The organism is Limnospira sp., assembly GCF_051859755.1.
Lineage (GTDB): Bacteria > Cyanobacteriota > Cyanobacteriia > Cyanobacteriales > Microcoleaceae > Limnospira > Limnospira fusiformis.
The window spans coordinates 1-44,525 of sequence record NZ_JBIMLI010000012.1; the positions used below are offsets into that span (position 1 = coordinate 1).

The 44,525-nt window shown below is 43.5% G+C and carries 46 protein-coding genes; 16 read left to right on the top strand and 30 right to left on the bottom strand.

Annotation, left to right across the window (positions count from 1 at the left end):
• The coding region (locus tag ACTIE0_RS03690; RefSeq protein WP_439516837.1) for a hypothetical protein at positions 1 to 342 on the top strand (342 nt) is incomplete at its 5' end.
• Between the two features lie 3 nt (positions 343 to 345).
• The gene (locus tag ACTIE0_RS03695; protein WP_006668901.1) at positions 346 to 801 is read left to right on the top strand and encodes a type II toxin-antitoxin system VapC family toxin; all 456 of its coding nucleotides are present in this window, start codon (positions 346 to 348) and stop codon (positions 799 to 801) included.
• Between the two features lie 269 nt (positions 802 to 1,070).
• On the opposite strand, the gene ACTIE0_RS03700 is transcribed toward ACTIE0_RS03695, so the two are convergent.
• Both ACTIE0_RS03700 and ACTIE0_RS03705 read right to left on the bottom strand, forming a co-directional pair.
• Positions 1,071 to 1,814 (bottom strand): glycerophosphodiester phosphodiesterase, encoded by a 744-nt coding sequence (locus ACTIE0_RS03700; protein ID WP_006621950.1) that lies wholly within the window; start codon positions 1,812 to 1,814, stop codon positions 1,071 to 1,073.
• A gap of 17 nt (positions 1,815 to 1,831) precedes the next feature.
• Complete coding sequence (locus tag ACTIE0_RS03705) at positions 1,832 to 2,674, bottom strand: alpha/beta fold hydrolase (RefSeq protein ID WP_006621949.1); 843 nt, start codon at positions 2,672 to 2,674, stop codon at positions 1,832 to 1,834.
• 192 nt (positions 2,675 to 2,866) lie between these two features.
• Here ACTIE0_RS03705 and ACTIE0_RS03710 point away from each other — a divergent pair, with 192 nt between their 5' ends.
• From ACTIE0_RS03710 to ACTIE0_RS03720, 3 genes are all read left to right on the top strand, one after another.
• Positions 2,867 to 4,327: a RecQ family ATP-dependent DNA helicase gene (locus tag ACTIE0_RS03710; RefSeq protein ID WP_006621948.1), complete on the top strand. Its 1,461-nt coding sequence runs from the start codon at positions 2,867 to 2,869 to the stop codon at positions 4,325 to 4,327.
• Positions 4,328 to 4,394: 67 nt separating this feature from the next.
• The gene (locus ACTIE0_RS03715) at positions 4,395 to 5,090 is read left to right on the top strand and encodes a type IV pilin-like G/H family protein (protein WP_006668900.1); all 696 of its coding nucleotides are present in this window, start codon (positions 4,395 to 4,397) and stop codon (positions 5,088 to 5,090) included.
• Between the two features lie 131 nt (positions 5,091 to 5,221).
• A complete protein-coding gene (locus ACTIE0_RS03720; RefSeq protein WP_006668899.1) occupies positions 5,222 to 7,279 on the top strand; it encodes a prolyl oligopeptidase family serine peptidase in 2,058 nt (685 codons plus the stop codon).
• Between the two features lie 23 nt (positions 7,280 to 7,302).
• On the opposite strand, the gene ACTIE0_RS03725 is transcribed toward ACTIE0_RS03720, so the two are convergent.
• From ACTIE0_RS03725 to ACTIE0_RS03790, 14 genes are all read right to left on the bottom strand, one after another.
• Complete coding sequence (locus ACTIE0_RS03725; protein ID WP_006621944.1) at positions 7,303 to 7,779, bottom strand: nucleotide exchange factor GrpE; 477 nt, start codon at positions 7,777 to 7,779, stop codon at positions 7,303 to 7,305.
• Between the two features lie 4 nt (positions 7,780 to 7,783).
• Positions 7,784 to 8,155: a J domain-containing protein gene (locus ACTIE0_RS03730; protein ID WP_006621943.1), complete on the bottom strand. Its 372-nt coding sequence runs from the start codon at positions 8,153 to 8,155 to the stop codon at positions 7,784 to 7,786.
• 3 nt (positions 8,156 to 8,158) lie between these two features.
• Positions 8,159 to 10,672 (bottom strand): tetratricopeptide repeat protein, encoded by a 2,514-nt coding sequence (locus ACTIE0_RS03735; protein ID WP_006668898.1) that lies wholly within the window; start codon positions 10,670 to 10,672, stop codon positions 8,159 to 8,161.
• Entirely contained in the window at positions 10,669 to 11,199 is a 531-nt protein-coding gene (locus ACTIE0_RS03740) for a LysM peptidoglycan-binding domain-containing protein (RefSeq protein WP_006621941.1), read from the bottom strand. The genes ACTIE0_RS03735 and ACTIE0_RS03740 overlap by 4 nt, the downstream gene beginning before the upstream one ends.
• Positions 11,196 to 13,409, bottom strand: coding sequence for an Hsp70 family protein (locus tag ACTIE0_RS03745; protein ID WP_006668897.1), 2,214 nt, complete (start codon positions 13,407 to 13,409; stop codon positions 11,196 to 11,198). Before ACTIE0_RS03745 ends, ACTIE0_RS03740 begins: the two co-directional genes overlap by 4 nt.
• A gap of 94 nt (positions 13,410 to 13,503) precedes the next feature.
• Positions 13,504 to 15,072, bottom strand: coding sequence for a hypothetical protein (locus tag ACTIE0_RS03750; protein WP_006621937.1), 1,569 nt, complete (start codon positions 15,070 to 15,072; stop codon positions 13,504 to 13,506).
• A gap of 8 nt (positions 15,073 to 15,080) precedes the next feature.
• Complete coding sequence (locus ACTIE0_RS03755) at positions 15,081 to 15,335, bottom strand: hypothetical protein (RefSeq protein ID WP_006621936.1); 255 nt, start codon at positions 15,333 to 15,335, stop codon at positions 15,081 to 15,083.
• Positions 15,336 to 15,572: 237 nt separating this feature from the next.
• On the bottom strand, positions 15,573 to 16,307 hold the full coding sequence (locus ACTIE0_RS03760; RefSeq protein ID WP_006668896.1) for a class I SAM-dependent methyltransferase: 735 nt from the start codon (positions 16,305 to 16,307) through the stop codon (positions 15,573 to 15,575).
• 15 nt (positions 16,308 to 16,322) lie between these two features.
• Positions 16,323 to 16,523 carry a hypothetical protein gene (locus ACTIE0_RS03765; protein WP_006668895.1) on the bottom strand — a complete coding sequence of 67 codons (201 nt, stop codon included), beginning with the start codon at positions 16,521 to 16,523 and terminating at the stop codon, positions 16,323 to 16,325.
• Between the two features lie 64 nt (positions 16,524 to 16,587).
• A complete protein-coding gene (locus ACTIE0_RS03770; RefSeq protein WP_006668894.1) occupies positions 16,588 to 17,196 on the bottom strand; it encodes a molybdenum cofactor guanylyltransferase in 609 nt (202 codons plus the stop codon).
• A gap of 10 nt (positions 17,197 to 17,206) precedes the next feature.
• Positions 17,207 to 17,950 (bottom strand): HEAT repeat domain-containing protein, encoded by a 744-nt coding sequence (locus ACTIE0_RS03775; RefSeq protein ID WP_035759910.1) that lies wholly within the window; start codon positions 17,948 to 17,950, stop codon positions 17,207 to 17,209.
• A 203-nt stretch (positions 17,951 to 18,153) separates the two neighbouring features.
• Positions 18,154 to 19,062: a sulfotransferase family protein gene (locus tag ACTIE0_RS03780; RefSeq protein WP_006668892.1), complete on the bottom strand. Its 909-nt coding sequence runs from the start codon at positions 19,060 to 19,062 to the stop codon at positions 18,154 to 18,156.
• Positions 19,063 to 19,113: 51 nt separating this feature from the next.
• Positions 19,114 to 19,581 carry a GNAT family N-acetyltransferase gene (locus tag ACTIE0_RS03785; RefSeq protein WP_006668891.1) on the bottom strand — a complete coding sequence of 156 codons (468 nt, stop codon included), beginning with the start codon at positions 19,579 to 19,581 and terminating at the stop codon, positions 19,114 to 19,116.
• Complete coding sequence (locus tag ACTIE0_RS03790; RefSeq protein WP_006668890.1) at positions 19,574 to 19,756, bottom strand: hypothetical protein; 183 nt, start codon at positions 19,754 to 19,756, stop codon at positions 19,574 to 19,576. Before ACTIE0_RS03790 ends, ACTIE0_RS03785 begins: the two co-directional genes overlap by 8 nt.
• A gap of 198 nt (positions 19,757 to 19,954) precedes the next feature.
• Between ACTIE0_RS03790 and ACTIE0_RS03795 the strand changes: the two genes are divergently transcribed.
• From ACTIE0_RS03795 to ACTIE0_RS03820, 6 genes are all read left to right on the top strand, one after another.
• Positions 19,955 to 21,028: a J domain-containing protein gene (locus ACTIE0_RS03795; RefSeq protein ID WP_006621929.1), complete on the top strand. Its 1,074-nt coding sequence runs from the start codon at positions 19,955 to 19,957 to the stop codon at positions 21,026 to 21,028.
• 88 nt (positions 21,029 to 21,116) lie between these two features.
• Positions 21,117 to 22,463 carry an ATP-binding protein gene (locus ACTIE0_RS03800; protein WP_006621928.1) on the top strand — a complete coding sequence of 449 codons (1,347 nt, stop codon included), beginning with the start codon at positions 21,117 to 21,119 and terminating at the stop codon, positions 22,461 to 22,463.
• A gap of 174 nt (positions 22,464 to 22,637) precedes the next feature.
• Positions 22,638 to 23,495, top strand: a complete 858-nt coding sequence (locus ACTIE0_RS03805) for a shikimate dehydrogenase (protein ID WP_006668889.1) — start codon at positions 22,638 to 22,640, stop codon at positions 23,493 to 23,495.
• A gap of 120 nt (positions 23,496 to 23,615) precedes the next feature.
• Positions 23,616 to 24,224, top strand: coding sequence for a hypothetical protein (locus tag ACTIE0_RS03810; protein ID WP_006621926.1), 609 nt, complete (start codon positions 23,616 to 23,618; stop codon positions 24,222 to 24,224).
• Between the two features lie 89 nt (positions 24,225 to 24,313).
• The gene (locus tag ACTIE0_RS03815; protein ID WP_006621925.1) at positions 24,314 to 25,678 is read left to right on the top strand and encodes a flotillin family protein; all 1,365 of its coding nucleotides are present in this window, start codon (positions 24,314 to 24,316) and stop codon (positions 25,676 to 25,678) included.
• 47 nt (positions 25,679 to 25,725) lie between these two features.
• Positions 25,726 to 27,297: a flotillin family protein gene (locus ACTIE0_RS03820; protein ID WP_006621924.1), complete on the top strand. Its 1,572-nt coding sequence runs from the start codon at positions 25,726 to 25,728 to the stop codon at positions 27,295 to 27,297.
• A 143-nt stretch (positions 27,298 to 27,440) separates the two neighbouring features.
• Here ACTIE0_RS03820 and ACTIE0_RS03825 read toward each other — a convergent pair whose 3' ends face one another.
• Positions 27,441 to 27,605, bottom strand: a complete 165-nt coding sequence (locus ACTIE0_RS03825; RefSeq protein ID WP_228116453.1) for a ubiquitin conjugating protein — start codon at positions 27,603 to 27,605, stop codon at positions 27,441 to 27,443.
• A gap of 110 nt (positions 27,606 to 27,715) precedes the next feature.
• Entirely contained in the window at positions 27,716 to 28,420 is a 705-nt protein-coding gene (locus ACTIE0_RS03830; protein WP_006621922.1) for a uracil-DNA glycosylase, read from the bottom strand.
• Positions 28,421 to 28,477: 57 nt separating this feature from the next.
• Between ACTIE0_RS03830 and ACTIE0_RS03835 the strand changes: the two genes are divergently transcribed.
• The gene (locus ACTIE0_RS03835) at positions 28,478 to 29,194 is read left to right on the top strand and encodes a phosphoribosyltransferase (RefSeq protein WP_006621921.1); all 717 of its coding nucleotides are present in this window, start codon (positions 28,478 to 28,480) and stop codon (positions 29,192 to 29,194) included.
• 58 nt (positions 29,195 to 29,252) lie between these two features.
• On the opposite strand, the gene ACTIE0_RS03840 is transcribed toward ACTIE0_RS03835, so the two are convergent.
• From ACTIE0_RS03840 to ACTIE0_RS03855, 4 genes are read right to left on the bottom strand one after another with little or no spacing between them, the layout of a single operon-like run.
• Positions 29,253 to 29,681, bottom strand: coding sequence for a hypothetical protein (locus tag ACTIE0_RS03840; protein WP_006621920.1), 429 nt, complete (start codon positions 29,679 to 29,681; stop codon positions 29,253 to 29,255).
• A 25-nt stretch (positions 29,682 to 29,706) separates the two neighbouring features.
• Positions 29,707 to 30,405, bottom strand: coding sequence for a hypothetical protein (locus tag ACTIE0_RS03845; RefSeq protein ID WP_006668886.1), 699 nt, complete (start codon positions 30,403 to 30,405; stop codon positions 29,707 to 29,709).
• Positions 30,386 to 31,273, bottom strand: coding sequence for an adenine-specific DNA-methyltransferase (yhdJ, locus tag ACTIE0_RS03850; protein WP_006668885.1), 888 nt, complete (start codon positions 31,271 to 31,273; stop codon positions 30,386 to 30,388). Before yhdJ ends, ACTIE0_RS03845 begins: the two co-directional genes overlap by 20 nt.
• 21 nt (positions 31,274 to 31,294) lie before the next feature.
• Entirely contained in the window at positions 31,295 to 32,470 is a 1,176-nt protein-coding gene (locus ACTIE0_RS03855) for an aminotransferase class V-fold PLP-dependent enzyme (RefSeq protein ID WP_006621917.1), read from the bottom strand.
• A gap of 127 nt (positions 32,471 to 32,597) precedes the next feature.
• On the opposite strand from ACTIE0_RS03855, the gene ACTIE0_RS03860 reads away from it, so the two are divergent.
• A complete protein-coding gene (locus ACTIE0_RS03860) occupies positions 32,598 to 34,157 on the top strand; it encodes a TM0106 family RecB-like putative nuclease (protein ID WP_006668884.1) in 1,560 nt (519 codons plus the stop codon).
• A 22-nt stretch (positions 34,158 to 34,179) separates the two neighbouring features.
• On the top strand, positions 34,180 to 34,641 hold the full coding sequence (locus ACTIE0_RS03865) for a nitrate reductase associated protein (protein WP_006621915.1): 462 nt from the start codon (positions 34,180 to 34,182) through the stop codon (positions 34,639 to 34,641).
• Here ACTIE0_RS03865 and hypE read toward each other — a convergent pair.
• Entirely contained in the window at positions 34,624 to 35,670 is a 1,047-nt protein-coding gene (gene hypE / locus ACTIE0_RS03870; RefSeq protein ID WP_006621914.1) for a hydrogenase expression/formation protein HypE, read from the bottom strand. The genes ACTIE0_RS03865 and hypE overlap by 18 nt on opposite strands.
• A gap of 61 nt (positions 35,671 to 35,731) precedes the next feature.
• On the opposite strand from hypE, the gene ACTIE0_RS03875 reads away from it, so the two are divergent.
• Together ACTIE0_RS03875 and ACTIE0_RS03880 are read left to right on the top strand one after the other, a co-directional pair.
• Positions 35,732 to 36,214: a hypothetical protein gene (locus tag ACTIE0_RS03875; RefSeq protein WP_006668883.1), complete on the top strand. Its 483-nt coding sequence runs from the start codon at positions 35,732 to 35,734 to the stop codon at positions 36,212 to 36,214.
• Position 36,215: 1 nt separating this feature from the next.
• Positions 36,216 to 36,656: a hypothetical protein gene (locus tag ACTIE0_RS03880; protein ID WP_006621912.1), complete on the top strand. Its 441-nt coding sequence runs from the start codon at positions 36,216 to 36,218 to the stop codon at positions 36,654 to 36,656.
• Between the two features lie 354 nt (positions 36,657 to 37,010).
• Here the strand turns inward: ACTIE0_RS03880 and hypD are convergent, their stop codons facing one another.
• The 7 genes from hypD to ACTIE0_RS03915 all read right to left on the bottom strand — a co-directional run bounded on the left by hypD (position 37,011) and on the right by ACTIE0_RS03915 (position 44,138).
• Positions 37,011 to 38,117, bottom strand: a complete 1,107-nt coding sequence (gene hypD / locus ACTIE0_RS03885) for a hydrogenase formation protein HypD (RefSeq protein WP_006668882.1) — start codon at positions 38,115 to 38,117, stop codon at positions 37,011 to 37,013.
• A gap of 130 nt (positions 38,118 to 38,247) precedes the next feature.
• On the bottom strand, positions 38,248 to 39,315 hold the full coding sequence (locus ACTIE0_RS03890; RefSeq protein WP_006621910.1) for an amino acid ABC transporter substrate-binding protein: 1,068 nt from the start codon (positions 39,313 to 39,315) through the stop codon (positions 38,248 to 38,250).
• A 312-nt stretch (positions 39,316 to 39,627) separates the two neighbouring features.
• Entirely contained in the window at positions 39,628 to 39,858 is a 231-nt protein-coding gene (locus ACTIE0_RS03895) for a hypothetical protein (RefSeq protein ID WP_006668881.1), read from the bottom strand.
• A gap of 314 nt (positions 39,859 to 40,172) precedes the next feature.
• Positions 40,173 to 40,571 (bottom strand): hypothetical protein, encoded by a 399-nt coding sequence (locus tag ACTIE0_RS03900; RefSeq protein ID WP_006668879.1) that lies wholly within the window; start codon positions 40,569 to 40,571, stop codon positions 40,173 to 40,175.
• 14 nt (positions 40,572 to 40,585) lie between these two features.
• Complete coding sequence (gene secF / locus ACTIE0_RS03905) at positions 40,586 to 41,578, bottom strand: protein translocase subunit SecF (RefSeq protein WP_006621904.1); 993 nt, start codon at positions 41,576 to 41,578, stop codon at positions 40,586 to 40,588.
• A gap of 57 nt (positions 41,579 to 41,635) precedes the next feature.
• Positions 41,636 to 43,027, bottom strand: a complete 1,392-nt coding sequence (secD, locus tag ACTIE0_RS03910; protein WP_006668878.1) for a protein translocase subunit SecD — start codon at positions 43,025 to 43,027, stop codon at positions 41,636 to 41,638.
• 127 nt (positions 43,028 to 43,154) lie between these two features.
• Positions 43,155 to 44,138, bottom strand: coding sequence for an alpha-ketoacid dehydrogenase subunit beta (locus tag ACTIE0_RS03915; protein WP_006621902.1), 984 nt, complete (start codon positions 44,136 to 44,138; stop codon positions 43,155 to 43,157).
• Positions 44,139 to 44,525 lie beyond the last annotated feature (387 nt).

Here is a 44,525-nt window from a genome sequence, read left to right on the forward strand (position 1 = left end):
AAAATTCTCAACAATCCTGAATCGAATCGGGAAGCTAATCAGGTTTCGATTCAAGAACAATTCCATCAAGAAATTGAGCAAACCCCCGATGAAATTTTAGCGATCGCTTTAGAATTTCTACTATTTATGAGGTCTCGCGCCTCGGATTCATCAACGGCAAAAACGACAAAGGACGCATCAGAAACATCTAACAAACTGTCTCAATTACCTTATCGTCAAGCGTCCGGAAAATCTCTAGTAGATTACCAAGGAGAATGGGTAGGAGATGATTTTGAAGAATGTCTGCGACTGGTTTTAGATAGCCGTAGCCAGGTCAATTTATCCAACCATCAGCCATTTTAAAGTATGTATTTACTAGACACGAATCATTGTAGTTATCTAATCAAAAAAGAAGCGACCGTATGGGAAAAAGCGCTGGCGATCGGTACAGAAAACTTGGCTACTTGTGTGATAGTTCAGGGGGAACTTATTTTGATGGCTGAAAAGTCGGCACAAAAGACACAAAACTTAGCTAATGTCAATGATTTTCTACAATACTTGCGGATTGATCTGACTGATGAAACGACAGCGGTTATTTATGGGCAAATTAAAGCAGCGTTGTTCGATCAGTTTGCTCCGAAAGAAAAAAGCCAAAGACGAAAAACTAAAATTAGAGATATTGGTTTTGATGATAATGACCTATGGATTGCTTCAATTGCATGGCAACACAATCTGATTTTAGTTTCAGCAGATAGTGACTTTCAACGAATCCAAACGGTGCGGGATTTGACTGTGGAAAGTTGGTACAGACCAACTAACTAAACTTGAGGCGATCGCCTGCTCTATGTGGTCGGCTTAACCTAGTCAAATCGACCATTAGGTGGCTGAAATCAGACGCTGTAGGGGATTATGACCAGCATATTGACCTCAAAAACTGCCCCAATGATGATGAGGGAATGACTAAGTAAGAAGCTACCCGATGACCTAGTTTTGTTAGGTTACTTACTAAAAATAACCATCACCCAACTTGGCTTATATCTGCTGGAATAAGTAGGCGTAGCCAGGACAGATTATCGACATAGTAAACCTAACTAATAAGTGATATTTTTGATGACATTATCACCGATTAAACAGTTAGTTATAATCCGCTCAATTCCTAAATCTACTAATCTCTCAAAGTCTATAATCTTGTCTACAGTCCAGACTACTATATCAACTCCTTTATTCCGAGTTTCCTGAATTATACTAGGTTGGTCTAATATCACTTGATATTGACTACTTAAAATGGCATTACCGGCGGCTTCTGCTTTGCTAATTTGTTGGGGTAGTTGTGAAGCATTCACTACAAAATATCCCAGTTTTATTTGAGGATCTGACTGGCGACATTGCCATAGTAAATCTTCGTCAAAGGATGTTAAAATAGTGCGATCGCCCAAATTGGCTTCCTGAATCAGACCCAGGAGAGTTTTGATTTCTAAGTCCGACCATATAGCATGGGGTTTAATATCAAAATACAGCCATCCTTTAATCGATTTTAGGGCAGCTAATGCCTCCTCTAAGGTGGGGATACGTTCTCCCCTATAAGACTCCGCAAACCACGTCCCAGCGTCTAATTCTTTCAGTTCGGAAATGGTTTTTTCGCGGATAGTTCCGGGGGTTCCAGTAATTCGATTTAGGCTTTTGTCATGAAAAACCACAGGGACACTATCTGCGGTAATCTGTACATCAAATTCTATGGAATTTGCCTGATTATAAATGGCGGCGAGTAAAGCGGTTAAGGTATTTTCCGGGGCGATACTAGAAAATCCTCGATGGGCAATTATTTCTACGCTCAAGGTGACATCCTCACGGTCTAATTGTGCTGATTTAAAAATTCGGAAATGGTTTGATTGAAGGATTCTGATGCAACTAAAAACGGCCAGTGATTTCCCGGCACTTGTTTAATAGTTAGATTGGTGAGATACTTTTGATAGGGTTTTAATTGCCATTCCATACGATTAACTCCCCTTTCCGGTTTAACCAGCAGGGTCGGTAAGGCGATCGCTTCTGTTAATCCCGGAACTTTCATCACTTCTAAAAATATTTCATTGCGCGCGCTAATGCTAAACTTACTCCCCCATTTTCCATCGGGTTTGGCTTCCATGGCGGCGGCAAAAACTTGCTGTTGCTGAGGACTCCAACCGGAAAACTGACTCAATTCTTTAGCTAGGGTTTCGGCGGCGGTGAAACTCTCAAAAGGTCCCATACATTTTAATGAGTCTAATTTACGATACACTATGGGAAGGGTTAATTTTAGCAGCCCGGGCATTTTAGTGATGAAAATAGGATCGACTAAAATCATACAGCGGAAACGTTCGGGGTGTTTTTTTGCCCAAATAGGTAGTAATTTACCCGTCCAAGAATGACCTAAAATGTGGGCGTTTGACCAGTGATGGTGATCCATTAACTCTTCGAGATCGGCGATCGCGTCATCGAATGTATAACCGTGATCTGGTTTGTCGCTGTCTCCGTGACCTCTCATGTCAGGGGCGATGATATGATAGCGATCGCCCAGATCTTCTGCTAAACTTGTCCAAACTAGGGCATGATCGGCTAGTCCATGTAGAAGCAACAACGGCTGTTGACCGTTAGGGTTCCACTCTAAATAGGAAAGTTTCAGGGTTTTTAATTCTAGGGTTTGGCGAGTCGGTGACATAGCAGAAATCACAAATTTTGATTAAGGATTGGGAATTGCCCCTACTGGTGAACAAGATTAATGGTAATCTTAAATGAAATCATCAATTTTGGCAACTAGGCTGACTGCCTAATCTGGGACTGATAATTTTTCGATGAGCTAAAATTGACAACAGTTTGGTTATGTTTTCGCGCTTTACCCCTAATTTAACCCATGATTCCACCTTCTGATTCTAACACAACTGAACAAGTAAAAAACGCCCTAAAACGTTTTTGGGGTTATGATGATTTTCGCCCCCCTCAGCAGGAAATTGTTGAGGCTATTATCAGGGGTCAAGATGCGTTGATTGTTCTGCCCACTGGAGGCGGTAAATCTATCTGTTTTCAACTGCCAGCGTTATTAAAAAATGGCTTAACCATAATAGTTTCGCCGCTGGTAGCCTTGATGGAAAATCAGGTAAAAGAATTACACGATCGCCATTTAAGTGCGGGTATTATTCATAGTCAAATGTCCCCCATACAACGGCGGCAAACTTTACATCAATTGCAAAACAACAGCCTACGATTGCTATATTTATCCCCGGAAACTTTATTAAGTAAACCTGTGTGGAATTTAATCAATAAACCCCAGGTTTCTATTAATGGTTTGATTTTAGATGAATCTCACTGTTTAGTTCAATGGGGGGATACATTTAGACCTGATTATCGCCGTTTGGGGGCGGTGCGTCCCACTTTATTAAAACATAAACCACCAGGTAGCAAAATAGCGATCGCTGCCTTTACCGCTACCGCTGACCCCACTGCCCAAAACACTATTAAAACGGTGTTACAGTTACAAGATCCTCAAGAATTTATACTGAGTCCATATCGAGATAATTTACACCTTAAAATTCGCCGAGTTTTTACTCCCATGGGACGGCGAAAATGCTTGCTAAGTTTGATGAAACAACATCAAAAGCAAACCGGTTTAATTTATGTTCGCACCCGTCGAGATAGTCAAGAATTGACAGCCTGGCTGGAGACATTTGGCTATAAAACTGCCCCTTATCATGCTGGACTATCGGCGGAAAAAAGGCGAAAAATTGAATCTCAATGGTTAGAAGGCAAGCTGCAATTTGTGGTGTGTACTTCTGCTTTTGGGATGGGAATTAACAAGCCCAATGTCCGGTGGGTGGTTCAGTTTCAACCGCCCCTATTACTATCAGAATATATCCAAGAAGTAGGAAGGGCTGGACGAGACGGAAAACCAGCAGAAGCCTTGACTATTCTCTGTGAACCGACGGGCTTGCTGTACCCTGAAGATAGACAAAGGCTGTCGTTTTTACAAGATAATTTTCGCCAACAAATGATGACCGCTAAACCCTTGATTAAAAAACTTCCCCAAAAAGGCCATTTAGAAACAGTGATCAGTCGTTTTCCCGACAGTGCGATCGCCTTGTCTCTTTTGCATTCTCAGGGAAAATTAGAGTGGGTTGATTTGTTTAATTATCAAATTAAAGATACATCACTATCTTTAACTGAAAATTCTAACACAGTTGCGATTCGCCAAATGACTCGCTATTTTGCTACCCGTGACTGTCGCTGGAAATTTATACTAGAGGCGTTTGGCTTGGGGACAGAAGCACAATCATTTCGCTGTGGTCATTGTGACAACTGCGATCGCCATGGGTCTTAAATTAGTGGCGATCGTCAATCTATTAATGCTATAATTGAAGTTGACAGTGTTACCCCAATTTTATGCCATGATTAAAAGTTGGATTAAACGGCATCCTAAGCGCATCTATTTTTCATTTTTTGCCTTGGTCTTCCTAATTAGTTGTTTGGGAATAATAGCTGCGATATGGTCCTCATTGCTCGAGAGACGAGATAGAAAAAATGAAAAAGTCGCCAGAGAAGTCTTAACCGACTTACTGCAAAACCAAAGCCAACAGCTTTTTCATTACAATCGATTCACCGACAATTTAGATGCTTTATATCGCACAACATCTGAGGGTAGACCTGGGTATAACTTTGCGATGAATGTTAATGAAAACCTGGTTTTAATTGATGCTATACCTACCAATTCACGTCTGCCTAATTTTGCTGGTGCTGTATTTATTATTCCTGGAGATAACCTCATACAAACAGTGGCGGGAATGTGTAAAAGTCAGGATAAATTATCAGCGCCGATTCAATTATCACGGGGTAACTCTCCCGTGGTTGAATGTCCTGATGATTCCGAGTTAATCATTTCTTTGGCTAGTGCTTTATTGGCAGTTACTGATGAAAATGTTACTCAAAATTTCGGAGGAGTTTGTCTAGTAGATCATTCATCTAATCAGTTGCGTAAACCGCCCAGAGCAGATGCGATCGCCCCTCCCGAAACCGGCGAAAACAGAATTAAATGTCCGGCGGGTTCTTCTCTCAAAAAATCTTGGGTGATTCCCGTTAGTCAATAGCCCATCAACTCAGTATATTATACAGTAGATGATTACCCCAGCATCTCTCATATTGTTATGTCCAAAAGTTACCTATACCGAAAAGAGAAATCATAGGTTAAACTAGAATATTGTTGTAAAATTCATTAGTTATGTCTGATCTCAATCAACCCCTGATTTATCCTCATACCCGCCAAAGTGATCAAGTAGACGAATATCATGGCATCCAAGTAACTGACCCCTATCGGTGGTTAGAAGATCTGGACTCTGACGAAACCAAGGCTTGGGTAACAGCCCAAAATCAGGTAACATTTGATTACCTCTCCACCATTCCCAGCCGCCAAAAATTAAGCGATCGCTTGACCCAATTATGGAATTATGAAAGATATAGCATCCCTTTTCGAGAAGGTCAACGCTATTTTTACTTTAAAAATGATGGCTTACAAAACCAAAGTGTTCTCTATGTAATGGACTCATGGGAAGGCGAACCCAGAGTTTTATTAGACCCAAACCAACTGTCAGAAGATGGAACCGTTGCCTTATCAGGAATTGCCATTAGTGAAGATGGGAATTTAATCGCCTATGGTCTTTCCGCATCAGGTTCCGACTGGCAAGAATGGAAAGTTATGGATATTAACACCCTCAAACCACTCGAAGATCATCTCAAGTGGATTAAATTTTCCGGTGCATCTTGGACTCATGACAATCAAGGATTCTTTTATAGTCGCTATGATGAACCAAACGAAGAAACTCAATTTGAGGATATTAACTATTACCAAAAACTGTTTTACCATCGCCTAGGAACCTCTCAATCAGAAGATGTTTTAATCTACGAACGTCCTGATCAAAAAGAATGGGGTTTCAATGGATTTGTCACCGAAGATGGTCAATATCTGATTATTTCTGTATGGCGAGGAACCGACCCCAAAAACCTAGTCTTTTATCGCGATTTAACTAAACCTGATAGCCCCGTAGTCGAATTAATATCCGAATTTGAAGCAGAATATAGCTTCATTGATAACCAAGGAGAAACCTTTTGGTTTAAGACGGATTTAGATGCCCCAATGGGTCGAGTTATCGCCATTGATATTAACACCGGAAATCGCTATCAAATCATCCCAGAAGCCATAGAAACCCTGGAAGGAGTCAGCACCCTAAATAATCAGTTTGTTGCCCTGTACCTCAAAGATGCCCGTTCCCAGGTGAATATTTTTCACCTAGATGGAACCTTAGTCCGGGAAGTAGAGTTGCCGGGTATTGGTTCAGTGGGGGGATTTGATGGTAAACGAGAGGACACAGAAACCTTTTATTCTTTTACCAGTTTCACGACTCCTCCCACCATTTATAAGTATAATATAGTCACAGGAGAAAGTCAACTTTATCGACAGCCAACTGTCGATTTTAACCCGGAAGATTACCAGACCAATCAGGTTTTTTATAGCAGTCCTGATGGCGCAATGGTTCCCATGTTTATCACCCATAAAAAGGGCTTAAAATTGGACGGCAATAACCCGACAATTCTTTATGGATATGGTGGTTTTTCTATCTCCTTAACCCCCAATTTTTCGGTAAGTCGTTTAGTATGGATGGAAATGGGAGGCCTGTATGCTGTGGCTAACCTGCGGGGGGGTGGCGAGTATGGTCAACAATGGCATCAAGCCGGAATGAAACTGAAAAAACAAAATGTTTTTGATGACTTTATAGCAGCGGCTGAATGGTTAATTCACCACAATTATACCCAGGTAAATAAACTAGCTATATCTGGTGGTAGTAATGGCGGTTTATTAGTGGGTGCTTGTATGACCCAACGCCCAGAATTGTTTGGGGCGGCACTACCAGCAGTGGCGGTAATGGATATGTTACGCTTCCATAAGTTTACCATTGGCTGGGCTTGGACTTCTGAATATGGTTCCCCTGAAAATGAGGAAGAATTCCAAGTTCTTTATCGTTATTCTCCCCTGCATAATTTACAGCCAGGAACAGCCTATCCTGCTACTTTAATCACCACGGGAGACCATGACGATCGCGTAGTTCCCGCCCACAGTTTTAAGTTTATCTCAGCCTTACAAGCCGCCCACAGTGGCGACAACCCTGTGTTAATTCGGATTGAAACTAAAGCCGGACATGGGGCGGGAAAACCGATGGCTAAAATCATCGAAGAAATTGCTGATCAGTTTGCTTTTTTAGTGCGAGTTTTAGACATTAATTAAAATTCCCACTCAACCAGCCAGTATTATTCGGACTTGGAAACAATCACTTCCACCGGACGCAAAAGGCGATCGCCATATTGAAATCCTCGCCGGACAATTTTGGTGATCGTTTCATTTTCGAGGTCGGGATTAACTTCGCGATCGATAATTTTACACACATCAAAATCCGGTTTTTCGCCCTGAAAATCAATAGTGAGCACCTCTCGTTTTTCCAGGGTATTGAGTAATTTTTTATGAATGCTGCCGATTAATTGGGGAAAACGGGCGATCGCTTTGGGATCGGGTTGGGGGTTATTGTGCAAATATTCCATCAAAAAATCGAGAGAATCCACAACCTCTAGTAGTTCTAAAAAAAGCATTTCTAGCCGGGCAAATTCTTCCTGTTCTTTACCCATTAATGCTTGTTGCATTAAAGTTTTTTCTTGGAGAAGCTGCCCTATTTTTTGTTGAATCTCGTCACGAAGTTCGGCAGGAATTTCGAGTTTGCTTGCATGATTCATAATCTTAAATACTCAAAAATTGAATAAAGATTTTTTGTCCTAATTGTTGAGCCACCTCGCCGGATTTTTCCGCGCCAATGGCTGACGATAGATCATCAAATTCGGAAATCATCTCGAAAACTGGAATCGGTTTTTCAAGTTCCGAGAAATCCTGTCGCTTAAACCGCTGAATGGGTGGTAAAACCGGATGCAAATAATCAGCAATTAAACGTTCTTTGTCATCCATCAAGGCTTTTCTCGCCCTAGCAATTAAATCGGGGGAGTATTTTTTCCGCTTCATTGCCATCGCAAAAGCCTTGGTAATTTCAGCCTTAGATGCCGAAGGAGAAACCTCTAAAACCTGATAAGGGTTAGGATTGGGTAGTTGATTTGACATAATTTAATAAATTCCACATTGACGATAAATATCCACAAATTCGGGGTCATTGGGGCAAATTTGATGCGCCCAACGGGCAAATTGTACGGCAGTTTCCCCGTTCATTTTACCTTCATTAACTCCCGCAATTAAAATTTCTATTAACATAGCAGCAATATGTCGCTTCACTTTCTGATTATGGCAGTTTTTGGCGCGACGTACCGCATCATTTAAATTAGATGGCATCAAACCAATAATTTCATTAACCTCAATCTCAAATTCTAAGGTTTCAATGACATAAATTAAACGGGGGTTTTTACTATCGGTTTTTTGCAGTTCTCGAAGCTGAGATAAAGCTCGATTTTTATCAATTTTATGATGCTGTAAATTTTCGCAAATTTCTTGAATACGAGATTCAACCCAATAGCTACAGGAGGCTTCAGTTCCCAATAGTTGATACCAAAAATCGCTAAAAGCCAGATGGTCTGATAAACTGTTTAACGCCTGACGCTGAGACTCACATAAGCGCTCAAGTTCTCGATGCCATTCTGGGTGCGATCGCCATTCATTTTTGAGAGCATTTAAAGCCGCGATTGACTCTCGCCAGCGTTGTTTTTGCAGATAGTGAATTCCCTCGGAGTAAGCTACAAATTTTTGGGCAAAATATTCGTTTTTTTGAGAAGAGTTAAATTGATAACTCTGAGAAGGTTTAAGTTGGATAGCGCGTTCTCCATCTCCGTCAAATGCCGCCGCCACAGCCAAACCCCAGGAGGTATAAAGCGCGGGCAAAATATTGGTTTCTGTTGATGCAGAATTGGAAGTTTGAGGAATCTTAATATTGCTAAATTGATGTCGATAGCGATGGTAACATCCCGGCAATAAAATTAGGTGATTAATTTGGGCTGCTTGATGGGGGAACTTTTTAACTAATTTCAGGGCGATCGCATCCAGACGAAATTGATCTCGCAGTTTCAGATACTCGGCTAAGTTATCGTCTTTTAAGCTATCGATCGCCGTTTCTAGGGTAGCCAGAAAATGACTAAAAATTTCCTCAATATCAATGGAAATTTTCGGCAGCCAAGGAATATTTTGCCAAGCCGGATCGCGCTCTAAATTCGCTAAAGCCGTGGTAGCAGCCACCACCCAATCCCGGCGGGTGTGGCTGTTAATTTGAGCATTATAATAGGTAGCGATCGCCCAATTATGCAGAGATTTACAATCTCCGTTTTTTAGCCAAACTTGTTCCGTGATTTGGGCAATTTTTGGCCAATCTTGACCCTCCCAAATTTTAGCTTCTAGGCGCGGCAAAATATGGTTATTGAGATTAGCTTCAACCACCGTATCTGAGCCGTAACTATGTAAAAATTGACGGCTCATAGCACCAGCATTGTCCAGGTTATTATCATCAACCAACTGTTGAATAGACAACATCAATTTTAAGCGATCGCGCCCCCTTAATGTGCGGACAATTTCCAATTGACTTTTAACTTGGGGATGGGATAGCGATCGCCATTCCACTTCAGCCTGTTGAAAATCACCCTGTTGGAGGTAAGCAAAACCACGCAGATATTTAATTTTTTCTCCTGAATGTCCCTGCAAATGTGCGATCGCCTGTTGCCAATTTGCTGTTTTTAGGGAAACAATTGCCAAGCGAATTTGGGTTTCTGTTAATTCCGGGAGTAACTGATATGATTTTTGGTAAAATGATATAGCCTGTCCTAAATTTCCCGACTTTTCCGCCCCAAGTCCTTGACTATAATAGTCTTTTCCTTGCATCACCCGGTTTAGTGTCCCCCGCAATGTTTGACCATCTTCGCGCTCGAACTTATCTAAGGCTAAATTAATCACATTTAGGGCGGCCTTAAATTCACCATTTTTCGCTAAATTTACCGCTTTTTCTAATGCTAATTCATACTGATTTTGTCCCTGAATATATCCTGAACAATCGGCGATCGCTTCTTCTAGCAGTGGAATGGGAAATAATGTTTTCGCTCGCTCAAAACTCAGTTTCCCTTTTTTATAATCTTTTTCTTGGCAATATTTTTGACCTTCTGTAAATAATGTCCTAAATTGATTATATTTCATCATTTTGTGTTCACAGCGAGCGATCGCCTGATTGACAAGACTTATATCAATAATTGTTCGACATTTTTTATATGTTGACAAAGCCTTTGATAAATTTGTCGTATCCAGCGGATCGCCAGCATCAGATTTTTCTAAAGCCTGAGCCGAAGCGATCATGCTTTTAGCAAATTTGATTTTCTGTTTCCACGAATTAATCTCTGACTTAAAATCAGTTAACAAATTTCCCATCAATAGCTGTCGCAGTTTTTGCTCAACCAAAGCCGGGGAATTTGACCATTTGCTAAGAGTAGATTGCCCCTTTTTAGTAGCCTCAATTAGCTTTTTTTTGGCAGCAAGTTTGTGGGCGGTTTTGATGTCCTGCTTAGTAACAGAAACTTTCTTAAAGAAATCAACAATTTCTACCTTAAACAGTGCGTATGTCAGAGCATCAACCCAATTAATAATTGCATTCATAGGCAGTATTCTGGTAAGTTTTGGATCAAAATCACTTCCCCAACTTCGATCTGATTTTCTCTACCTTTTAAATTCGGGTTCGTTTCGATTAATTGTGGCCAGCGCGACCCCTCCCCATAAAACTTGCGCGCAATTCTCGACAGGGAATCTCCCCGTTGAACCGAGTAGTAAAATCCCCCACAGGATGCCGGGCTATTTTTATCGATTTTCGGTTTATTCAGGGAGGGAAGAAATCGAGCAGTTTCTATAACTTCTGTAGGATAAACCGAGGCAGTTTGCACATCAGATTCACCCCTGATAAATCTTCCCAAGGCAATTCCCAAAAGTAAAATTATGATGCCCATTACCAACAACAACTGTTGGATATTTTGAGAGGATTTAGGGGCGGCAATAACCGCAGGTTCAACCGCCAATTGGGGGAGTTCTTGCAGTTGCCGAATGAGGGTGAGATCAGTTTCGCAGTTGGGGCAAATATTGCCCTCAATTTCGGCGCGACCGCACACCGGACAGGTGAGTTTAATCGTCATCGTGTCAATCCTGTAGCAATAGTTCCTGTGGGTAATTCCCGATCTAAATAGGGAATAATCTCAGCCTGGAGTTCTTGCAGCAGGCTATTAGCTTGGCTGCCATTTCCTTGCTGTAATGCGTTCAACAATTGATTAAATTTGACCTCCATACCTCCCGCTTGACTGGGGTTAAGATGGTGAATGCGGCCGATCTCCTCCCGAATTACCACAATCAGTTTGACGCTATCGGGAAGGTTATCAAACTCTCGTTTGCTATCTTCTATTAATTTTTGCAAGCTGGCAATATTCTTGCTATTCAAGGCTTGTTGCAGTTGATCTACTAAATTCCGCAACCGATATTTTTGATCTTCATGGATTAGCTGATCGCACACTTCCAGCGCTAATTCAAATCGCATTATGAAAATCTTGGCAATATCTAACTCATCATTAGCAAATTCTTCTAATTCCTTGAGTTTGCTTTCAGCTTGGTTAAGGCGATCGCGCTGCACTTGACCATTATAATAAATTTGGTTAGCCGATCGCACCACTTCCCCGGCGATTTCATTAGCACGTTTCACACCGATTTCCGTTAAGTTACCCGCCGCATTCAGTTGTTTAATTCGTTCCTCAACCTGGCGAGAAATCTCCTCATTAACTCCCCCCCGCGAGAATGAACAACTAACTTTAACCTGGGGATTGTTTTTGAGAGCCGCCGTCATTTGCAGCGAGTTATTTTCCTCGTCAAGTTCCACCGTCACTAAAATTTCCGTACCTTTTGGATAGGGGCGATCGAGCGCTAACCACATATCCCCGATCCGCTCGTCTTGAAATCGGCGTTCGAGTTCCTGGCGGACGCGATCTGGGCTAAAAAATTTAAAGTGAATTAGCGATTGTCCGTCCGCTTCAGTTTTAAAAGTATGGAACTTTTGCACCGGAAGAATATCGCCCTGACTAATGATTACAAATCGCGGCTCATCCACCAATTCAATGCAATAATCACGGGAAACAGTCGTGACTTTTTCCGTAAGTCCCGCCGCCACGATCGCCGCCCCTTCCGCCACCGCATACATGGGGCGATCGTGAACCACAACTTGATGTTGGGGGAAGGCTTGGCGGATTTTTTGTTGCACGATCGGCACCTGCGCGGAACCGCCAACTAACAGAATTGCATCAATTTGATCGAGGGGATAATCTGAATATTTAATCGCGTCCTGAGCAATTTTTACTGAGCGATCGATTAACGGTTCGATGCGTTTTTCAAACTCTTGGCGACTGATGGTAACTTGAATCGGAATTGCCATTCCCATTTCATCAATTAAATGTGCCGAGGTAATAATTTCCGCTGCACCTTGGGTACTCAGTCTAATTTTCGCCTGTTCCGCCTGAATTTTCAATTCCGCCAGCAGCCGCACTCGTTGATAATGCGGCATTTTTTTAATTAAGCGATCGACATTATCGAGGTTTTCAATCCGGGCGATTTCCTGTTTGGCAAATTCCACAATACAGTTATCAAAATCGTCCCCACCTAACCACAAATCCCCCGATTTGGCTGACTCAATAAATTGATTACCAACCGAAGTAATAATCGAACAGTCCAAAGTACCCCCACCAAAGTCATAAACTAAGATGGTACTCACCTCATCTGAGTCCGGACGATAACCATAGGAAATAGCTGCTGCTGTCGGTTCTGGGAGAAGTTCCCGGAGTTTTAATCCGGCTTTTTGCGTGGCGATTTCCGTGGCGTATCGCTGCTTATCATTGAAATAAGCGGGAACGGTAATTACAGCTTCTGTAATGCGGCTAGTTTGCCCCGATCGCTCCTGATAAGTTTGGGCATTACTGACAACTTTTTTAAGAATTTCCGCCGATATATCTTCCGGTAGATATTCCCGTCCCCCCAACCAAACCGATAGGCTATTTTCCGTCCCTTGGCTGGATTTATCAATCTTATAATTGAAGCGAGATAATTGTTGTTGCACAACCGGATCATTAAAGCCTCTTCCGATTAGTCGCTTGATGGAAATTATCACATTTTCGGTATCTCCATCGCCCAGTTGGCGATAGGCTTGTTCACCCACGATTAACCCATTGCGATCCGCCGCCACCACTGACCGGGTTAATTTGCGATCGGGCGGTGAGTTCTCAGCAGCAGTCACTACATTGACCTCAGCCCACTTAAAAGCTGCTACTGAATTGGTAGTCCCCAAATCTATCCCAACTATATTTCCCATGATTAATTTAACCTTGATTATTTATACTTTAATTGTCTTCCGCTATTTTGGCAAGTTTTATCCGAAAATTTTAACAAATCTTAACTATCATGATTTATCCAGTTCTTAATTTAGGAATATTGTCGCTCAAGTAAGGGTGATCACAGAGCAGTTTTTTGGCGATCGCCTGCTGTTTGAGAAAATGGGAGTCGAAGTCTTGCGGGTTGCTGCCTAGTCCTAACTTATACATCACTTCTTTGGCGGCAGTCGAACGATTATCAAATCCCATCGAGTCCGCAGTTAGGGCTGATAAAGTGTCCTGTTTTTCAAGATTTAAGGCTTGTCGCCAATAGGTTAGCGATGCCTCAATTTGTAATGCTGCTGTCAGGGCTGTTGCTAATTTTAAGGTTGACCAGTAGTGATTAGAATCGAGTTTTATGGCTTTCAGATAACACAAGCAACTAATCACTAAAGAATCGCGGGAATTTTTGATAATCGTTGTGGCTTCCTGTTTGGCGGTTTCCATTCCCACCACATCAATTGATATCCCCAACATTTTGATAAAATGGCGATCATAGTTGCCAGAAAAAATGCCATCTCCCCAGAATGAACTATAGCTGCGATCGTACATTTCTCCGGCTTGAAAAAAGATGTGAGGATCTTGGGATTGTTCGGCTTTTTGATAAAGTTTATAACCCTCTGGATTCAAGGTTTGCATTTTGGCGATCGCTGCATTATTTACCCTCCTCGGTATAGGGGGAGTCATCGGTTTTGGTGGTTTTGGTGGTTTCGGTGGTGGTGGTGCAGGTGGTGGTGCAGGTGCAGGTGGTGCAGGTGGTGGTGCAGGTGGTCTATTTGTAAGATTGGAAAGATTGGTCAAAATAGCCGAATTTGATTGAATGGGAATGGGATTATTGACATTATCTTGATATTGGTAATTAGGATGAACCCCAGAATTTAATCCCCATTTTTCATCGAGTTGATAAATGGCGAACGGCGCAGCCCATACCCTTTTGAAGGCAGTATAAAATAAATGCAATACCCAACGTAAAAATATATTTAATAGTGAAACTGATATGATTACAGCTATAAAAGTCCCGAATCCATTCATTAAACTCGCTAATACCCAGAAAATGCTCATCAATACTGACATCCAAAATGCGAGCCAAGCATAAATATATAAGACAAACACAAACCAGATGGCGAAATAAGCTGCTAGTTTTGCTTTCCGTTTCAGAAAATAAGCAGTTAGAAAATATGGTGATATATTCGATAGTAAAAATAAAGGCAGAAGAATTACCCCAGCACCTACCTCATTGATGGCGAATAAAGACAGAAGGAATACTAAGCCAACAATACCAGCCCCAATTTTCCAGATGTTCGTAAAGATGTTATAAGCCTTTTTGAGTTGAGTTTCAGGATCGGTTTCGGAACCGGGAACCGGTCGATCGCGCCACAGAATTTGTAAATACCAAAAAATAAAGTCACGAATCAGCTTAACTTTAATTTGCGTGCCGTCTTTCAAATCAAAGCATTGTCCGTCTTTGATAGCTTGAGGATTGACAAATTTACCGAGTTCCCGTCCATCTAAATAAATGGTAAAATTTTGCCATCCCTTCTCCCAGGAAACAACCAATCTTTCGGGTCCCCCTGGTTGTAGTGCATATTGCTCTTTAAACACCATTCAAACCCTCAAATAAAATAATTGTTTCCTTGGTCCTGCGAATCTAAAAAGCTGTTGTGTCGTGGCGTTTGGCTGAATAGAAAAACCTCCCCGATCAGATCGCCAAGTTTGGTGAATTGATCACACAACTGACCGAGGGGAGGTGAATCATCAGAAGCGGGGGAATTTTCACAGAGGAGATATTCGCCACTTTTGACGATCGCCGAAAATGCGATCGCCGATAGTATCAGACCCAAAATCGTCCTGTGGCTGATGGTTTTCATCTCCTGGTCACCTGGGAGATGTGGTCGCGCGCGCCAACTGGAATAGACCATTGCTCACCTTTGCTCGAATGTTCTATGGAGTTATCGACAAATTTCGCAGGTTTTACGCAATCGTCATATTTCTTTACAAACTGAGCGATCGCCGCAGAGGTCAATCACCCCAAAACCCCTTATCCCCCAATTTGGGCAAATCTGTTAACTTAGTGATGGCATAGCAGCCACTAACTTACGGAATAACTAAAATCTGACCCTATACATTTCCCACAATTCCCCCGACTGTTTTTTGAGAATCTTAGCCCCAGCTTTTTTAATCAAACTTTCCCAATTTTCCAGAGATTCTAAATAAACCTCCGTTCCCAAATAAGTCTCTAAAATCGCCCAATCTTCTGCTAGGGGTAGTTCCCCATTGAGGATATCAAATACCAAAATTCCCTGTGGTTTTAAGACTCGTTTAACCTCCGCCATAACTTCTAGCCAATATTCCTGGGGATAGTAACAACTAAAGCCAGTGGCTATAGCTAAATCAAACTTTCCAGTTTCGTACTGTAACTGGTGAGCGGGGGCTAGTTCAACCCCCTTAAATAACTTAGAATTTAACTGAGGACTTCGGGAATTCAAACCATCTCTAGCCACGGAACTAATTTCTTGACCATGAAATAAAGCATTCCATTCTCGCCAGGGATAAATTAAAAAACTTACTCCGCAACCAATATCTAAACAATATTGATTTTTCTGAGGTTTGGCTAACTCCCAAAATGGGGAAGTGAGTTTTTGTTGGAGAGTTCCCGAAATGCGATCGCGAAAAATCGGCATATTTTCGACTTCTTCGGGGAGTTCAAAAGGTTCGCCTTGATATTCCTGGTTAAAACGGCGGGCTACGGAAGTAATTTGGGACTGCCACTGGTCAGCAGTCCCGCCAGTTGATAATCCGAAAAATCCCAAGGAAGGGTTAGAGTCTGGTTTTTTAGACATTATAGCTGATACAAATTAGCGCTTCGAGCCTTTTAGAGCTTTAGAAAAGTTTTGGCGATAGGAACGATTAGCGATCAACAAAATCGGCCATAATAATGATAATGAGACACGATTTCCAAAACTCTTTTCAAAGTTGGTGCGCCCAAACCCAGACCAAAACTTCCAGACTCCACCAACATAGACGATTAATAGTGCGATCGGAATTAGGACATTCATAATATGACTCTGCTTGCCTAATTTAAGTGGTATTAGCGATTATCTGTCATCTTATCAGAAATTATCAAAGGTCTGCAGATGTTCCCTCAGATGCGATCGCCCTCAAATCTTCTGGGGTGTTACAATTGAGGAGCATCTGGGATTCTACAGTTACGACTGATATGGGTGTTACGGGAACCTGATCTAGCCACCGTTGCAGCGATCGCTCTCCAGTTGCCATAAATTCCTGTAAAGATTCTAAAGCCTGGTGGCGGTAGAATCCACAGAGAGGTTCCCACCGCGACCCATGACGGGGAATCATAGCCAAATGGGATGGTGGGACCACAGTTAACTGCTCCTTCCAGCCTCGCAAAATATCGGGTTGTAGTTGAGGTAAATCGCAAGCCAGCAACAATAGCCAAAGACAGTCAATTTGACTCAACCCAGTAGCCAAAGCCACCATTGGACCCTGACCGGGGTTAGTTTCCATCAGCAAATTATAACTAGCCCCCACAGCCTGGTAACGTTCTGGCCAAGGTGTTAATACATAGACCTGCTGAGAACAACTCCCCGCCGCCTCAACCACCCGGCGCAGTAGGGGAACCCCCGCCACGGGAATTAAAGCCTTATCCCGACCCATGCGAGAACTACGTCCCCCCGCCAGAATTAAAGCCGCCAGGAAATTATCAGCCATTCCCAAAGACCTAAATTAAGCCATCAATCTTTAACTCTTCAATAATTTGTAACCCGCGCGGATCACCAACCCGTAGCAGAGAAGACTTAGCATCATCGCGGACACTCAAATCCTCATCCTCCTCTAGGGCTTCAATTAAGGCATCGATCGCCCCAGCATAGACGACATTAGAAGGTAATTCCCGGCTTAACTGTCCCAAAGACCAAGCGCAGTTACTGCGAACCGCAGCCACCTCATCCCCACGCAAAGCCTCAATCACGGGGGGAATAGCTTTGACCACCCCATCATATCCCACCTTAGCCATTTGACCCAAAGAACTAGCCGCCCAGAGTCTCACGGCGGGAATATCAGTTTTAATAGCCTCTAGGAGAGTATCTAAAGCCCTCGGATCGCGACAATTTCCCAAAGCCCAAACCAACCCCTTGCGGACATAACCATTCCAATCGGAATTATATTGTTTAATTAGGGCTTCCACGGCATCCGGGCTAGGATTACGCCCCAAAGCATAGGCGACGCTTACCCGCACGAGGGGGCAGGAGTCCTCTAGTAAACTTATCAAAGGTGCGATCGCCCGTTGGTCTTGAAGTTCACAAAAAGCCCGCGCCGCAATCATCCGGTGTTGCGGTTCCGGGGACTCAAGCAACGGCAACATTTCCTCTGGATCTGGCTTAGGGGCTTCTTCCTCTTGCCAATGGTCTAGGGGACTATCAGCGGTTTGCTCAAAATTAACTACACTCAGATCTTGATCCTCCATAATTTCGATTCTACCAAAAAATTGGTTTTCTATAACCCCCATACTAAATTGATAATTAGTTTGGCGATCGGGGGTGTGGGGGGTTTATCATACAGTAGCTGGGCCATGGGGTGAACATTTGCCCCTTCTTTCCGGGTCAAGGTTAGCGCCGCCTTAATCCTCACCCGCCCTAGAGCATGGATCATTTATAATAGGTCACAGCGTCAGGCTTTCATGGTAGGCTTTAACCAATGAGATAAATCTGTTTCTAGTAGTTCTTGAAGTTTAAGGATATCTTCTCGATACAAATCCTGTAGTAACTGCCTTTCTTCCTCGGCTAAAGGCAAGGCAGCTTTGCTTTGATAATTCGCAGCCAGTAAGCGATCGCGGATTTTTTGTCTGGTAGCTTCTGACAGAAATAAACGCAGTATAGATGCCACGGTCTTTCTCACCAGATTCTGAGTTCTTAAGACAGTATTAACGGTCTGGTTTTTGGGAACAGCGGCTTTTTGTGCCCGCTTGGAAGTATCGGGAATAAATGTCGGGTCAACCCCAATAAACTCATAAATATCCTGCATGAAAGCCGTCGCAGACTCTTGTAAATCATCATATAAATAAACTTTGATATTATCTCTGCCAAATGCCTCAAAAAAAGCAGCCAGAGGTTCCGCATATAAACCTTTTCTGATGGTGAAAGATGTAATCGGATCTTTAGTGGCTTGGGCAGATAAACTCGGCACATTCTTGCCGCCAATAACGTCTCTAATGTGCATTAAATAGTCCGAGTAAGCTCGTTCAACCGGATGACGCAGAATAGCAATTAACTTAGCATTGGGTAATAATTTATAAATCTTCGGGATGGAAGTTTTATATTTAAATAAATAGTTAGGAGAAACTTCGCCGATCGCCTTCTCATTCGTGACATTTTTAAACAAATCCGTATATTTATCTAAGGTGTCAATTCGCGATGGTTTACGGCTTTCCTCTAAACTCCATTCTCTTTCTAAAAAATTGGTTTCCTTAACCGGACTCATATAAACTTCCGGGTGTTGATTGAGATAATTGTAAATGGATGTAGTGCCAGACTTTTCTACACCAATAATCAAGAAATTAGGTAATTTAACTTGGTTCATAACTGCTTAATCAGACTCCTTTATTAATTTCTCTAGGATAATTTATCGGCTTTATATCTGCTTAACTAAACCCAAAGATTGAGGTTGATAGCCCAATTTTTCATACAAACTCAGAGCGGGTTTATTGTTAGTAAAAACCTGTAAACTGATTTGGCGATCGCCTCTGGTTTTAGTCCATTGTTCCCCATAATTCATCAAAGCCGCCCCAATTCCCCGTCGTCGATGTTCTGGGTGAACATAAACCAGAAAAATATGAGAAATCCGATCGCCTGTCACCTGATTAATAGCAGTTCCCATCCATAAACAGGCGATCGGGGTGATGTTTGGACCGCCGGACATTTCCACCCACCAGAGAGGGGTTTGGGGTGAGAAATACTGTTCTACAGTGTTCGCCAGGTGAGAGAAATCCTGATCGGGGTACAATTCCCGATAGGTGCGATTCATGAACTTAACCAACAAAGAGCGATCGCGAGTAGATCCAGAACGGATAGTATAACCGGTGACCAAAATTTCAGACACGGATCATTAATTTATGAACAATGGGGGCCATCTTCCCTGAAGAGTTAATGACTCCCATAGGTGCTGGTGCTTGCATATCACCCGGTAGGAAAATACGCGCACTAACGGCGACCAAAGCCAACAGAAAAATCATAACCACCAACAGTGGCGCGATATATTGACGAAAAAAAGCCATAACGGGAACTCTAGCAGTTAGTTATCAAAGGGAAAAAATCTGATAGTTAATTGTAACCCTGATTGACCTGAAATGCCAAACTTACAGGGATGAACCCAACATTATGGGGGTGTCTGGCTGGGGGAGTGCTAAATTAGTGGAATGTCCTAATATATTGCCATAATTCCATAAACTACCGAAGCCCTAAAATCCCTAACTGTGGACGATATCGATCGCTACTACCAACTTCTGAACGTCAAACCTGGTGCTTCCCTAGAGGAAATCAAACAGGCTTATCGGACTCTAGCATTATTATGGCATCCCGATCGCTATCCGGCCGACTCCCATATTCAGTATCAAGCTACAGAAAAATTCAAAGAGATCAACTATGCTTACGATCGCCTCATGACCCTATTAAGGGATCCCAACTTCTCCCCTTACCCAGTCATCTCCCCGCCGCCACCCACCCCACCAGTAACCGCCACACCTATTCAGCGCCCACCAAGACCCCCGAAAGTCAATCCTAGCGAACCCGAAACCAGTGACGAACTCATCCCCTGGGGTTGGTTAACCGGGGCATTTTTCAGCTATACCCTAGTAGGTTGGATTTTAGGATATTTAGACATTTACCCAGGGACGTGGTTATTAGTCCCATTGGTTTGGGTAGGACTATCCCTAGAAGCCAGTTATGGTTCCCAGACCCAGTATCCTTGGTTAATTTCTCTGATGATAGCGGGAGGAATAGCGGGAGCGATCGCCGGAAGTCAAGCGGGGGGGCTAATTACCGCGATCGCCTGGGCTATAGCCGGAACTGCTTTAGGGTCAATTATCGGTTCCGATAGTAACTCACGCACGATTATTTGGGGGTTTAGCTTCACCGGAATTTTAGCGATCGCTGGTTGGGTAGCCGGGGCTGAAACCGGGAATGGTTTAGGATCTCTAATTGGGGGAATAATTGGTTCTTCGACTGGGTGGATAATTGGCATTATTTCTGATGCTATGTTTCAAGTCAAAAAACGCGGCGGCGTTGGTAGTTGGTTCGGATTTCAATTAGGAGCGTGGTTAGGAGCGTGGTCAGGAGCCGGGTCTGGGGCAGTCAGAGCGGCGATCGCCAACACCGGACTTGATGCGATCGTCGGCGCTTGGGGAGCCATTGCCATTATTTTTGGCGTAGTCGCGCAAATGGTAGCCGGGGAAAAATTATTGGTTTCCTTCAACAAATTTTATACCGCTTTGATATTAGTTTCGATTTCCGGCTTAGGATTGACATTAGGTAAACTTCTATCAAATTAACGTAAATTTTCTCCATAACCTACGGATTAGTATAATCAACACCCGAAAATTCAACTAGGGTCAAAATCTTTAAATTGAGTGGACAACAATGAAACTAGATTTACGCCAATTTTTTCGGGCGTGTAACCCCGCCAAAACCATAGACGTAGGGAACCCGGAAGAGCGAAAATATTATATCAATTTTTCCCAAGTTCGCGGAGGTACACTCATCGAACAAATTGCTCGCACCATTTCCCGTCTCTCCCCCGATAGCCCAACCTGTCAACTGTTTACCGGACATATCGGCTCGGGAAAATCGACAGAATTATTGCGCCTGAAAGCCGAATTAGAACAGCAGGAATTTCATGTAGTCTACTTCGAGTCCTCTAAAGACTTAGATATGGCTGATGTAGATATTACTGATATCCTGTTGGCGATCGCCCGTCAGGTCAGCGAAAGTGTAGAATCAATGAACATCAAACTTAACCCCACAGGCTTTAAAAACCTGATTCAGGGTTTACTTGATGTCATTAACACCCAAATTAATGTCAAAGCAGAACTGGCCATCCCTGGACTCTCGGAACCGGGGGAATTTTCCCTCACCGTCGGAATTGGTAAACTCACCGCTAAAGCCAAAGACTCCCGCGACCTGCGATCGCTATTACGACAATACCTCGAACCGCGCACTAATAATATCCTGGAAGCCATCAATCAAGAATTACTACTTCCAGCCATTCAACAACTCAAACAACAGGGAAAAGCCGGGTTAGTCGTCATTATTGATAACCTCGACCGGATCATGAATTCCAAAAGCGCCACCGGACGACCACAACCAGAATATTTATTTATCGATCGCGGCGACCAACTCAATCAACTTCAGTGCCATGTCGTTTATACTATTCCCATCGGGTTAATTTTCTCCAGCGACTTGGGACGACTAACCAGCCGATTTGCTAGTGAACCTAAAACACTACCCATGGTTCCGGTTAAATTTCCTGATGGTACACCATACCCAGAAGGTATTGAACATCTCCGAAAAATGGTCATGGTGCGAGCTTTTCCCGCTATTGACCTCAATAATTATACTCATTTAATTACTAAGGTTTTTGATAGTGCAGAAACTCTCGATCGCCTCTGTATTATGAGTGGTGGTCATGTCCGCACTTTACTCGCCCTCCTGTATAGTTGTTTACAACAAGAAGATCCACCTATTGTCAGGAGTATCTTGGAAAATGTCATCCGCCAACGTTGTCATCAGTTACTGTTGGCTATATCATCAGAAGAATGGCAACTCTTACGTCAGGTCGCCCAAACTAAAAAAATTATGGGTCTCAGGGAATATCAAACCCTCTTACGCAGTTTATGGGTCTTTGAATATCGCCATGAGGATGAATATTGGTTTGATATTAATCCAGTTATCGCCGAAGCCAATCAATTTAACCTGATTGACCTTTAATAGTTAGTTAGTATTAATACAGCTTGTTCGCAAGTAACTTAAAACGTTACCCTCACCCTAAATCCCTCTCCTAGGCAGGGAGAGGGACTTTGAAATCGTATTACATGATTACTGAAAGGGCTGTACACCAGTTTTATCGTAAAATGTTACCGATGTCAATACCGGTAAACTTTGATGATTAAAGGCACAACCAAACTATTAGGAATTGTTGGCTATCCTGTGGAACATTCTATGTCCCCAATTATGCACAACGCCGCGATCGCTCATCTCGGCGTTGATTATGTCTATGTACCCTTTCCAGTGGCTCCTGACCAGTTAGCATCAGCTTATCGAGGCTTTCAAGCTATCGGTGTTCAGGGATTTAATCTCACCATTCCCCACAAACAAGCCATTATTCCCCTACTAGATAATGTGTCTAAATTAGCCACAGCAGTAGGGGCAGTTAATACCGTTTGGTACAGTGATAAAGGTTGGAGTGGTACTAATACAGATGTAGCGGGTTTCTTGGCTCCTCTCAAGGATTTAAACTTCCCCAATTGGCATGAAAAAATCGCCGTAATTTTAGGCAATGGCGGCGCGTCTAGGGCCGTAGTCGCTGGTTGTGCTGAATTGGGAATGGCAGAAATTCATATCGTCGGCAGAAACCCCCAAAAGTTAGAAGAATTTAGGCAAAGTTGGCTACATTCTCCCCTTCCTATTAAGGTTAATGTTCACAATTGGCAGGAATTAAACCCCTTAATTAAACAAGCAGATTTATTGGTAAATACTACCCCGGTGGGAATGTCTCCCCATATCGATCGCTCTCCGGTAGATGCCGAAAATTTTGAGGGTTTAAAATCTGGGGCGATCGCCTACGATTTGATTTACACTCCCCGCCCTACCCGCTTTTTACAACTGGCTAAAAATCAAGGTGCTGTGGCGATCGATGGCTTAGAAATGCTGATTCAACAAGGAGCCGCCGCCCTGGAAATTTGGCTACAACAACCCATCCCGATCTCAGTAATGCGTCAATCTTTAATCATCGATAATTGAGCTATAATGGTAGGGGACGGGTCGGCTCTTCGGTGGGACAACCTGCCCCTGGGGAATGGTGCAGTAGTACCGACAGATTAAGACCCTAGCAAGTATTTTTAGGTAAATGGGGACAAAATTATGATAACCCTATATATTGTCTGTCTAACGGTGGGTGGAGTATGTGTCATATTAGCCGCTGTGGAGGGATTAGACGGTGTAGAGTTTGAGGGCGAATTTGATAGCGATGTAGAATTAGAACATCGCAGGGATGATACCGAAAACCAGCCCAGCCATAGATCCAAAAGAAAAACTCTCCGGTTAAGGCTGCCTTTTGGGAGTGTGCGCTTCTGGACTTTTGGGGTGTGCTTTTTTGGGTTGACCGGAACAATTATGTCAGTTTTGAACCCCGACTTAACCCCGGCTTTTGTGGCTACAGCAGCGATCGCTATTGGGGTGTCCTGCGGAACTGCTGTCGTGTGGGTCTTTGATATTCTGCGATCGCAACAAGCCAACAGTTTAGTTCAATCCCATGATTTCATTGGTCTATCCGCCATCGTGGAAATTCCCTTTAATAGAGACAGTCGTGGAAAAGTACGCCTCAGCGCCGGAGGGTCCGTGCTGTATTTGAGCGCAATTACTGAAGAAAATCAGGAATTTTCCCAGGGCGATCGCGTTTTTGTGGTAGGAATGGAGAAAAATAAAGTTTTGGTGGTCTCAGAAGCATCCTTCGGTGTCTCAGAAGCATAATCGACAAGTCCAACGTCAGGGTAAGCGGATAGGATGACCCGACATTTCACCTTTTAAATGTTTGCTCAAACCCTTTTGGGGGAAAAACTATGAATCAGAAATTTGTTGCATCTTTAGACAAACAGAACCAAGAAATAGTCGTCTTGGTAGCCCAGGCACAAATTCCGACTCAAGGAAGAAACACAAATCAGCTAAGTGATCAGATTATAACTGCCCTACCCATAGCCCTATCAATTTTTGGAGTATTGGTTTTAATCTGGTTTCTCAATGTCTTTATGCAGATTTGCAAACCCAGTGAGGTCCTGATTTTGTCTGGTCGCAAACACCGTACCAAAGACGGACGGGAGGTAGGTTATCGGGTGATTTTTGGTGGACGGGCTATTTGTATTCCCATTCTGGAAACCGTCAAAACCATGGACTTGCGGACAATGCCAGTTCCCGTTGAAGTCAAAAACGCCTACTCCAAAGGGGGAACACCCCTAAATATTCAAGCGATCGCCAATGTGAAAATCTCCAACGATCCTGAAGTCGTCGGAAATGCGATCGAAAGATTTTTAGACCGCGATCGCTCCGAAATTTCCCGCGTTGCTCGCGAAACCCTAGAAGGAAACCTGCGGGGAGTTGTTAGCACCCTCACCCCCGAACAGCTTAACGAAGACCGCCTACGGTTCGCTGAACATATCGCTGAGGATGTTTCCAGGGATTTAGCCAGATTAGGATTACAATTAGACACCCTCAAAATTCAGAGCGTCTCTGATGATGTCGATTATCTTAACTCCATCGGTCGGCGCCAAATTGCTCTCATTGCCAGAGATGCCGAAATTGCCGAATCTAATGCTGTCGCTGAAGCTGAACAGGTAGAAGCCGACTGTCGCCGCCAATCGGAAGTCGCCCTAAGTCAAGCCAGAACCTTTGTCCAAAAGAAAGAAAACGAACTGCGGAAAATTCGCGCCGAACTTGAACAGCAAGCTAGGTCCGAAGAAGAACGCACCATCGCTGCTGGTAAAGAAGCCCGCGCTAGGGCTGAACAACTCCTGCAAACTGTCCGCGCTGAGTTGGAAAGGTTACGACTCGAAGCTGATACCGTCCTACCTGCGGACGCGGAACGACAAGCTAGGGAACTGCAAGCCAGAGGTAATGCGGCTGCTTTAGCGGAAAATGCCCGCGCGGCGGCGGAAGTAAACGACCTGATTAACGCAGTTTGGCAGGAAATGGGCGAGGATGCTTCGGAACTGTTCTACTTACAACAAATCGAGATGGTATTGCGGGAAGCTGCCCAAATTCCCCGCCGGGTTGGTCTGGAATATGTCAATGTGATTGATAGTGGAGACGGAGAAGCGATCGCTGGTTTGGTTCGCGCCTATCCGGAAATTTTCCGTCAATTCCTCGAAAGTGTCGATCGCACTTTGGGAATTAATGTATCTAGGACTTTGGGGAACACAAGCAGAAATTAAATAACAATCAGTAAATTTCATGGCAGCCCAACACAGGTATAGGAATTATGGAAATTATCATCGCCTTATTAGCAGCCCTAGGTTTAGGAAGCGGAGCCACTGTATTTATTATCCGCAATCTCTACTATATTTGTCAGCCTAGCGAAGTGTTGATTTTTGCGGGTAGTCGTCGCTCAACAGAAAATGATCGCACTGTGGGATATCGCCTGGTGAAAGGTGGTAGCAGCATTCGGACACCCCTGTTAGAACAAGCCTTTCACATGGATTTAACCAATATGATTATTGAGTTAAAGGTGGCTAATGCTTACTCGAAAGGAGGCATTCCTTTACAGGTTGATGGGGTGGCGAATATTAAAATTGCTGGGGAAGAACCCACAATTCATAATGCGATCGAGCGTTTATTGGGGAAAACTCGCCAGGAAATTGAACGCATTGCTAAAGATACTCTGGAAGGAAACCTGCGCGGGGTGTTAGCCAGCCTTACCCCTGAACAGGTCAATGGGGATAAATTGGCTTTTGCTAAAAGTCTCCTCGAAGAAGCTGAAGATGATTTACAACAACTGGGGTTGATTTTGGATACTCTCCAAATTCAAAATATTTCCGATGAGGTGGGGTATCTTGACTCGATTGGACGACAACAACGGGCGGAATTGTTTAGAGATTCTCGTGTTGCTGAAGCACAAGCTAAGGCTGATGCTGCTATCCGTACTGCGGAAAATCATAAAATGACTCAGTTGAAAAAGTTGGAAACTGAGGTAGAGGTATCTAAGGCGGAAGCTGAACGCCGGGTGGCTGATGCTATGACTAAACGGGCGGCGGTGGTCGCAGAGTCGGAGTCGGAAACAGCCGCTGAGGTCGCTAGGACTCAGGCTGAGGTCTCTGTTCAAAAAGAAAGGATTAAGCAGGTAGAACAGCAACTACAAGCTGATGTGGTCGCACCAGCAGAAGCGGAATGTAAAAAGGCGATCGCTAGGGCGCGTGGGGATGCTGCCCAAATTATTGAAGATGGGAAAGCTCAAGCTGAAGGTACACGACGGCTGGCTGAGTCCTGGAAAGCAGCCGGTCCTAATGCTCGGGAAATTTTCCTTTATCAGAAGTTGGAAGTCTTACTAAAAACTATGGCTTCTACTGTTCCTGAAATTACTGTTGATAGTGCTACTATTGTTGATGCTAATAAGGGGAATACAGCTTCTAAAATGGCGGCGTTTTTGGAAGAGTTGCGCCAAACTACCGGTATTGATGTGGCGACGGCTGTCCAAAATTGGGGCGGCGGTTCTTCTCAACCTCAACCTGCTTCAACAGCTAAAAATCTCAAATCTGCCCGCACTAATGGTCAAGCTGTACGCCGCACTAATGGCGCTGCACCTAAGCCAGAAGATACTACACAAAGCCTACAGACCGAGGTTAAACAACTACTTGATCATGTCGCACAAAATACTAAGAATAATGCTGAGGCTGAAGAGGCGATCGCTCAGGCTTTGCGACAGTATCCTAACCTCAAGCGTCGTTTACAGATGGTTTTCAAGTCTCAGGGAACTCAGGCGATCCGAAATATGTTTAATCACCCTACTATCTACATCCCTACCGCTATGCTGCAAATGTGGCTAGAACAGGATTAGATTCTATTCCCCCCCCTCTCCTCTAGGGTGGGGGATCTGTCTCTGGATCGGTCTATGCACAAAATGGCGTTTTTGTCAATAGGTCTAAAAATCGACCCCGCTTTCAACCCCAAAACTCGTGCATCGCCAGTTTTATTTTTTGCTCAGATAATAATTATAACCGCCACATAATCAGGGTTGTAGCCTTGATTTTGGGAAATAGACAGAGGAACCCCTTGGGTGCGATTTCCTAGAGCATAGCATAACCCCCATAATCTCGTCAACTTTTGGCGAGGTATTTGCCCTAAAATTGTATCAATTCTTAACAATATTTTAAAAATCAAATTTATCTAGCCGTATAAATTAGCAAAATTTATGTAATTTTCCGATTTGAGAACAATTAATAGAGGGTGTAGGTGTGGGGAGGTTTATAGTCAAATTAATGTGATTGGATCTCATTTAACCTCTGACGTACTGCTTGCATATCCTGCCACATTAACCATTTAGGTTTACCAACATCTCGGGAGGAATTTCTGAGTAGGTATGCGGGGTGAAAAATCGGCATACATTGACGACCTTCCCACTGAAACCACTGACCGCGAATTTTAGTAATCGGGCGTTTATCTCCTAGAAGAGACTTAACTGCAGTCGCCCCCGTGAGGAGGATAATTTGAGGATTAATGAGGCGGATTTGTTCTAATAGATAAGGCTTACAGGCTTGGAGTTCTGAAGCAGTTGGGGTGCGATTTTCCGGGGGACGACAGCGGATAGCATTAGAAATATAAACTTCGGTATCTGTACTAAGTCCTACGGAGTCTAAAATCTTATCAAGAAGCTGTCCAGATCTACCCACAAAAGGAAGACCTTGTTCATCTTCATGTTGTCCTGGTGCTTCTCCGATAATCATAATGGGGGCGGTGGGGTTCCCACGACCAATCACAGCATGAGTGCGGTTTTTTCCCAGTTGACAGCGCGAGCACCTATTACAATGATCAGCAATTTGTGCAAGAGTTTGATAGGTTCCCGGCGGTATGGGAGTATGAGCATTTTTGGGAATTTCTTCTAGGTCAAAATCTACGGACTCAGGGTCTTGATTAAGACTAGGAATATCGAAAAGGCTGAGTTGTTGGTCTTGGTTAGACATGAATTTCTAAGTAAAAGTTCAAATCCTGGTATATGCTGAACTGGGATAGTTGCAACTATGAGCCACACCAGTCATTATATATCTAACGGGACTGCTAAGGATGAACCGATTATGTTCCCTAACCCACTATTTCGCGATCGCACCCATGCCGGGGAGGAACTAGCTCAGGTAGTTATTGATAAGATTACCACCGACTCCCCTGGGGCTATGAGTCCGTTGGTGTATGCTTTACCGAGGGGGGGTTTACCCGTGGCTGAACCGATAGCCCGCCGTTTGGCTTGTCCCCTCAGTGTAATTGTGGCTAAAAAAATCACCCAGCCAGATAATCCCGAGTTAGCATTAGGGGCTGTTACTGCTGATGGTTATGTGATTTGGTCTAACCGTCGTCCTAGCCAGTTTTGGGAAAGCCATTCTATTCTGCGTGACGCACAAGAAAAAGCCTATAGTCAATGGCAGGAATTCGCCACCTATTGTCCTTCTAATTCGGTTAAGGATAATTTAATTATAGTAGTTGATGATGGTATTGCTACGGGTATGACTATGGTAGCGGCGATTAAGGCTTTGCGATCGCAAAAACCCGGCGCTATTTGGATTTGTGTTCCCCTCGCACCTATCGAGTTAGTCAATTCTTTACAACAGTTATGCGATCGACTAATTATCCTAGCCACACCAGAAGTTTTCCTGAGTGTTAGCCGTTTTTATCAGGAATTTGACCAGGTGGAAACTACTATAGCGATCGCCTGTCTTCAGCAGCAAACAGAATGGTTATCTTAGATTTTGATATGGGAGGCAATAATTATCATCATCTCACAGTTTTTACCCAGATACTTGATTAAATTAGTCTACCCTCATCTTGATAATTAATCAGATCATTTTCCTCAGTTTCCAGGTGAAACTCAATACGACTTTGTATAACTATTTCCTCAATTACATCTGGTGCTTTTCCTTGTGTTAAAACTGCATCAAAACGGTGCATCAGTTCGGGGATATTGATGACTTCTTCTATAGACTCTAAATATCTTTGAACAATAGCTTTTATATGATATTTAGCTGTAGCTTGTTTCTTAACTTGATCTAAAACTTCCTCCGGTGGCTGTTCAGTTTTCACAACAAAGGTAATAGGGTATCTCTGTACTTTATCGATATCTAAGAAATATTTACCAGCATCAATAGTTTCTGTCACTTGGAAGAATTTACCTAGGGGTTTCATCACAAAATCTATACCACCATCATTCGCATTAGTTCTACCAGTTTTATACAAAATTAAGTATTCAGTATTTAGACTATTAGGAGACCCAGTAGATTTTTTGCTCTCCGTAATACTGTTTTAAAATCGCATAACTCACAATTTCAAACACTCTGGCATCTACATCCTTGTTTAACAAACTGCGAATAAACTCAATAGCTTGTAAAGGGTCTTGGTTATGAATCTCAATCATCTGTTTACAATAGATAATAAACTGACTAAAAGACTGTCTTCTGGCTATCACAAAAGCATCTATAATATCTATGATTGCCTCAGCAATGTTGATTTGATTACCATTGATAGAAACCTGAAGCAGATTTTCATTTATCCAGTATCTATTAGTTTTTGTATCTCTGATTACCGGTACATAAGATAAAGTGGGGAAGTATTTTTTAAACTCCTGATTTAGTCGATGATTCAGGGCATGATTTTGCAGTTTATTCCCAAAGGGAAGTTGTCTTTGTCTCTGTAAAAGATTAATAAACTGAGCCCCTTCATAATCATCATAGCCACCTCTAATGTGAAATTTATTATTGAGATAGTCTTCAACTAATACATAGATAGCATAGTGGTTAGCAAATCCAGCCCGTGATTTAGAACCTCGATTAGCAGCTTTGGTTTTAATATTGAGATATTGCAATAACTCACTATTTATCAAAACTTGCTCTCCCTGATTGGGAAAATGAGAATTGAGAATTTCGATAATCTTTAGAGTGAATTCATGCTGTAGTATCGGCATCAAAAATACTGGGTTGAATGAATTGATTTGTAGGAAAATTGGTATTTTGTTTAGTCTGATTTTTCGCGGGTGGTAGTAGCTTTTCTCCTTGGTATTCTTGCCATCCTAAAACCCGCCTTAGACCAATTTTAAGATATTCTTCTTGAGATTCTATACTCATAGAAATTCGTCCTAAGCGTTTAGCTACGGCTGCAGTGGTAAAAGTTCCAGCAAAGGGATCAAGTACCAAATCATGTGTGTTGGTACTTGCTAGAATAATTCTTTCTAACAATGATTCTGGTTTCTGTGCTGGATGATTTTCATATTCTGCCATGCGATACCTTACACGGGGAAAATACCAGACATTACCAGGCACTTTTTCACTGTTGTATTGAGTAGGTACTGGTTTTCTATAATCAATTAATTTACGTTGTGCGCCAGTCTTGGCTTCCACTTTAATATCGGCTGAATTGAAAATATAATTTTTCTGGTCTTTCACGCAATGAAGTATGGGTTCATACATAGACCCAAAATACTTCTTTGCTTGCACTCCAGAACTATCATAATGCCAGACAATACGACTAAGAATTGACATTTTTTGCCGCAAGTAAATATCAAAGTATGGCATAGATTGAGTGCTGGTCATTACATATAATGTTCCGTTAGGTTTCAATACCCTGACACATTCATCAAGCCATTGATATGACCAATTGATATAATCTTCTTCGGAATTCCATTGGTCATGAAACTTGGAAAATTTCTTCCCTATATTGTAGGGAGGATCTGCAAAAATCAGATTCACAGAATTAGCTGCAATTTGACTAGATAAAATCTGAATTGCATCTCCATGAAATATAGTATTTCTATCATCTTGATACCGTTGAAACATAAGGATATATCGCCTTTAAAATTAGCCGCCACCCGATATTTTAGCCAGACAAGTAATCAGTTCATCAATTTCTGATGGCTGAGTGAAATAATGAACGCAGGCGCGAATACAGTCGGGGTCGAGGATAGTTCGCACTAAAATATTTTCCGATTCTAAGGCTCTGACTATCTGTGGGTGGGGGAGACTTTGGGTAACTTTAAATGATACTAAACCCGATTCTGGTGGAGAAGTGCGTAAACAATCAATTTGGGGAAGTTCTGATAAACGTTCCCATAGGTATTGACTAAGATTACAAATTTGTTGATAACGTTCGGTGGCAGTTCCCCATTGGTTATGAATAGCGATCGCCTCTCGTAAACCCACCATCAAAGGATAAGCTGAGGTGGCTATTTCATAGCGTCTTCCGTCAGATTTCCAATTAGTCGGTGTTCCCCTTTCGTCAACTTCAATACCCCGCCACCCGATAAAAGTAGGACTCAGATCTGATACAGCATCAGGACTGACATATAAACCCCCTAAACCCTCTGGACCACATAACCATTTATGACCCGTAAAACCATAAAAATCTACTCCAGATTCCGCTAAATTTAACGGCAGAACCCCTACAGACTGCGCCGCATCCACCAATACCCTAACCCCTCCTGAAGCGGCTTTACAGGCTTGCATAATCGCGGTGAGAGGCAAAACCTGTCCTGTATTCCATAAGATATGACTAATTACTACCAGGCGAGTGTTGGATTTGATTCGAGATGCGATCGCCTCTACCGGATCACCCTCATTTAAAGTCTCTAACAGGGGACAGACAGATACCTCTATCTGAAACCGCCGCACCAATTCCCCCACCGTGGCCACTACCCCTGGGTGTTCACAATCCGAGATTAATAGATGATCTCCTCGTTGCCAATCAATCCCCCATAGGGCAATATTACAGCCTACGGTCACATCTTCCGTCAGGGTAATAGTTGCAGATTGTACCCCTAACTCAGAGGCGATCGCCTCCCGTGTTAAGCCTAACTCCTGCTGAACCCAGCTATTTACCTTTTGGGAAAAAGGACCACACTCCTGGACAAACTGATAGGATTTGATAATCTTATCCATCGAGACTTGTGGCAAGGGTCCCTGTCCCCCATAGTTAAAATATGCCTTATTCTCCAAAGCTGGAAAATTTTGTCGGTGGGTTTCTAATGACTTGTTCATGGGTATCAGATATCGCCTTATGATCCACTTTTACCACGAATTTTCAACAACTAACCCATCTACATCAGAATTGGTGCTACCATAGCCTATAATCATAAATTTACCTTGCCCATCCTCAACAATATTAATGCTGATCGAAGATCAACAGCTTCTATTTTACCAACGTTGCGATCGACGGGCCTTTTTAGATGTCTACGGCGATCGCACCCTGAAAGAACCCCCTAGCGATTTTCTCCTGAAATTGATAGCTGATAGTGTCACCTATCGAAAAACTATCATTGCCGATCGCATTTATTCACAGCCTAAATATCCCCCACAAGACTGGGAAGCCGGAATGCAAGCTACCCTAGAATTGATGCGGCAGGGAGTAGATTATATTTACCGTGGGGTGTTATTATATCATAGCCATTCCTCCGATTCTGCTTATGGCGATCGCTCCTTTTTTGACCAACTCCCTGAACAGGTAAGTTATCTCAGTCGCCCAGATTTGTTAGTCAAAAAACCTGGGGCTTCCCAGTTTGGTGATTGGCTATATATCCCCCAAGATATCCGCCTAGGAAAACGTCCGAAACTTGATTATCAAATTGTAGCCGTATTTCATGGGGAAATATTGGCGGCGATTCAAGGGGTAATGCCAGAAGAAGTGGTGCTACTATTACGCGATCGCGGTGCTTATTCCGTAGACCTCAAACAGCGACTTCCTCAAATGCGGGAAATTGTCCAGGATTATCTGACTCTGATCAAAAACGCTCAGGAACCGGATATTTTTATCAGTCGCCAAAAATGCAGTCTCTGTCAATGGTATACTAACTGCCATGATATTGCTAAATCCCAAAAAAATATCTGTTTATTACCAGGAATTACCCCCATTCGTCAAACTCGCCTTAATAGTTTAAATTTGACCAGTGTTGAGTCTCTCGCACAAACTCAACCCGAAATCCTCCAAACTTATCCAGAGTTTGATAATGGTGTCGCTGTCCAAGTAATTAGGCAAGCTGAATCTGTTTGGAAAAATCAAGCCATTCTCAAGCAAAATATTGATGATATTATTAATGTTAAACTATCGACAAAAACCAGCCATAAATATCTGCCAGATCCCTTTTGGTTACAATCACCTGTAGAACTATATTTTGATATTGAAGCACAGCCGGATCTAAACTTAGATTATCTTCATGGTGTGTTGGTAGTTGATAGGCGATCGCAAAGGGAAAAATTCTATCCCTTATTAGCCGAAACTACCGCCGATGAACAAATAGCCTGGGAGCATTTTTTAACCCTCGTGTGGCGATATCCCATTGCGCCAATTTTCCACTTTTGCGACTATGAAGCCAAAACTATTAGCCGTTTGGCTAAACTGTATCAGACTCCATCTTATTTGTGGCGACCTTTGATTAAACGCTTAGTTGATGTTCATTATCAAATTGTAGAAACCGTCACATTACCTGTGGAAAGCTACGCCTTAAAATCGATCGCACGCTGGATGGGTTTTGAGTGGCGAGATGCTAAGGCTAATGGCGCGCAATGTGTTTGTTGGTATGAGGAATGGTTAAAAACAGGCGATCGCACTTTATTAGATGCGATCGTTCGTTATAATGAAGATGATTGTCGCGCTACCTATCACGTTAGACGGTGGTTAGCTGATTTTATCCAAAGTCAATCTGTTGGCGCAGAAGTCAATTTTTTGTAGGTCAACTTCTAATAGGTAAATAATGAGTCACTTGTTTAAATTTGAGGATGATTTTGTCTCTTCTCTACGCTGTATTCCTATGGCGGTTCGCTACAAACTCGATACCTGTGGGGTTAAATTAAAACTAGCCCACTGGAATCAATTTCCCCTGTCGGTGCGTCAACAATTAGTACAACAGCCAACCGAAACCCAAGACGATATTAATACCTATCGTAATTTACTGCAAGATTTCGCGAGTAAATATACAGATATACCCCTAAAAGATTTGCCAGTTGATTCACAGCCAGCTTGGTTAGATGCTAGTCAAGTTCCTGAAGCCGTCCAAAATAAAGCCGCCGAAACCCATTTACAAATTTCTGTAGAACAGTGGGAAAAACTCACACCTATCCAGCGTTTTGCATTGATTAAACTCAGTCGTTCTAACCATGAAAACGCCAACTTTATTCCAGCCATGAAAGAGTTTAACTTAACAGATGCGGGGTAGTTGTTCCCCACTGAGTAAGTCAACAATGCGAGTCGATCCGATTTTACTTCGCATAGTCACTAATCCCCCAGCTTTGTCTTGAACTTGACCAATCACAGACGCTTGGGGATTTTTGGCAGTTAAAATTGAGCAGGTTTTTTCAACATCCTTAGCAGGTATAAAAGCCACAAAACGACCTTCATTCGCTACATAAATAGGGTCAAAACCCAGAATTTCACAGGCTCCTTGGACATCTTCCCGGATGGGTAGTTGATTCTCGTCTATTTCCATTTGTAAGTTACTGGCTGTCGCTATTTCATGTAAAGCACTAGCTAAACCACCTCTAGTTAAATCCCGCAAACAGTGAATTTCTACCCCTGCATTTAATAATTCTAAAACCAGGTCAGCCACTGGTGCAGAATCACTCTCAATTGTGGTTTCAAATTCCAACCCTTCACGCACTGCCATAATAGCAATACCATGACGACCTAAATCACCACTAACTAAGATGATATCACCTGGCTGTACAGACTCAGGACAAATCCTTAATTCATGTTCAATAATTCCAATTCCTGCTGTATTAATAAATATGCCATCTCCCTTGCCGCGATCTACTACTTTGGTGTCCCCGGTAACAATCTGAATATCAGCCCCTTTAGCTGCCATTTGCATCCTTTGAATGATTTGCCATAAAGTGGTCATGGGTAGTCCTTCTTCGAGGATAAATCCCACGCTAAGATATAAAGGACGCGCCCCCGCCATAGCTAAATCATTCACAGTTCCATAAATTGCCATTGAACCGATATCTCCCCCTGGAAAAAATAGGGGATTAACCACATAAGAATCTGTGGTCATTGCGATTTTTTTGCCCGTTAAAGTCAGGGTGGTTGCATCATGGGGAATATCTGATGATGTGCCGAAGGCGGGACGAAACATTTGCTCAATTAATTGATTCATTAATCGTCCACCACCACCGTGGGCTAATAAAACTTGGGGATAGTTGTCAATGGGAATAGGACAGGTTAAATTAAAGTCGGGGTTGCTTTCCATGGGTTAATTAATTGGCTGAAATTTGCTGTTGCTCAGATGTTCTTGTATAATATACAATATCGTGATAACTGTTAAAGACACTGTGGCTGATAAATTTTACAGCTATCCCCGATTTTGGATCTATACTATCACTTTATTTTTGGGCTATACTGTGGCTGGGTGGTTCCTGGCGGCGTTTGAGGTTCCCTGGTTGGTGTGGTTAATCACTTTCGCGGTTATCCTACATTTGGCTAAGGTCGGGGAAGAAGCTATTGTTTTGGCGAATGCTTGGCTAGTGTTGATTATGTTTATTGGCACTATTCTCAAGACATGGCCAACGGTGTGGCTGCCAGATTTACCATTCCAAAATGCACCCCTTTGGGCGATGATTTTAATGGGATTATGGGCTTTTTCTATACTGCTAATTATGGCTTTAGCATGGGGTCGCACTATCCTATCTACGGTGGGTTTAAATGACGATCGCCTTTTTTATATACTACTGGGTATCCCGGGGGTCGCTTTCATAGTCGGTTCGGTAATTTTTCGCTTAGGTTGGATGATTTAATATGAACAGGAAATCTCAACAATATCCGAGAAATTTACCTCGGATTCAACCCCCAAATGCTGATGAATATTTACAAAAAATGACTCCCGAAGTTTTGGCAAGTTTTAACCCCCAACAACTGGCAGAAATTCGGCAAACTTTAGATGCAGCTATACCCCAACCTTCCTCGAAAATTGTCGATCTGAGATTTACTGTCGATTTGATTATAGATCGGTTTTATGTGGTGGTTTTCGTGGGTAAGGAACGCCGACAAAAAAAGCGATCGCCTTTCTTTACCCAAGCCCATAAAATTGCTAATATCATAGCCGCTTCCTTATTGCTCATCGGCTTAAACCTGATGATTAGTGCTATCATATTTCTGCTGCTATATTTAATCAAATCAGCTTTAGGAATTGACTTATTTCCAGGGGAACACCTGATAGACATTTTACCTATCAATTAAAATTTTAATCCTCACTTTATAATTGGTCTGGTGCGTCAGTCATCAATTATCGGGTTTTTCTCCTGGTTTTCCCTGTCTGACGCACCCTACTATATAATTGGTCTAATAATCTAATACCTTTCCAAGTAATTCCCCCGTGGGGTAGGGCGGGTTTATTAATATCGTCGTGGGGAATTGAGAATTGACAGCAGAACCCGCCCCTACAATAATTAATTATTAATTATTAATTATTAATTATTAATTAATTCTGATTTAGGGTGAGGGTAATATTTTAAGCTATTTCCGAACAAGTATTCTGGTGCGTCAGAAATAAATTATCGGGTTTTTCTGATGGTTTCTGGTGTCTGACGCACCCTACTGTAATAACTCGGTTTCTCCCTGGTGGCGGTAACGATAATAGGCGGCGCAAGCGCCTTCCGAAGAAACCATGGGCGCACCGAGGGGATGTTCTGGTTTACAGCGGGTTCCAAAGGCGGGACACTGATGGGGTTTTTTGATTCCCTGCATAATTTCACCGCTGATACATTCGCTATAATTATCCGGTTGTGGCGGTGACAAATTAAACCGATTTTCTGCGTCAAATTCCGCGTAGGGCGATCGCAACCCTAAACCACTTTCGGAAATTTCTCCTATGCCGCGCCATTGACGATTGACTACTTCAAATACTTGTGATATAATGGTTTGTGCCGTCTTATTTCCCTCTCTTTGTACCGAACGAGTGTATTGATTTTCTAATGTAGCTTGTCCCTCTTCTAGCTGTTTAATACATAGATAAATCCCCTGAAGAATATCTACAGGTTCAAAACCAGTCACAACAATGGGAATATTATATTTGTTTACAATCGGCTCATATTCAGTGTATCCCATCACTGTGCAAACATGACCAGCCGCTAAAAACCCCTGTACTCGACAGTTAGAACTAGATAAAATAGCCGCGATCGCCGGAGGAACCAACACATGAGAAACCAGCATCGAAAAATTCTCAATTGAGAGTTCTTTGGCTTGATAAACCGCCATAGCTGTAGCGGGTGCTGTAGTTTCAAAGCCGACCGCCAAAAATACCACCTGTTTGTCGGGGTTATTCTGAGCAATTTTTAAACTATCTAAAGGGGAATAAACGATGCGAATATCTCCCCCCATAGCCTTAACTGAAAGCAAGTCTTTTTCGGTTCCAGGGACTCGTAACATATCCCCAAAGGAACAGAGAATAGTATTAGGAAGGGTGGCTATTTCAACAGCGCGATCAATCATGTGAATGGGAGTCACACAGACGGGACATCCAGGGCCATGAATTAAAGTAATTTGTTCAGGTAATAACTTGTCAATGCCATATTTAACAATGGAGTGGGTTTGTCCCCCACAAATTTCCATGATTGTCCAGGGTTGGCTAGTAATAGATGCGATCGCCTGAGCGTATTTTTGGGACAATTCCAAATCCCGATACTCATCCACAAATTTCATCTTGATATGTCCCCATAAGCTGCTGTGATGTTATTCAGCTTGACCATGATAGATGAAAGGTGGATCAGTTTTGGTAGTCGAAAAAACCGCCTCAACTAATAAGATCCTACCCTTCACCTAATTTTTGTCATTAACGGAATGGTGGAGAAAAGAGTAAACCCCCATTAGTCCATAGCTCATTTTCATTGCGAGGAAGATTAAACTGGGAACCTGCACCTAAATTGCGATCGTAAACTTCCGCATAGTTTCCGACGTGCCTAATCACCCTAGCAGCAAAATCATTAGTTAAACCCATTCCTGTACCTAAATCCCCTTCCACGCCAAGAAAACGGCGAATGGTAGGATTCTCGCTAGTTTGGGCAATTTCTTCGACATTAGCTTGAGTAATTCCTAGTTCTTCGGCTTCAAACAAAGCAAATGTCACCCATTTGACGGTATCAAACCAAGCTGAGTCATTATTGAGGGTTACAGGTCCGAGGGGTTCCTTAGACATAGTAACATCCAGGATAATATGATCATTGGGGTTGGGAAGGGTGCTGCGACGAGCGAGGAGTTGAGATTTATCAGAGGTCATACCTTCACAACGACCCTCAGCATAAGCCGCATAGGCGGGGTCAGCCTGTTGGAATGTCACGGTCTCAAAGGTGATACCCCGTTCGCGCATATTATCAGTAAGATTAAGTTCGGTGGTAGTTCCCGCTTCTACACAGACGGCGCGATCCTGAAAATCTTCTAAGCTGGTAATTCCACTATCTGCGCGAACCATCATACCCTGACCATCATGGAATGTGGTAGGGGCAAATTCCATCCCTACAGATGTATCACGGCTGAGAGTCCAGGTAGTATTGCGCGAAAGCATATCTACTTCCCCGGCTCTCATGGCTTCAAAACGTTCTGTGGAATCTAAGTTCCGATACTGAACTGCATTAGGGTCATCAAATAAGGCTGCTGCTACGGCTTTACAGACATCTACATCTAAGCCAGAGTATTCGCCACTCTGATCAACAAAACTGAAGCCAGGAATACCACCATCTACCCCACAAATGAGGACTCCTCGGTTTTTGACAACATTTAGGCGACTTTGACCGCTGCCTCCGGCGGCTAGTCCGTCAGAACCTGGAGATCCTCCGGGTTCACAAGCTGTGAGTGATAAGGCTGACAAGCAACTTACCAATAATAGAAAACCTCGTTTACCCATAGTTTTTGAATTGTCTTTGAATCGGTTTACATATCGCCACTAAGCCACCCACTATTAAGGTTTGCACCTATCAGGGAGACTTAGGAGAAGAGGGAGAGCCCAATTAATTGGCAACCCGAGGACAGGACTATCTTACAACAGCCTGAGAAGGGAGTTGACAATTTTCATAAACTTACCTTAATTTGGCGATATCGTTCGTGGACAATTTCAAGGGAGTTTGACATAAATTGGCTATATATCGCGATCTTCGGGGAAATTGTGGGGGGGTAATATATAGAGCGATCGCACACTATACTCCGTCCCTATTGAATATTAAGCCATTGATTCCCCAGACAGACGAGCCTCGGCTAGGTCACGAATTAGAGATATACGAGAGTTGATATACTCATCCAACATATCCACCTCCTGACCATTGATGCTTGACTGACTCTTTAGGCGACCCATCAAGCACTGAACCAGGCTATCATCATCCAGACTAACTAAATGTGAAGGTTGGGTATTTTCAACTAAAGACCAAAGTTGACGGAGCATTGTTGGAGTCATAAGACCTCCTTATGGTTTGTTCATTTTCTCCCCAAAGCCGGGAGTGGGTGAGCGTCTTAGATATGCAGCCTGTTCACACTAATCTTAAATTTGTGGTGGCCGCCTTTATTTTTTCTTTATAGTCTCAACCATAACTCAAATTCGCCTGATCAAACATCAAATTACACAAGATTTCACATGATTTACAAATCTCTTAACCAACTGAAGCATAACTTGACATAAAGGGTTAATTGTAATAATTTATACAAACTTATGGCAGATAATTCTCAGAGAGTCTTCTAGTGGTAGCTGATCTGCTCAGTTATGGAGGCTAATTATTTATAATTATTAATTACCCACCGCCACAGGGGATGAGTCGAACCCTGTTGGCGAATTTTGAGGACTTGTCTTTCTAGGCGTTGGCGATAACGAAGGGGGAAACCCATAAGAATGTTGCGACTTTGCCAAAGTAAGGTGCTGGTAGTCATGCCTACACATATACCTAAACCGATCGCAGATAGGCGATTATGAAATAGGCCGTGGCGGACTGTAGCCCAGGTAAAATGTTCCATGAGTAGGGAAATGTCCGATCGCATTCCCCACAAACTCAGTGAGCCAATAACCAACCATAATAGGATAATCACCAGCCAGCGACTCCAAATTATCAACTCATGGAGTCGTTTCATTTGAGTTTTCAGGACTGGATCATCTAATGAGGGTTCAGGATAGGACATGGGACTGTAATTATTTATTTTTCCCTAGACACTGGCTGAGGTTCATCATTAGGGACGATGGTTGACTTAGACGCTTTGCGATCGCGCCACCAACCCAGGAGGGTACTAGCAATAAAAATACTAGAGTAGGAACCTGCAATAAAACCTATAATCAGGGTGAGGGCAAAATATTTGAGAGTTTCCCCGCCAAACAGGAAAATGCAAAACAGGGGTAGGATGGTGGTAACTGTGGTATTGATAGAGCGCGCCAAGGTTTGGTTAACGGCATTATCAACGACTTCCCCGGTAGAAGCGTCGGGCATTTGTTTCAAGATTTCCCGGATGCGATCGTAAATTACCACGGTGTCATTAACAGAAAACCCGATAATTGTCAAGAGGGCTACTAAAAATAGGGTATCGGCTTCTAAGCCAAAAACCAGACCGAAAATGGAGAATATCCCCATAGTCAGAAAAACATCATGGAATAGGGCGACAAATGCAAATACTGCATAGTCAAACTGGAACCGGAAAGTTAGATAGACGGTAATTCCGGCGAAAGCGACGAGTAAGGCTTGGAGTCCAGAAATAAAGATTTGACGGCCGAGAGTTGGTCCCACGGTGTCGATTTGGGTAGCGAGGGGGTCAAAAACTCCGATCGCCTCTCGCAAGGCGGCTTCTAGCTGAGTTCGTTCATCAACATTGAGGTTTTTAGTGCGAACGGAAACAATTTGGCGATCGCGTTGAATGGGGTCTTTATCCAAAAGTTGAATGGAACTGCTACCCAAGTCCTGAGCCTGCAAAACTTCCCGCACCTGGTCAATCTCAATGGGGCCATCACAATTACCGGGAACAGTGCAATCAAGTTCCAACTGGAGGCGAGTTCCTCCCACAAAGTCTAGTCCGGGGCGTATGGGTGAGCCAATATCAGGATTAGTCCAGGAAATTAACATCGCCACTATTCCGGCGAGGATAACCGCCGCCGAAATCATCCACCAAAGCGATCGCCGTTTTGTCACACTAAAAGTCATAGTTTCAGATCAAGCCATAATTTAGGGGCAACACAAGAGTTGAGAAAACCATCAAACCTAATTAGTCTTAGGGAGATTTGGACAAAACAATTCAGGCTTGCGGAACTCAGGTAAACTAATCACGGTAAACATGAGAGTGCGGCTAAAGGTAACAGCGGTAAACATACTCACAGCCACCCCCAAGCCGAGGGTAAGGGCAAATCCCTTCACCAGTCCAGTTCCCAGCCAGAACAGAGCGACACAAGCAATACCAGTGGTAACATTTCCATCCAGGATACTGCCAAAAGCCCGATAAAAACCAGACTCGACGGAACGATAGAGGGTTTTTCCGGCTCGGAGTTCTTCCCGGGTGCGTTCAAAAATCAGGACGTTAGCATCAACAGCCATACCGATACTAAGGATAAACCCAGCAATTCCCGGTAGGGTAAGGGTAACTCCCAAGAGGGCAAAAATGGCTAGGGTAAATAAGGCGTAAACCACCAAAGCCACATCAGCGATCGCTCCTGGTAGGCGATAATAAGCCACCATAAAAATTAGCACCAAAATCAAGCCGCCACTGCCGGCATAAATACTGCGCTGAATGCTATCACGTCCCAGAGTTGCACCGACGGTGCGGTTTTCGACAATTTCCACCGGAACCGGAAGCGCTCCCCCTCGCAATTGTACGGCGAGATCATTAGCTTCGGCGGCGCTAAAATTGCCGGTAATTACGGCACTTCCCCCGGTAATTCCGGTATCGGCAAATTCCACGGAAACGGTGGGAGAACTTAACAGACTGTCATCTAAAAAGATGCCAATGGTGCGTCCTGTCCCGGCTAAGTTTTTGGTAAGTTCAGCAAAATTTCTGCCGCCTTCACTATTAAAGCGCAGGACAATTTCCCAACCATTCCCCCCTTGAGTGGGTTGGGGGAAGGCATCTTGTAGCTGCTGGCCGCGAATTATGGGTTCTTTATAGAATGAGGCGATCGCCTGATTACTTTCATTGAGTTGTTGGAGGAGTTGTTCGAGTCTATCATCGTCTCCGGTGGCGATCGCCTGTCTTAAATCAGCATCTAATGCTCGATTAACCTGTATTTCCGCAAAAAGCTCTCCCTCAGTCCCCGGTCTTTGCTCCCGGAAATCCAACTGAGCCGTCCCTCCCAAAACCCGTTCCGCTTGTTCTGGGTCACTGACACCGGGGAGTTGCACCAGAATCTGATCATCTCCTACAGTTTGCACCACAGCCTCAGAAACACCCAAACCGTTGACACGGTTTTCGATGACACTCTGAACCCCCTCCAAAACCCGCTCATCAATGCGTGGCACATCATCGGAGGTTTGCAACTGAATTGTGAGTTGAGAACCACCCCGCAAGTCTAGTCCCAGGCGAATAGGAACCCGGACCAAAATAATCAGGGAAGTGATGACCAGGAGTAAGATCAGGAAAAGGAGCGATCGCTGTTTTCGCATACTGAATTCAAAATCAGGGATAACGACTCATTTTATCATTAAAATCCGATCCCACGCCGAACTACCAGGAAAGCCATGGAACTTCACCCCAACTCAACCCAGAAGTCCAGACGCGGAACCCATTAAGCTATACCTGGTGGGATAACATCTTCTGAACCGCCTCCAGAACCTGTTCCGGCTGTACAATCGTCAACCTTTCCAACATCCCGTTATAGGGGGTAGGGATATCCTGGGAGGAAAGCCGCAACACAGGAGCATCAAGTTCATCAAAGAAATTATCATTAATCGAGGCCGTCAGTTCCGCCCCAATTCCCCCGGTTTTCATGCACTCTTCCACAATAATCACACGGTGAGTTTTCCGAATCGACTCGCCAATGGTATTCAGGTCTAAAGGCTTGAGGGAAATTAAATCAATCACCTCTGGGTCAAAACCCTGTTTCACCATAGCCGGAACCGCCTGCATTACATGATGGCGCATCCGAGAGTAGGTAAGAATCGTGACATCTTTACCCGATCGCACAATTTCCGCCTGGTCAATAGGAACCAAATATTCCTCTTCCGGTAGATCTTCCTTGAGGTTATACAGCAGGACGTGCTCAAAGAACAAAACCGGGTTATCATCCCGAATTGCCGATTTGAGTAGACCCTTAGCATTATAGGGCGTAGAACAGGCGACAATTTTTAGACCCGGAACCGCTTGGAAATAGGACTCTAGGCGTTGAGAGTGTTCGGCTCCCAATTGACGACCCACCCCGCCGGGTCCACGAATTACCAAAGGCATTTTAAAGTTACCCCCGGAAGTGTAGCGCAGCATTCCACCATTATTAGCAATTTGGTTGAAAGCCAGCAGCAGGAATCCCATGTTCATCCCTTCGATTATGGGTCGCAGTCCGGTCATAGCGGCACCAACTGCCATCCCTGTGAAACTATTTTCAGCAATGGGGGTATCGAGAACTCGCAGATCCCCATATTTCTTATGCAAGTCTTTGGTCACTTTGTAGGAACCACCATAGTGACCTACATCTTCCCCTAGAACCAATACAGCAGGATCGCGAGCCATTTCTTCGTCAGTGGCTTGACGCAGTGCATTAAAAAGTAGAGTCTGTGCCATGAAGATTATCCGAGTATAGTGGATTAATTATTTTAACCAGGGAAGGCGACACAAATATAGAGTAGGCGCGACTCTGTAGGGGCGGGTGCTAGAGCAGCCACGGGAGAAACCAGCCCACTAGCTGCACCCGCCCTAACCTAACCCTAACCCTAACCCACGATTCCCACCGCCAGTAGGGGCGGGTGCTAGAGCAGCCACGGGAGAAACCAGCCCACTGAAAGCGATCGCCCTAACCCACGATTCCCACCGCCAGTAGGGGCGGGTGCTAGAGCAGCCACGGGAGAAACCAGCCAACTAGCTGCACCCGCCCTAACCCACGATTCCCACCGCCAGTAGGGGCGGGTGCTAGAGCAGCCACGGGAGAAACCAGCCAACTAGCTGCACCCG

What these genes read in the sequence shown, in the direction of transcription:
- ACTIE0_RS03695 (WP_006668901.1), top strand. Translation starts at nt 346, where the DNA reads ATGTATTTACTAGACACGAATCATTGTAGTTATCTAATCAAAAAAGAA.
- ACTIE0_RS03705 (WP_006621949.1), bottom strand. Translation starts at nt 2,674, where the DNA reads ATGTCACCGACTCGCCAAACCCTAGAATTAAAAACCCTGAAACTTTCC.
- ACTIE0_RS03710 (WP_006621948.1), top strand. Translation starts at nt 2,867, where the DNA reads ATGATTCCACCTTCTGATTCTAACACAACTGAACAAGTAAAAAACGCC.
- ACTIE0_RS03715 (WP_006668900.1), top strand. Translation starts at nt 4,395, where the DNA reads ATGATTAAAAGTTGGATTAAACGGCATCCTAAGCGCATCTATTTTTCA.
- ACTIE0_RS03720 (WP_006668899.1), top strand. Translation starts at nt 5,222, where the DNA reads ATGTCTGATCTCAATCAACCCCTGATTTATCCTCATACCCGCCAAAGT.
- ACTIE0_RS03725 (WP_006621944.1), bottom strand. Translation starts at nt 7,779, where the DNA reads ATGAATCATGCAAGCAAACTCGAAATTCCTGCCGAACTTCGTGACGAG.
- ACTIE0_RS03730 (WP_006621943.1), bottom strand. Translation starts at nt 8,155, where the DNA reads ATGTCAAATCAACTACCCAATCCTAACCCTTATCAGGTTTTAGAGGTT.
- ACTIE0_RS03735 (WP_006668898.1), bottom strand. Translation starts at nt 10,672, where the DNA reads ATGAATGCAATTATTAATTGGGTTGATGCTCTGACATACGCACTGTTT.
- ACTIE0_RS03740 (WP_006621941.1), bottom strand. Translation starts at nt 11,199, where the DNA reads ATGACGATTAAACTCACCTGTCCGGTGTGCGGTCGCGCCGAAATTGAG.
- ACTIE0_RS03745 (WP_006668897.1), bottom strand. Translation starts at nt 13,409, where the DNA reads ATGGGAAATATAGTTGGGATAGATTTGGGGACTACCAATTCAGTAGCA.
- ACTIE0_RS03750 (WP_006621937.1), bottom strand. Translation starts at nt 15,072, where the DNA reads ATGGTGTTTAAAGAGCAATATGCACTACAACCAGGGGGACCCGAAAGA.
- ACTIE0_RS03755 (WP_006621936.1), bottom strand. Translation starts at nt 15,335, where the DNA reads ATGAAAACCATCAGCCACAGGACGATTTTGGGTCTGATACTATCGGCG.
- ACTIE0_RS03760 (WP_006668896.1), bottom strand. Translation starts at nt 16,307, where the DNA reads ATGTCTAAAAAACCAGACTCTAACCCTTCCTTGGGATTTTTCGGATTA.
- ACTIE0_RS03765 (WP_006668895.1), bottom strand. Translation starts at nt 16,523, where the DNA reads ATGAATGTCCTAATTCCGATCGCACTATTAATCGTCTATGTTGGTGGA.
- ACTIE0_RS03770 (WP_006668894.1), bottom strand. Translation starts at nt 17,196, where the DNA reads ATGGCTGATAATTTCCTGGCGGCTTTAATTCTGGCGGGGGGACGTAGT.
- ACTIE0_RS03775 (WP_035759910.1), bottom strand. Translation starts at nt 17,950, where the DNA reads ATGGAGGATCAAGATCTGAGTGTAGTTAATTTTGAGCAAACCGCTGAT.
- ACTIE0_RS03780 (WP_006668892.1), bottom strand. Translation starts at nt 19,062, where the DNA reads ATGAACCAAGTTAAATTACCTAATTTCTTGATTATTGGTGTAGAAAAG.
- ACTIE0_RS03790 (WP_006668890.1), bottom strand. Translation starts at nt 19,756, where the DNA reads ATGGCTTTTTTTCGTCAATATATCGCGCCACTGTTGGTGGTTATGATT.
- ACTIE0_RS03800 (WP_006621928.1), top strand. Translation starts at nt 21,117, where the DNA reads ATGAAACTAGATTTACGCCAATTTTTTCGGGCGTGTAACCCCGCCAAA.
- ACTIE0_RS03805 (WP_006668889.1), top strand. Translation starts at nt 22,638, where the DNA reads ATGATTAAAGGCACAACCAAACTATTAGGAATTGTTGGCTATCCTGTG.
- ACTIE0_RS03810 (WP_006621926.1), top strand. Translation starts at nt 23,616, where the DNA reads ATGATAACCCTATATATTGTCTGTCTAACGGTGGGTGGAGTATGTGTC.
- ACTIE0_RS03815 (WP_006621925.1), top strand. Translation starts at nt 24,314, where the DNA reads ATGAATCAGAAATTTGTTGCATCTTTAGACAAACAGAACCAAGAAATA.
- ACTIE0_RS03820 (WP_006621924.1), top strand. Translation starts at nt 25,726, where the DNA reads ATGGAAATTATCATCGCCTTATTAGCAGCCCTAGGTTTAGGAAGCGGA.
- ACTIE0_RS03830 (WP_006621922.1), bottom strand. Translation starts at nt 28,420, where the DNA reads ATGTCTAACCAAGACCAACAACTCAGCCTTTTCGATATTCCTAGTCTT.
- ACTIE0_RS03835 (WP_006621921.1), top strand. Translation starts at nt 28,478, where the DNA reads ATGAGCCACACCAGTCATTATATATCTAACGGGACTGCTAAGGATGAA.
- ACTIE0_RS03845 (WP_006668886.1), bottom strand. Translation starts at nt 30,405, where the DNA reads ATGCCGATACTACAGCATGAATTCACTCTAAAGATTATCGAAATTCTC.
- yhdJ (WP_006668885.1), bottom strand. Translation starts at nt 31,273, where the DNA reads ATGTTTCAACGGTATCAAGATGATAGAAATACTATATTTCATGGAGAT.
- ACTIE0_RS03855 (WP_006621917.1), bottom strand. Translation starts at nt 32,470, where the DNA reads ATGAACAAGTCATTAGAAACCCACCGACAAAATTTTCCAGCTTTGGAG.
- ACTIE0_RS03860 (WP_006668884.1), top strand. Translation starts at nt 32,598, where the DNA reads ATGCTGATCGAAGATCAACAGCTTCTATTTTACCAACGTTGCGATCGA.
- ACTIE0_RS03865 (WP_006621915.1), top strand. Translation starts at nt 34,180, where the DNA reads ATGAGTCACTTGTTTAAATTTGAGGATGATTTTGTCTCTTCTCTACGC.
- hypE (WP_006621914.1), bottom strand. Translation starts at nt 35,670, where the DNA reads ATGGAAAGCAACCCCGACTTTAATTTAACCTGTCCTATTCCCATTGAC.
- ACTIE0_RS03880 (WP_006621912.1), top strand. Translation starts at nt 36,216, where the DNA reads ATGAACAGGAAATCTCAACAATATCCGAGAAATTTACCTCGGATTCAA.
- hypD (WP_006668882.1), bottom strand. Translation starts at nt 38,117, where the DNA reads ATGAAATTTGTGGATGAGTATCGGGATTTGGAATTGTCCCAAAAATAC.
- ACTIE0_RS03890 (WP_006621910.1), bottom strand. Translation starts at nt 39,315, where the DNA reads ATGGGTAAACGAGGTTTTCTATTATTGGTAAGTTGCTTGTCAGCCTTA.
- ACTIE0_RS03895 (WP_006668881.1), bottom strand. Translation starts at nt 39,858, where the DNA reads ATGACTCCAACAATGCTCCGTCAACTTTGGTCTTTAGTTGAAAATACC.
- ACTIE0_RS03900 (WP_006668879.1), bottom strand. Translation starts at nt 40,571, where the DNA reads ATGTCCTATCCTGAACCCTCATTAGATGATCCAGTCCTGAAAACTCAA.
- secF (WP_006621904.1), bottom strand. Translation starts at nt 41,578, where the DNA reads ATGACTTTTAGTGTGACAAAACGGCGATCGCTTTGGTGGATGATTTCG.
- secD (WP_006668878.1), bottom strand. Translation starts at nt 43,027, where the DNA reads ATGCGAAAACAGCGATCGCTCCTTTTCCTGATCTTACTCCTGGTCATC.
- ACTIE0_RS03915 (WP_006621902.1), bottom strand. Translation starts at nt 44,138, where the DNA reads ATGGCACAGACTCTACTTTTTAATGCACTGCGTCAAGCCACTGACGAA.